Raw genomic sequence first — 57,671 nt, forward strand, 5'->3', positions numbered from 1 at the left:
ATCCGTCACATGATGACTGACCTGACGCCCGAGAAGGACGGTCAGATCAACCACGTAATAAGGAGCCGCCAGCTCTTCGAGCCAAAACCCGGTTTTCAGCCCGGTATCACCGAGTTTGTCATGCGATGTGAGAACCATCAGGATTTTCATGATTATGATCCATAAATGTTGCTTATATGTGTGTCCGCCCTTCCTTGGCCTGCAGCAACGAGAGGAGTGAGTCGCCACAGGGTAAGGTCGGTGAGCACTTCAACTATTTTGTATTAGACCGGTCGTCTAGTCATATCTTTCTGGCCCCAACCATACTGGCAAAGAATATTTTGTGCTCAACTGAGATATTGCGAACAGAGAAGATTAATATTAGACTGTTCGTCTAGTGAAATCAAATTCGCCTGAAGTAAACACATGAACACACGGTCTAATATCGTTGCAGCGGGCCAGACCCTGATCGGCCAAAAAGGTTTCAGCGCCGTAGGGCTTGCCGAAATCCTGAAGTCAGCCGGCGTTCCCAAGGGGTCATTCTATCATTTCTTTGCGTCTAAGGACGCATTCGGCGCCGCCGTATTAGACGATTACTTTGATGCCTATCATGCCGAAATGGACGAGATGTTTGGCATGCAAGGGCTCACGCCGGGCGAAAAACTCATGCTTTATTTTGCCAACTGGCGCGAACACCAGAGGCTTAACGACTGTCAGGGCAGATGCCTGGCCGTCAAATTGGGAGCAGAGGTTTCAGACTTCTCAGAGACCATGCGTCATGCGTTAAAGCAAGGAACGGACGGCATTATCTCGCGCCTTGCAAATGTAATCGAAACTGGAAGGGAAGATGGTTCGCTGCGGCCTCCATCGTCCAGTGAAGATGCCGCCGCCAATCTGTACGCTCTTTGGGTCGGCGCGAGCATCATGGTCAAAATCTCACGCGAGCAAGACGCCTTCGACGCGGCGCTGATAAACACGCGGCAGATGTTGAAAATGGCTGCGAGCTGACACAGGCTTCAGATACTTTCTAGCTTGTCACTGGTGTACACGGTGACTCCGTTCGCGGCGGTATGGGCGATTGTACCCACTGCCCGCGCGACCTGGCTGGTCTTGATGGGTCGATATTTTTTGAGTGGACCACATAGAAGAAAATTAAAGTGAGGCATAATGCGACCGGCCCATTTTTCTTTGAACCGATGGTCCTAGCGATCACCCAGCAACAAAGATGGTCTAAGTATATCGACAGAAGGATACCCAATCCTGGCGAGGTCACGTTCTGTCTCGCCTTTGACATTTGCATAGTAACTGGTAGACCCGATCCTTGCTCCCATTGAAGACACTAAAAGAAACCGCGTGGCCCCCTTTCGATACGCAATTCGGGCGCATTGCAGGACATAGTCATGGTCGATCTCGCGGAATGCCTCACGACTCCCGGCCAATTTCTGAGTTGTTCCAAGGCAACAAAACACTGTGTCCGCACAAAGGCTCGCGGCGACCGCTTCGATAGAACCCTTGTCCGCCAGAACCTGGACAACCTTATGTCCTTCGTACTTAATTGGCTTGCGATCGACACAAACAAAGCGTTCCCAGCGTTCGTCACGTATTAGCAAGTCGACCAGTGCTCTGCCGACAAGTCCGGTTCCTCCAAAAACAAGAGCAGTCCCAGACATGAACGGAACCTTCAGCATCCATGGTTTGGGTTATGGTTTTCGTTCGATAGACGATCACCGGTCAGTGACGCTAAGGAATAACCGAACATCGGCGCGCGAACCTAAGCGGCACCTTGGGATCAAGATACCGCTTAGGTCTTTTTATTAACTGGGCAGGTATTCCCTGCTCCAGCTCTCGCTGACCGTGCCATCGTTTAACATTCCGTCAATGGCTGCGTCGTCATAGCCCAGCTCCTGCAGAACCGCCCGCGTGGACGTGCCGAATTTCTCGGCCGGGTCCAGCGCATAGACCGTTCCGCGCACAGGGCGGATGGCAAAGGGGTCCAGCTGCGTGGCCGTGTGGCCGCTGGGGTGATCTTCGCGCACCGAGAAGGAATAGCTGCCCCGGTCGATCCCCGGCGTGCCATCCGCGGGCCGCGCGTTGTAATAGCGCAGCGAATCGATGTTTTCGCAGATCGTTCCGCCCACATCCGCCGCCTGCAGACGTTCCGCCCAGTCGCTGGCGCGAGCCTGATAAAAGGCGTTGGCCAAAAAGGCGTCGCGATCCTCGGGGGCGACCTCTTCGAACCCTTCCAGACCCTCGACCGAAGCCAGACGGGGCACATCGTGTTCATAGGCGCTCAGCAGGATGAAACGGTCGGACGAGGTGTAGTAAAAGCGCGTCAGCGCGTCATAGCCGTTGAACTCACGGCCCGCCGGTTCGTCAAACAGCCCCCGGCGTTCATGGTCATAGCAGTAGGGGATCTGCGCCAGACCGCTGAGCGCCGCCAGCGAGGTGCGCGGACGCCCGACCTGACCGGTTTTAAGCTTTTGGTACAGCGCCGTCGCCACACCAAGCGAGCCGCCAAAGCCGCACATGACGTCAATGGTGCCCACATGCGCGTGTTCCTCGGGCGTCTCCATCGAGCCGCCAAAGCGCAGCATGATGCCTGTGGTGGCCTGCACCAGATCGTCATAGCCCAGATAGTTCGACCGCGGGCCCCGGCGGACGCCGCCAAAGCAATCCATCTTACAGAAGATCGCATCAGGGTTCAGTTTCGCTAGGTTTTCGCGGTCCAGACCCATCGACTGCACCTGCGCGTCGGTTGCGTTCCAGACGATGACATCGACGGATTTCACCAGTTTCTCAAAGATCTCGCGACCTTCGGGCGATTTCATATCCGCCAGAACCGAGCGTTTGCCCGAACCATGTGTCAGGCTGAAAATCACCGTGTTCCAGCAGTCATAAAACGGCTTGGCCGGGTCCAGCTTGATCACCTCGGCCCCGAAACGGGCCAGATAGGACACGGAATGCGGCCCGGCAATCACGTTGCACAGGTCCAGAATGCGGACGCCGTCCAGCCAGCCGGTTTTCTCTTCTTCAGGCACCGGGTCGGGCACCGCGGTTTCATGCGCGCGCAACGAGGCCAGAGCCGTGTCGAAATCCACCCATTCCCGGCCGCGCGGTTCGAGCATTTCTTCGCCGCTTTCCTCAAGCCAGACCATCGGGCCGGGCTGGATCATGGTGCCAAACTCGGGGTCTTCGACCTCGACCATCAGACCGGCGGTTTCGGCGTGATCATCGTGAATCCACTCCTGCAACCAGCGCTGAGGCGCGCCGGGGAATTTGCCGCGGCCGAAAATCCGCTCCCATTCCTTTGAGGTCCGTGTCAGGAACACCTCTTTCATCCGCTCGGCGATCTTGTCGGCCCATTCCTTTGGCAGGGGATAAACGCCCAGCGAAACGTCGTTCTTCCACTCGGACATGGGCAGATAGGTGTCTTCTTCCTCGGTCAGCCCTTCCTCGACCAGCTCATCATAGATGCCAAGCTTCTTGAGGCAGCGCTTGGCGTGGTCCTTGTGGCTAGGGCAGACCACATAGAACATCCGCCCGTCTTTACACTTGTAGGACCGGTAGAACGGGTCCAGCAATTCCTGCAGGTCTTCGTAGCTGACATTCATCGGCAGACCTTCGACTCGGCGCCGCTCGATCTCAAGCTCGCGCTGGGTCTTATAGCGGTCGGGATAGTCCTCGATCTTGATCGAGTTGTAGCTGAGCCCTTCCATCACGGCCGAGGCCAGCGGCACCTCGATCTGGTCGCCGTACCCGGTACGCTCGCGCGATTGCAGCGCCAGCACCACCGAAGACGCGGCCAGCATCGTGCCATAGGCCGAAGCCAGCGGCAGCGGCGAAAAGGAGGGGTTGATCCCCATCAGCACCCGGTTCAGGCCCATATCGGTGAACACGCCCGAAGACGCGGCGATGACGCTTTCATAGGCCCGCCATTCGCGGCGCAGCTCGTCATTCGAGGCAAAACCGGGGATCGACAGAGTGATCAGTTCAGGGCGGGCTTTGCGCATCTCGGCGAACTCCAGACCCATGCGGGTCATGGTGCCAGGACGGAAGCTTTCGACCAAAATATCAGCCTCGGCGATCAACTGGCGGACCTGATCCACACCTTCGTCGGTTTTCAGGTCCAGCGTCACAATCTGTTTGTTGCGGTTCAGCGTCGCATTGGCCGGGCTCTCCCACAGCGGACCACCGGGGATTTCCACCCGGATCACGGTCGCGCCGAAATCGGCCAGCACCATGGCAACGGCCGGGCCAGCGATATATTGACCAAAATCGATCACCTTGACACCGGCAAGCGGCAGCTCCGTGGACGTGTGACGTGTCATGTGCATTATCCCTGCAAAATGTCGGACCCGCAGCCCGATATGACGTGAAAAGCCCCGGGTCCGCCCATGAACCCGAGGCCAGATTTTTCTGATCGCCGCGTTAGCGGCCCGCCTGAATCCACCGCGCCGCCTTTTCCGCGATCATCAGGGTCGGAGCGTTGGTATTGCCGCTAGTGATCTCGGGCATGATCGAGGCATCGACCACGCGCAATCCCTTGATCCCCTTGACCTTGAGCTGAGGGTCAACCACGGCCGTCGGATCATCCGCGCTGCCCATCTTGGCGGTGCCGACGGGGTGGAAGATTGTGTTGGCGATATCGCCCGCCAGCTTGGCCAGTTCCTCATCGGACTGGTACTGGGTCCCCGGTTTCCATTCCTGCGGGTTATAGCGCTTCATGGCCGGTTTCGCCATAATTTCACGCACCTGACGCAGGCTGTCAGCGGCGACCTTGCGGTCATCCTCGGTGTCCAGATAGTTTGGCGCGATCATCGGTGCGTCGGTATATTTGCCCGACCGGATGCGCACATGGCCACGGCTGGTGGGGTTCAGGTTGCACACACTGACCGTGATCGCCGGGAAATCATGCAGGTCTTCGCCAAAGGCCTCAAGGCTCAGCGGCTGGACATGATATTCCAGATTGGCATGGGTGCGGCTGGGGTCCGACCGGGTGAAGGCACCCAGCTGGCTGGGCGACATGCTCATCGGGCCCGAGCGCTGCAGCGCATATTGCAGGCCGATCTTGGCCTTGCCCACCAGGCTGTTGGCCAGGGTGTTCAGGGTTTTGGCCCCGTCCACTTTGAACACGGCGCGGATCTGCAGGTGATCCTGCAGGTTCTCACCCACGGCGGGCGCGTCCAGCACCACGTCGATGCCCTGCGATTTCAGGAATTCACCATCCCCGATGCCCGACAGCTGCAGAATCTGCGGCGAGTTGATAGCCCCGGCGGACAGAATGACCTCGGCCTGCGCCTTGACGGTCACCGGCTGGCCCGCACGGCGGACAATTGCACCGGAACAGCGGATCGCGCCGTCATCAGTGGTGTCAAAGGTCAGACGCTCGACCTGCGCTTCGGTCCAGATGGTCAGGTTCTGACGGTCCTTCGCCGGACGCAGGAACCCTTTCGAGGTATTCCAGCGCCAGCCCGACTTCTGGTTAACGTCAAAGTAACCTACCCCGGCATTGTCGCCCGAGTTGAAATCGTCGGTCGATTCAATGCCCGCCTCATTTGCGGCCTTAGCAAAGGAATCCAGCACGTCCCATTGCAGGCGCTGCTTTTCAACGCGCCACTCGCCGCCATGGCCATGCAGGTCAGAAAAGCGGCTGTTGTCGCCAGTCGCCGGGTCCGCCCCGCCATCCAGCTTGTAGTGGTTTTCATGCGCCTTGAAGTCGAGCAAAGAGTTCTGCCAGCTCCAATCCTCTTCGCCGCTCAGCTTTGCCCAATTGTCAAAGTCACGCGCTTGACCCCGCATGTAGATCATGCCGTTGATCGACGAGCAGCCTCCCAGCGTCTTGCCACGTGGATAGCGCAGCGTTCGACCGTTCAGGCCCTTGTCGGGCTCGGTCTGGTACAACCAGTCGGTGCGGGGGTTGCCAATGCAGTACAGATACCCGACGGGGATGTGAATCCACGGGTAATTGTCTTTCTTACCAGCTTCCAGCAGCAGGACACGTTTCGACGGATCCTTGCTGAGACGATTGGCCAGCAGGCAGCCGGCGGTGCCGGCCCCCACGACGATATAGTCAAAGGTTTCCATGGTCAGTGCTCCGATCTCAGCGCGCGACGGGCATAGTGAACTCAGCGCCTTTTGAGATGCTTTCAGGCCAGCGCTGCATGATGGACTTCTGCTTGGTGTAGAAGCGGACGCCCTCTTCGCCATAGGCGTGGGTGTCGCCGAACAGGCTCTTCTTCCAGCCGCCAAAACCGTGCCAGGCCATCGGCACTGGGATCGGCACGTTCACACCAACCATGCCCACCTGAATCTGACGCCCGAACTCGCGCGCGGCGTTGCCGTCGCGGGTGAAGATGCTGACGCCGTTGCCGAACTCGTGGTCGTTGATCAGCTGTACACCCTCGGCAAAGCTGTCGACGCGGATGCAGGACAGAACCGGGCCAAAGATTTCCTCTTTGTAGATCGTCATGTCCTTGGTCACATTGTCGAACAGCGTGCCGCCCATCCAATAGCCATCCTCGTGACCCTCAACCGTGTAGCCACGGCCATCGACCACCAGATCAGCGCCTTCTTCGACACCTTTGGCAATGTAGCCGGTGATCCGCTCATGCGCCGCCTTGGTGACGATCGGACCCATCTCGGCATCCATCTCGACCCCGTTCTTGACCTTGAGGCTTTTCAGACGCTCCGCGATCATCGGCACGATCTTGTCGGCCACGTCGCCTACCAGCGTGGCCACCGAGATCGCCATGCAGCGCTCGCCGGCCGAGCCATAAGCCGCGCCCATCAGCGCATCGACGGCCTTGTCCAGATCGGCATCGGGCATCACCAGCATGTGGTTCTTGGCCCCACCCAACGCCTGCACGCGCTTGCCGTGACGGGCGCCGGTCTCGTAGATGTAATTCGCAATCGGGGTCGAACCGACGAAGGAAATCGCCTGCACGTCGGGGTGCTCCAGCAGCGCGTCCACGGCCACCTTGTCGCCCTGCACCACGTTGAAAACGCCATCGGGGAAGCCGGCCTCTTTCATCAGCTCGGCATACATCAGCGACGGAGTCGGGTCAGTCGGCGAGGGCTTCAGGACAAAGGTGTTGCCTGCCGCGATGGCGACCGGGAACATCCACATCGGCACCATCACCGGGAAGTTGAACGGGGTCACACCCGCCACCACGCCCAGCGGCTGGCGCAGGGTCCAGTTGTCGATGCCGGTCGAAACCTGATCGGTGAAATCGCCCTTGAGCAGCTGCGGGATATCGCAGGCGAACTCGACGATATCGATGCCGCGCTCAACCTCGCCGCGGGCGTCGGTGAAAACCTTGCCATGCTCGGCAGTGATGGCGCGGGCCAGCTCGTCCTTGTGCTCGTTCAGCAGGTTCAGAAACTTGTTCATCAACCGCGCGCGGCGGATCGGAGGCATGTTCGACCACGCCGGAAACGCCGCCTTGGCCGCCGCAACCGCCTTGTCCACATCCCCAACCGAGGCCAGATCAACCTGCCCCGTCAGAGCCCCCGTCGCCGGGTTGAACACGTCCTGAGTGTTGGTGCGCGCACCACCATAAACCTCGCCATTGATATAGTGGCCGATTGCAGTCGTCGTCATGGATGCCTCCTCCTTGGGTTGACCTCAATCTGCCAAATCCAAACAAAACAAATCCAATGACTAATCATACCAAGTGATATAAGCAGCGTTAATATATCACCGACCGGAAACGTATAATAAGTTGTTTTTAATAAATTAATTCTCCGGAAAACGAGTAGATTACGACTCCCTCAGCGCCCAAAGGGGACTCTCGATGAACTAACTGTCGGGTCGAATACGCGCGGCCGTCTTGTTGGCAAACGCCTCAAGTCGCGCGCGGGCATCAGTTTGAGTATTCACCACGCCGGCAACGACCGATTCGGCATAGGCCGCGTCCAAAGGAGACATGTTCTGCATGTGGCTGATCGCAGAGCAGATGGCAAAGTTGGTCAACGGCAGGTTCTCAGCCGCGCGGCGCGCAAGGTCCAACGCTTTGTCAAAGCTGGACCCCTCGACACGGTATTGCGCTAGGCCGATTTCAACTGCCTCCTGCCCCTGATAAACGCGGCCCGTCAGCATCATGTCGACCATGCGGGCCTTGCCAACAAGATCAGCCACCCGAATAGTGGCCCCTCCGCCGGTGAACAGCCCACGCTGGCCCTCGGGTAGAGCGAAATAGGTGCTGGCGTCGGCGACACGGATATGCGCCGCACTGGCCAATTCCAATCCGCCGCCCACAACAGCGCCAGTAAGGGCGGCGATCACGGGAACGCCGCCATATTCCATTTTATTGAACGCTTCATGCCAACGCAGGCAGACATGCATGAAATCAGCAGGACTGCGATCGGCCTGATGGTGCTCGACCAGATCGAGGCCAGCGCAAAAGTGATCGCCTTCACCCGTCAGGACAATCGCCGCGGCGCCAAGTCGAGGCGCGCTGCTGAACAGGTCAACCAGTTCATCAATCGTGGCAATATCCAACGCGTTGCGTTTGTTCGGGCGGTTCAGTCGCACAATCCAGACGCCATCTTCGTGTCGCTCAACGACCAGATTCTTCAGTTCACTCAGTTGGTCGAGGGTCAGCATCGTCTATCCTATGGCTTTTTGTCTGGGTCAAACATCTAACGAATTCTGGGGCCCGCGAAAGGGCGGGCACAAAAAAAGGGCGGGCGTTTTTACGCGCCCGCCCCGATTTTTCAGACCTTACTCGGCCGGTTCAGCGGCGTGAACGCTGGTCACGCCCAGCTTTTCACGGCGACTGTCACGGATGATGCCCTTAATCAGTGCAACACCCATCAGCGCCATCACCAGGCTGAACGGCAGCGCCCCAATCACCATCGCGGTTTGGATCGCGCCCAGTCCACCGATGATCAACAAGGCACCCACAACCAACGCCAGAGCCGTGCCCCAGAAGATGATGTGCGGACGGCCTTTGGGGCCTTCGTCACCGCCCGAGTTGATGGTGTTCACGATCAGAACAGCCGAGTCTGCCGAAGTGACCAGATAGGTCAGCAGCAGGATCACAACAATTACCGCCATTACCCAGGCAAAGCCAGACGACAGGATCACGTCCAGCATCGCAAACAGCTGTGCCTGCTGACCGGCACCCGAAATCGCATCACCAGCGGTGCCATTCAGGGTCAGGTCGATGGCGGTGCCACCAACGATGGTGAACCAGACGAAGCACATCATCGAGGGGATGATGATCGCACCCAGCACGTATTCACGAACGGTCCGCCCGCGCGAGATACGCGCCAGGAACACACCCACGAATGGTGCAAATGCGATCCACCAGGCCCAGTAGAAGACGGACCATCCTCCCTGCCAGCTGGCCAGCGCATCGCCAGTTTCGGTACCATCAGCTTTCCAGACGTTGAACAGCATACCCGGCAACGCCACGATATAGTCGAACAAGCCGACAAACAGTGCTTGCAGGCCGAACAGAGCCGAGCCGAAGATCAAGAAGAAGGCCAGCAGGAAGAAGCTGAGGCCCATGTTGATGTTCGACAGCCATTTGATGCCTTTGCCGACGCCCGACAGAGCAGACAAGGTGGACGCACCCATGATGACCAGCAGAGCAACAACGATGGCAGCAGTGGTGGCTTTCCCATCTTCATTCAACAACCAATCGCCAACACCAATCCGGTGCAGACCGGCGACGAACTGTTCAACGCCAAAGCCCAGCGTCTGCGCGACGCCCAGAATGGTGGCAACAACGGCAACGATGTCGATCGCGTGGCCCAGCTTACCCGACAGCGCACTGCCGAACAGCGGTGCCAGACCCGAGCGAATGGTCAGCGGCAGGTTGCGGCGGTACGAGAAATACCCCAGCGACAAGCCAACCAGCGCATAGCACGCCCAAGCCGAGAAGCCCCAATGCAGGAACGACCACTTATAGGCATTGCGAACGTTATCAGCCGACGACCCTTCTGCCAGACCCTGAATAACCTCGGGGTTATTGGCAAAGTGGTACATAGGCTCTGCGGTTGCAAACGTCAGCATTCCGATGCCAATCCCCGCCCCGAACATCATCGAGAACCAGGAAAAGCTTGAAAACTCGGGTTTGTCACCGGGCAGGCCCATTTTCAGACGGCCAGTCGACGGGATCAGCGCCAGCACCACACAGACGATGATGAAGAACGCCACGACCCACGTGTACCAGGCCGCAAAGTTCGACAGCAGGAAGCTGTTCATTGCGCCCAAAACACTCGATGCGTTCTCTGGGAAGGCAATCGCCCAGAAGATCAGCGCACCGACTAGGATTTTTGACGCGATGGTGACGTCTTTGCTGAAGCCATCATAAAAGCCGCCTTCGCTGACTTCGATGGGCAACTCCATCAGTGGTGGTTCTTTTGCCATTTATGTTTCTCCTCCGTGATTTCGTAAAGTTCGCACTTAAATTAGGTGGTCATTAAGCACGATCCGCCCGGCACCTAGGTCTCCGTCTTGTGTATCGAGCGGTGTTTTGTGTTCGAGTGTCTCTCACCCTAAACCCGTTTTTCGCGCCTCAGAGCGTTGATCGCGCAAACGTGCTTCCGGTGTGACTGTATCCATCTACTCCTTTGCGGCTTTGGCGGTTTCCCGCAGCTGGAATTTCTGGATCTTTCCGGTCGATGTCTTGGGCAACTCAGCGAAGATCACCGATTTAGGAGTCTTGAACCCAGCCAGATTTGCGCGACAAAAGCTGATGATTTCTGCTTCGTCAGCCTCGTGACCCGAGCGCAGTTCAACAAATGCACATGGCACTTCCCCCCATTTCGGGTCAGCCTTGGCAACAACCGCCGCTGCTTGAACTGCCGGGTGGCGGAACAACACGGCCTCAACCTCGACCGACGAGATGTTTTCGCCCCCCGAGATAATCACATCCTTCAACCGGTCGCGTATTTGGATATAGCCGTCCGGTTGAATAACGGCGGCATCACCAGACCAGAACCATCCATCCTTGAACGCCTTGGCCGTGGCTTCGGGATCTTTGTAATACCCCTTCATCACCGTGTTGCCCCGAATGGCAATCTCGCCTTGCGTTTCGCCGTCGCGCGGAACTTCTTGCCCGGTCTCGCTATCCAGAACCGTCACATCTTCGACCATTGGGAAAGCGATACCCTGCTGGGCTTGCAGCTGGGCTTGCTCCTCGGGGTGCTTGTGATCCCAGTCATCCTGCCACAAGCACTGCGAGATATGGCCATATGTTTCGGTCAGGCCGTATACCTGCATGACGTCCAGACCCATCGCCTTGGTCTTTTCCAAGACAGAAGGCGGCGGCGGCGCACCAGCGGTAAGGACACGAATTGAGGGATCAAACGGCGCGGCATCGGTATCTTCGTGCTCCGCGATCATCTGAAGTACGATAGGCGCTGCTCCTAAGTGGGTGACACCATGGGTCCGGATCGCGTCCAGAACTTTGTCTGCTGCGGGCGTCCGCGTGAAAACCTTGGTTCCGCCCAGAATAGCCATCATCCACGGATGGCCCCAGCCATTACAATGGAACATCGGGACCACAGACAGATAGATCGGATAGTGCGGCATTTCCCAAGCGGCAACAGTACCTAAAGCCATCAGATACGCACCGCGGTGGTGATACACGACGCCCTTCGGGCGCCCCGATGTGCCCGACGTGTAATTCAGAGCGATCGCATCCCATTCACTGGCTGGCGAGACCAACAGATCAGGATCGACAGGAGCAGCGGCGAGGTCCTCGTAGTTTCTGCCACCCAACGTGTCGGACCTTGGCGCATTCACATCGTTGATCTCGACCACTGGGACCGTGCGGCCAAGCCGCTCGAAAGCCTGCGACAGGAGGGGAACGAACTCACGATCAACAATCACCAGTTTGGTATCTGCATGATCCAGAATGTAAGCGATCGTTTCGGCTTCCAACCGTGTATTGAGCGTGTTGAGAACCGCGCCCATCAGCGGGATGGCGAAATGAAGCTCGAACAATTTCGGGATGTTCGGGCTTAGGATAGAAATCGTGTCGCCCTTGGACAAACCCAACGCCTTCAAGCCGCTTGCAACAGCACTCGCCCGAGCGGCTATATCGCTCCAATTGCGGCGAACATCCCCATAGATAACCGCGACACGGTCTCGATGGACCGAGTTTGCCCGCGACAAAAACGAAAGCGGTGAAAGCGGCACAAAGTTCGCTGCATTTTGCGCCAATGCGTCATAGTTGTGCTGCATGGCCTTTCCTCCCAAACGACCAGATCAGTTTTTTAGCTTGCCGCCAACTGTTGGCGGCTCAGAACGTTCAGGAAGAAAGCTCAGTGGCACTGTCAGCGCCGAAACAGGAACCCGTCAAGCCACCACACGCCACGAGAAGACGTAGTTAACTTTTTGGAAACCAACCCGGATCACTTCTGGCGCATTGTGTCTTTTTCTGTCTGACTAATTTCTGGTCCGCGTTGTTTAATTAGAACGCGGATTCTGTAAAATATGGAAAAATTTTTAAGGGGTATCGAATTTTTCAATGTCACGACGTACACCGACACTCAAAGGCCTGCGCGCCTTCGAAGAAGTCTACATTCTGGGTAACTTTACTAGGGCCGCCGATGCCCTGAACGTCCAACAGCCAGCAATAAGTTATCAAATCAAACAGTTAGAAGAAGACTTGGGGACTCGTCTTTTCCTGCGAAAAAACGGCAAGCTTGAGCCCACACCGCCAGCGCATGATTTGTTTCACTCGGTTTCACGAGCTTTTGATGGAATCCGCGAGACATCGGCCCGGATTCGACGTGCCGATCAAAAGCAGGTCTGGACGATCGCAACGTATGCCGGTGTCGCCGCGCATTGGGTGTCACCCCGCCTACCGGCACTTTCCAAACACCTAAACGTGCGCACCAAAGTCGTAACGCTAGTAACGGATGCTGACTTGTTTCGAGAAGAGGCAAATTGCTGGATTGCATTCGGAGACGGATACTGGCCCGGGTTCGAGTCCCGCCTGTTGATCCGGGAACGTGTTTTCCCGGTCGCGTCGCCCAGCGTCGCCCGGCAGATTCTTAAATTGAAGGACCGGATCGAAACCGGAGGCGTTCCCTTCATCGAACTGGAAGACACCGAGCACCGCTGGTTGGACTGGCAATCCTGGCTTGGGGCCAGTTCCGAGAACTGGAACTTCTTGGACAACCGGATCATCGTAAACGATCATGGTATGGCGCTACATCTGGCGCTGGCAGGATCAGGGATCGCACTGGGGTGGCACGGCGTTTTACAAGGCCACCTGAACGCCGGCAGTCTTGTTCAACTTTCCCAGTACGAGGCTACCTCCTCCAGTGGATATTGGCTTTTGGGTCGCAAGGGTTTTTTTCAATCCGAAGAAGGTCAGAAAATCTACGATGCCCTCGCTCCAGAAACCGACTAAGGACTGGATAGTGGTTCCCAACACTACTATCGGAAAACATAACTTTTCCGCAGGATCAATGTCTGTACAAGTCGACCTAGTCTATGTTTAACAAGCCTGCCGCTACAGCCCTAAATGCCGGCCAATAAAATGATGCAACAGGACGCGCGCATATTATTGACGCACGGCTTTCAGCAAACCCTCTCGGCTGCTCTCAACAAACACTGCCCGGACAAAAACGCCTAACCGAACCCCGGTGACTGAGCGTCCCAAATCAGATTGTTATCTGTTCATCTGTTGGGCTATCGTGAAATCATGTGCCAGACCCGCATGACCATCGGAATACCCATCATTCTACTGTGTTTGGCTTTGAGTGCGGCACAATCCTACGCAGCCGATCGCGTCGCATTATTGATTGGCAATTCGGACTATGCCACGCAGGAAATGTCACTGCGCAATCCCGGCAACGATGTCGAAGCTTTGGGCAACACGTTGCAAGAGCTTGGTTTCACGGTCATTCAGGCCACAAACCAAAACGCACGAACCATGCAAGAGGCGGTAGACAAGTTTGGTGCTATCTCAAAGGGCGCTAAGATGGCCGTGTTCTTCTATGCCGGGCATGGGGTACAGATCGGCGGGGCAAATTACCTGATCGGCACCGATTTCAACGGAAATAGCCTGCAGGCACTAAAACGAAGTTCGATCACGCTGGACCGAGTGCGGGACGTTATGACCAAGGCCGGGCCCGATGTCGGCGTCCTGCTTTTGGATGCCTGCCGTAACAATCCGTTTTCCGACAAGGGCCTCGTCGAACATGGCCTTGTCAGAATGCGTGGCGGAGCGGGTTTGTTGATAGCCTACGCGACAGACCCAGGAAACGTGGCGTATGACGGGCAAGGAAAGAACAGCGTTTTCACCAATGGGCTACTGGACCATATTGCGACGCCGGACCTGGACGTTCGACTGATGTTGGGTCGTGTCCGCCAGCAAGTGGTTTTGGAAACCGATGGGCGCCAGATCCCTTGGGTCGAGGAATCTGTGCTGGACGAACACAGTTTTGCACCCGGCCTGCCCAACAGTTCGCCCAAAGACGAAATCACTGCCGATCTGGAACATTGGAGACGTATCTCTTCCAGTTCGGACAGCCGGGAATTCAAAACTTACTTGAAAACCTATCCCGATGGGTTGTTTGCCATATTTGCCCGAGAACAGCTGGCATCCCTTGAAACGCCGGCGGCGACTCCGCTGACACCGGTCAGTGCCACATTCACACAAGCCGATCCTCAGAAGCTTGCGACCGCCTTGATGGCATTGGGGCATCTCAAAGAACCGCAGTCTTCTGACCTTGGCCCTGCACTGGACAGCTATAGGAGGGGTTTGCCAGCTGCGGAAACAGCCACGCCGGAGCGGCTATTTGAAGACGCGGCACAGGTTTCGGTGTATCTGGCGGTCACAACGATGCAAAGGCTGCGCACCGACATTATAGCCCTTCGCAGCGTCGAGCGCACACTGACCATTGCCGAAGATGCTTTGAAGCAAATAGAAGACATCGCCCGTTCAAATGCAGACGCATTGCCGGTTTTGCAACAGGCACGCAGTGATATCTACGACATCTACCGGTCGCGCGGGATTATCCTGCGCCGTCTGGACCAGAGCCGCGGTTATTATGATGAGGTACTGGCCCGTGCTGTTATTTTTTTTCCACCCGACATTGATGCTTCGATTGTCAATCCTGCATCAGGGTCACGTAATCTCGATTTTGCCAATGCGCAACTGACGCAGGACGCGGGCTTGTTCCTACGGCATGTATCGCAAGCAGATGATAGCAGAAAAGGAAGTTACCAATGGCTGGCCGATCTTATCCCTCCCGAATAGGTGCAAGCCTTGTTGTTGCGACCTTAGTCCTGGCGGCCTGTGGCGACAGCACTCAGACGTCGGCTCCAGCAACCACCCCCTCGGGCATGACACAAGCCGAGGCCAATTTGGTCAAACAGGCGGCAGCCATGCAAAAGACAATCCTGCAGGGCGCAGTCGCCGGAGGCGCGGTAGGCGGAGGGATCGGCTTTGGTCTGGGTGGAAGTGATGATGTGGGCACAGGCATCTCGATCGGTTTTGGCGCCGGGGCTTTAGCAGGGACTTACGTCGCCTTTGTCCAGCGCAGCTATGCAGGGCGTGAGGCGCGTTTGCGACAGATCAAGAAAGACCTGGATCGCAACACAACTGAAATGCAGACGACATTAACCGTTATGAACCAGGTTCTGGCTGCACAGAAAGCCGAACTGGATGCACTGAACGCAAGCATCGCCGCAGGCACGGCCGACCCATCGCAGATCGAAAGAGAACTGGCCGAAGCCAACGTAAACTTGACCCAGATGGAACTGGCCATTGACGGTGCCGCCAAACGACAGGCCGAATTCACCGAGGCCCGCTCTCTTACAATTGCCCGCGGACAGGCAACTTCACCAATAGATGCGGATCTTACGGCTTTGTCGAACCAGATCATGCAGATGCGCGGGATCGCCAGTGATCTGGCGTCGTCGTTGTGACGGATGCACGAATGATCCGCTTTACCGCCCTAGCCTGCCTGTTTCTTACCGCGTGCCAAACCACGACTGATCCTGCAGACGGTGGGTTCTTCGCCGGTGTTTCTGGAATTACTACCGGTGCCTACGACGATCGTATCACCGCAGCCGAAGGGGAAGTGGCCACGGCGCAGGCACGAAATGATGCGCTTGCTGCGCAAATTCGATCGTCGGAATCTGAACTGGCCAATCTCAAGCTCAAAATTCTACAACAACGCGACGCAACTGGCGGAGGCGACGCAGCAACGGCGGCTCGCATCGACCGTGTTTTGAACGACACGCCTGGGGGGGCTACGCCGGAAGCCAGACTGACGGCCCTGCAAAAAAGCATCTCGGACGCGCGCGCACTCAGCGCCGATTTAGCTAAACTGTCGGGTTAAACGTTTAGCCCTGACATCCGCCCAATGCCCAACGGCGCAGGTTGACTTTCAAACCGCCGCCAAAGGGGTGTTGCTTGGCGACATTCCCGGCTTCGGGGCGGTTGACATAGGTCTGGGCCTGATTGCACAGGTCCTCGGGCGTCCACTGGTGGCAATTCGAACAGGACTGGTCTTTCCACAACTCATCCGGCAAACCCTCGATCGGAGGGAACAGTGGCGCGCCTGCCACCAGTTGGTTAATCGTTTGCCCGCGCACATGGTCGTTGCCGAAATCCAGTACAGAATCGAGCGTCATCGGGGTGTTGCCCGGTGGTCCTGTTTCTGACAACTCACCATCCGCCTCGGTCTTACGGGTCACGGTTTCCTCACCGTATTTCAAGGCAGCCAAACGATCGGCTGCTTTGCCCGAGAACACCCCTTCAGGGAAACTCTGCAGATAGACCTCATATGCGTGGACTGTGTCATCAGCCAACGCCAGTTCGTACATCAGGCGTTCGGTTTCATTTGCCTCGATCACCGTTTGCTCTGGCACTTTGGGTTGCGGCGCGGTTCCAAAGGATTCCGCTAGAACGGTCTGCAAAAGATCGCTTGCTTCGGCAGCATAAGCGCTGTCTGGATAGGCGCGCATAAACAGCATGATCTGAACCGGATCACGCGAAGTCGTTGCCTCCTGCCAAAGCTCCTCTTCGCTTCGGGTCTGGACGGTGGGCGTCTGAACCTGCGATGAGAAGGCAAAATCCTGTGTCAGGGACGAGGTATCCCAAGGCGTTTGCAACCCTCGGGTCTGATCCAGAACATCCACGCGGACTTTCTTGAACAAGTGCTCAATAGCCATACCCGGCGTTTCAATGTGTTCGGCCAAGCTCAACGTAAACGGGCTGTTACCCTTCTCACCATCCAGTGCGACGCCGCCGGGATCGGTAGCATAGGCTAGAAATGTGCCTGTGGGGGCTTTCATCTCGGCCAGGCCGTTGTCATCCATATCGGCCAGATTTTCGAACGGGTTGTTCCGGCAGGCATCCAGAATGACGATATTGGTCTTGTTATGCGCCGAGGCCATCTGGTGCAGGACCGAACGCGCCTCGACCGCCATTAAATCAAGATCAGCGGGGTCGCTCAGCGAGATATCGACAGGCAGCAAATAGTTCGATCCAAAGGACTGCACCCCGTGGCCCGCATAGTAGAACAACCCAACCGCATCCTCGCCACCCTGCCGCAGATCGCGACCAAACTGGGCAATGGCGCGCTTCATCTCGATCTGCGTGCTGTCAGTCAAATTGCGAACGTCGAACCCAAGGCCCTTAAGTTTTGCCGAGATCAGCGTGGCGTCATTAACCGGATTGTCCAATGGCGACACCGACGCATAAGCCGAATTGCCAATAACCAATGCGATCCGCGGCTCGGCCATCGCCGGCGCGGCCCACGAGATCGAAATCATCGCAATCAGAAAGTAAAAAATGCGAAGCACGTCGGGTCCTTTGTTTCGGGTCCTTTATCACGCCCGTGACGCCATGGCATCACGTAAGCCTGATTATATTTAAATATGTCATTTGACTTTATTGTGGCCATCGCCTGACATATCCCGAATTGACCAGCAAGCATAGGAAGAGGTTCACACATGCCAGGCTCAAACTTGATGCGAAGCATTTGTGCTGTAGCCATCATTTTGCTGTCTAACGCAGCATGGGCGCAAATCGCGGATCCGTTTGAACATGGCTGGACGTTGGATGCAGGCGCCTCGGAATTGCAATTTCTATCCGTCAAGAAAAGCTCGGTCGCAGAGAACAGCGGTTTCGCCAGCCTGTCGGGCGTGATCGGCCCCGATGGTGCCGCCGAGATACGGGTGCAGATGGACAGCGTGGACACCAAGATCGACCTGCGAAACGTGCGGATGCGGTTTTTGTTCTTTGAAACCTTCAAATACCCCGAGGCCATCATCACCACCCAGCTTCCTCCCGAAAAACTGGTCGACCTGCATCAGGCGCGGCACAAGATTATCGACCTTCCCTATTCTCTGTCGCTACACGGTGTGACTAAGGACGGCGTTGCGCAGGTTGCGATCACTCTGGTCGACAACGACCGCGTGGCCGTGGCCAACACCACACCGATTGCCATCGCCCTGCCCGATTTCAACTTGGAAGAAGGCCGCGGCAAGCTTCAAGAGGCCGCGGGCGTTGACATCCTGCCCTTCGGTTTTGTCAGCTTTGGCTTCGTGTTCGACCGCGCGAAGGCGGGCACGCCCCCGCAACTGGTCGCGGCCTCGGCCACCCCCGGCGCTGCGGCGCTTGAGACCAAGGGCAATCTGGACCGCGAAGCCTGTGAAGGTCGGATGGAGATCCTGTCCCGCACCGGAAACATCTATTTCACATCGGGCAGCGCGCGCTTGTCCGAAGACTCTATCCCACTGCTGACGAACCTGCATGACATCGTGAACCGCTGCCCGGAACTAACAATCGAGATCGGCGGGCATACTGACAGCGATGGCTCAGACACCGCCAACCGTGTGCTCAGCGAACGGCGGGCGCAGGCGGTGAACGCCTATTTGGTAAATCAGGGGATCGCGCCGGAACGTCTTGTGACCGTAGGCTATGGCGAAAGCCGCCCCGTGACCTCGAACGACACGGCTGAGGGCAAACGCCGCAACCGCCGGATCGAATTTGTGCCGGTGAACTAGAGGCGTCAGTTCGCCGCCAGGATGATCGGATCGAACCCGCCGCTGCGCCATTGTTGCAGGGCCGAGATGAAATTCGGCCCCGGCACACCGTCGATGGCACTGTTGTAGTACCCGGCCTTTTGCAGCAGCTTTTGCACTTCCATCAACGTCTCGCGCGTCCACTGGTCCGAGGCCAGCGACAGTTGGTTCACGATCGCTCCGTCATCCTCGGCAGCACCACGCAGAAGCATACGCGCGGCTTCGAGCGGATCGCGGGGCACGCCGCGCCCTTCGTCCAGCAGGATCGCCGCCGCCAGATAGCCCTGATATTCGCCTTCACGTGCGGCGCGCTGGAAATAGCCAAGCGCCTGATCCGGAGTGCCTGCTATCCCATCCTGAGCCAGAACGCCCAGATTGAAAGTCGCCTTGGCTGACCCACCATCCGCAGCCTGTTGCAACAGCGCAATTGCGCGCGCTTGATCCTTTGGAACGATCTGTCCCTCGAACAGTGTCACTGCAAGATTGATCATCGCATCAAAGCTGCCCCCTTGGGCGGCTTGTTCATACAGAGATAGCGCAGCGGCCTGATCTTGCGGAACACCGGTGCCGCCCTCGTGCAATTGCGCCAGAGAAACCATGGCCCTCAAGTCCCCCGCTTCGGCTGCCTGCTTGTAAAGCGTCACCGCTCGGTCCACATCCCCTGCCGCAATCGTAGCCCGCGCCAGCAGGGCCACGTAGTGGGACAGGTCTGGCGTCTGCGCCGCTGCAGCGCTGCACGCCTGAATGGCGGTCAGGGCGTTTTCCTGAAGACGGCTGAAGGGCACGCCGGGGATGCTGGCCGTGCGGTCGCGCGGGTGGGTAGCCAAACGTTCACATATGCCGCCGGGTGTGCTGTCCTCGGGGCGCGGGATGGATGCGATCAGACGCTGCGCCTGTGCCGCATGGGCGCCGTCGGGATATTGCTCAAGGTAGAACTCCAGCAGCGGGCGCATCCGGCTGCGCTGTGCCAGTTTCCAAAGGCGTTCGGCCTGTTCGTCTGCGTCCTCAACCGTTACCGCGCGGGTCAGTGTCTGCCCCTGCCCGGCCCGATCCAGAAAGGCCACGACCTCATTCACATGCGCGCCTTGCGGGTAGCGATCCATATAGAGCTGCATCAGGGACGCATCCTGCGCATTGGCGGCAACCTGCCACAGCAGCGTCTCCTCAGACGCCGTGACAGGGCTGTTGTCGAACCGGAACTGCCGCGTCAGGGATGAGTTGTCCCACGGAATCTGACGTCCCCCTGTCGAAGCCAGCACGTCCTTACGCACCGAGATCATCAGGTCCGAAATGTCCTGACCCGGCGTATAGATATGGCTCAGCAGCGCCTCGGTGAAAAAGCTGTTCCGGCCGGTGCCGTCATAGGCCACGTTGTCCGGCTGCGTCGCATAGGCGAACATGAAATCCGCCGCGCTGCCGACCCGAGCCAACCCCTCGCCGCCGACCTCCAAACCCGTTCCTTCGAATGGGTTGTCGCGGCAGGCATCCAGAAACACCAGACGGATGCCATCCGAGCGTTCCATCCGGTTGACGAATTCCTCCATCTGGATTGTCTGCTCGGGGATGTCTTCGGGCTTGGTGATCTGCGCATCGACAGGAACCAAATAGTTGCGCCCGTTCACCTGAAACCCGTGCCCGGCATAAAACAGCAGCGATACGTCGGAATCCGCAGCAGTCGTGCCATAGGATTCCGCCAGCGACAGCATCTCGTCCCGTGTCAGGTCGGTGCCCAGAAACACCTCGAACCCCAACCCCTCCAAAGCGATGGCGAGATCAGAGGCATCGTTGATCGGATTGTCTAACGGGCTAACCGACACGTAGTCGGAATTGCCGATAATCAGCGCAACCCGCTTGTCCGCCAGAGCGATGGTCGCACTGAACAGCATCAGGAAAAGCGCTGCGAAGCACCGTTTCAGAGCCAATGGTCTACTCTCCGACGTATCAAAGGCCGATGGCGCGGGTCAGTCCGATATCCGCCTGACCGACCGCTGCCACAATCGTTTCTACCTGTTGGTTCTGAACTATGGCAAGCTCGGGATCGGTTGCTCTTATCAACGTGATGGCCTTGCGGATCTCACGCTGGGCCTGACGGATTTGCCGCCGCGCCTGCTGTACCGCCTCGCGGCGGATCGCGTTGCGCTCTTCTGCGGTAGTGGCCAGCGACAGGCGGCGATTGGCTTCGTCACCTGCCTCGCGGATACCCGCGCTGGCGCCGCGAATGATGTCACCGACGGATTCGAGCCCCGGTGGCAAACCCTTCACGATACCGTCAAGTTCGGACGCATAGTCATCCATCGCTTCGGCAAGACAGGCCAGGTATTCACTGACATTCTCACCACTGCTGGCACAGGATGCGATCTCGCCTCCGAATTCCTCGGATACGTTTTCAACAGTCCCAAGTGTTGCTTCAGCCTCGGCGACTGTTGTCACGGCAGTGCCACCACCTCCGCCGCCTCCGGTTATAGTGGTATCAACGGTCGGAGTAACTTCTACCTCGGGTGTGGGCGGAACGGGTATCGGCTCCACTACTGTTACCTCGGGTGTGGGCGGAACGGGTATCGGCTCCACTACTGTCACAACCGAACCGGGCAAAGACACAACTTGATATCCTATTTCGGCTGAGCTGAGCAAAAACGAGGTCGACAGCGTAAATGTCGTGGTGCCATCGTCGTTTTCGATGACGTTCAACCCCTCAAATACTGTGGACGTATCCAAAGAATCAGATGGGGGACCAAACAGGTAAACGGAAGGCCCACCAAAAATCGTGCCCGTCGTCGCATTGGGCGGCTGTTCGCCCTCAACAACCGCGATATCGTCGGGAATAGCAAACACAACCGGCGAGGTCGTGTAATTTGCCGGGCCTGTCTCACCCGATCCCGGAGCCCAGGTGTTTTCAAAGTCCCAGCCTTGTGCCGAAGCAAGGTTGAAGAACGTCACTGTGTCGTTCAGTTGGAACGTGGACAGTCCCGTGCCACCGGCGCTGTTATTCTGCCCGGAACTCTGCGTGTCCCAGAAAGATGCGGTAACGGTCCCGGAATTACTGCCAATCAATCCGCCCAACATCGGAGTGTCGCTGCCGGAGAAATCCACGCTGCCGTTCGAATAGCTGCGTGTGACCGAACCACCGTTGTTTATTCCGACCAGACCACCGACGGCTACGGTATCCATCGGGCTGGAAAACTGGCTTACCCCCCGGACATCCGAGTTGGAATACGAGTCAACGATCGAACCGAAGTTCTCGCCGACCAATCCGCCCATGATAAACTCGCCAAAGCCAAGTCCGGTCACCGAACCACTACTGAACGAACGCTGAATGACCCCAGAATTCTCTCCAACCAAGCCACCGACCAAAACGAAATCAGCCTCGATCGGATCAACCGTCACACTGGCAGTCGAAAAACTGTCACTGATTGTACCGCCATCGTTAATGCCAACCAGCCCGCCGGTCACGTCGTCACTGCCGGTGAAGCTGCCCGACACACTAACGCCCGAGATTGTACCAAGGTTTTCACCGGCAAGTATGCCACCACCCTGAGCGGTAATATCCGCATTCGTGATACTCAGGTTACGCACGGTACCGTCCAGAGTGCCGAAAAGGCCGCCGAAGGTGAAGTCGTTGTCTATGAACAGGTTGTTGATCGAAAACCTGTTACCTTCAAGCGTGCCTGAAAAATCTGTAGGGACAAAACCAAATGACCAGCTGGACGTGGGCGAGGCATCGATGTCGTTGACCAGCGCAAAGGCTTGGCTAGAGCCGTTGAGACCCTGCAAACCATAGATATCGGTTAACTGGAACGGGTTCGCGCCCGACCCGTTGCCGCCCGTGGCGCGCAGGAATGTGGCGTTTGGCGAGACGATGAAATCGCCCGCGAAAAAGCTGGGCAGCGTGGCCGAAACCTGATCCCAGAACCCTGCAACCAAGTTGAACGTGGCTACACTTATGCTACCGCCGGGGCCGGTGGTGATCCGGCCTACTCCGTCGACCGCCCCCATTGCATTCAGCAACAACCCACCGTTGACCGCGTTGATCGCACCGTTGATCGTGATCATGTTATCCGCGATCAGGAACAACGTATTTGCCGCCATCCAGTCGATATCAGCGTTGATCGTGATATTGCCGTCATCTGTGCCGGTCACAGACGTAGTCAGAAACACATCCGCAGATTCAAGCTGGGCTTCCAGACCCGCTTCGGTAAACGTACCCGGAATCGTTATGTTCACCGGATCGATCAACAGATCTCCGGTTTCCCCATTCGGAGCGCGCAGGTCGGTAAAACCGCGATACACCAGATCGATCTGCCCCGAGACCTCGACAAAGCCGCCATCGCCCGCAGTATCCCCGCCACGGGCCGATATCTGGCCGTGGAACTCGGTCAGGTCATCGGACCAGATAATAACGCGACCGCCATTACCTTCGTCTCCGCCGTCGGCTGAGATACTGGTGCTCGCATCTACGAAGGTTGTCTGCGCCTTCGGGAGTGTGCCACCACCCTGAAAATCGCCACCGACCAGAATGGTTCCACCATCTCCACCACCCGCCCCGTCGGACGTCAGCGTGGCCCCTGCCAGCGTGATCGCTTCACCAGTTATGGTTATAGACCCACCGTTCTGAGTACGCACCTTTGGCCGCAGCGACGTTTCGACAAGTGTTTCCTGAGCCGACGTATCGATCGTGCCACTGACCCGAACGCCGCCGCCGCTGCCACCCAAAACGACAGCTCCGGATACTCCGCCAACCGATTGGGCCTCGATCACGCCAGACATGTTGATTACCTGTCGCGCCGCATTCCGAGCACTGGCCGCTTTGAGGTGAACAGAACCGCCATTGGCTTCGATCCGCCCTGAATTGGTAATCAACGCCTCCAGCATGGCGTCATCGCTATCCGAAGGAACAGCGACCTGCAAAAAGCCATCGCCAGAAATATCCAGTGTTACTTGTTCACCCGCACCAAGCCCTACCTTGCCAAGAGGCACACGGATCAAGCCCGAATTGGAAACTTGCCCACCAATTAGCGCTGCATACCCGCCCGGAACAATCGAGATTGTTCCCGCGTTTTCCACTGCGGCTGAACTACCATTTCCGGCAAAGCGATAGCGCCCGTTAAGGAAATCTTCATCCGTTACATCCAGAGTCGAGGCCACGAAGCCACCCGCATTGACTGCGCCGTTGGGGCCAATAAAGATACCGTTAGGGTTAACCAGAAACACCTGACCATTGGCATTCAACTGGCCGAGAATTGCGCTGGTAGTATCCCCTGTCACCCGGTTCAAAATCACGCTTTCTTGCCCGGGCTGGAAGAAATTAACTGTCGAGCCAGAACCGATCGAAAACCCGTTCCAATTCACTACGGCCGCGCCCGACCCCTGCGTAATGTCCAGCTGGTTGCCGCTGGGTTGCGCAATCGTAACAGTTCCCGCCGCCACGGTTCCGCCATTGGGCAGCGTTTGTGCCAGAGCTGTCGTGCCCCATAGCGTTGCCGTGGCTGTCAAAATTGCGCCGCGGATCACTGTGGCGCGAGCCCTAAAATCTGCGGCTTGCAACAATAGTGAAGCGGTTTTCGTCTGCCCCCAGGTCATCGCGTTCACCTCTCCCATATTCAACTCGTAACGATCCCGACTTGTAGGTCGAGTCTTCAATTGCAATCAAATCAGCACCGATCCCATAGGCGTAGGCCGTAGTCGTGCTTTGCTCAAAAACCGTAGGTTGTTCTATTCCCAATTCGCCGTAAGCACCAAATACATAAGGCTTCAGGATCAGCGGCAACCCAGCCACTTCGACCCGCTGCGATCGACCCACTTCGGACCGCACGACCCATCCGTCATCGCCACGCAACGAACCCGCATCAAAGGTCGACAATTCGCTGGTGCTTGCGATACTGAATTGTTCGGACGTCACCAGAGCGTCCCCGAAGCTGGTTTGAATTCGGCCGTTCAAAGCCAACGACCAGTTGGCATTCAAAGGACGCTGATACTGGCCAGACAGTACGAGTTTCGTAAATTCCGGTTCAGCGTCCTGACGCGAGAATGGAGTTTCTCCGGGGCCGACCGAGGTTCGCGCGCCGAGGATGTCCAAACCCCTTGAAAGCACAACACTCCCGCGCAGGAAGCCACCATTATCATAGGCGCGTGTGCCATCCAAAGTGGCGCGCAGCACGCTGATATCGTCGTCAAAGACCGGAATCTCAAAGGGACCGACCAACAGGTTCTGCGTATCGCTGATACGATCCAGGATCAGTTGCGACGAAAGATTAACTTTCCTGGATCTAATCCACGGATAATAGAACCGCAGCGAAAACCGTTCGAACTCGCTTTCGTTAGGTAAAAAATCCGTGTCGGGGCGCGCTTCGCTAGAGGTCACCTCGGCGTTAATCGTAAAGCCATCATACCCGATCGGGAATACCACACCTGCAGCCAAAATCCGATACTCAGGGTCACCCGAGAAAAACCGCGTCGGAGACCCACCCAGGTTAAAATAGAATGTCTCACCCAGATCCAGCAGGCCATTGAACTCAAGTCCAAGGCTCAGATTCAACGGACCAAGATCGTCTGAAAGTGTATTGTCGAACCCATATGAACCGGTAAATTCCTTGAACTCTCCGTCCAAAGTCAGAACGGTGCCGCCATTACTGTCACCTGCCGACAAAGTCGACGCCAAGCGAACTCCGAACGTATCACCTGCAAGTAGCAAGGCGCGCTCGATCTGCTGCAGTTTGATGCCACGCTTGTTGATTAACGGCTGGGTAATCTTGACCACGCGGTCCCGGACCTCTTCCGGAACTTTTGTTGCGTCAATACGCTCGACGAACCCGTCGACTACAACGATCCGTAACGTTCCACCATCTCGCAAAGTTTGCTGCGGCAGAACTACCCGACTTAGAACAAAACCGGCATTGCTATACGCGCTTTCAAGGCGATTTGTGGCCGCAAAAATTTCAGAGGCAGCAACACGCTTTCCCGTCAGTCGTTCAATAAAGGCGGCATTGGCAGCCTCCATTTGCGGCAGAGCGCCTTCAATATCCACGCGCCCGACTGTCACAAACAATTTGTCCGCACCTTCGGGAACCGGCGCGCCAGGGTCTCTGGCGACAGTAACAGGGCCCGTATTGCGTTGATTTTGCGGCTGAAATGTTGACGGTGCCAAATTCGACGCGCTTTGGGCCAGCACCGCGTCCGAAAGGACAAGACTGCCACCGGTTGCAAGAGCAAATATCATGCTGAGACGCGGAATCCGCATGATCGCCTGAGGTAGAGTCTTTGGCATTCGTAACCCTTAGTGAAACCTTAAAACAGAACCTAGCAAAGCCTAGCCCGCAGGCCAAAGCAAGATTGTATTTCCCAATACAGGATACCCGTCTGGATTGAGGTTATCCATATCACGATTGATTCCGAGACTGTCCGTGTCCTAGTTCACAGAGCATCGTATCATTCGACGATTTTACAAAAGTCCCTGCTCCAACCATTCTTCGATCTTGTTGCGGCTAACCTCGAAATGCATCGAGTCTTCTCGACCCCAGGCCGCACCCCATACCCAGCCCTCCTGCCGGAAGAAGTCGGCCAGAATAGTCAGGCCCAGCTGGGTTTTACCATCGCCCAGCGTGTCCAACACTCCGTCGATATTCAAGTCAACAGCCAGGCCATAGGCATGGGCCGATGCGGATGAGGTCGCGCCACGAATCCGCCGCACACATAAGGACCCGGCTGTATTAATACGTGCAAAGAGGTCGGGGTCCGTGCGACGGATGTTTTCGAAAACAACGCGCAGAGAGTCTATTGCCGGTTTCAACATGCGTACCCGAACCGGGCCGACTTCTTCTAATACAAGGTTTTCTTCTAACCGCGGGTTGGTCATGGACTGACAATTATCTGTTAAGTCTTCGCGCGGCAGCCCGAATTTCTCTTTCAGAAACGACGAACTCGCCAGTTTGAGTTCTTGATTAACTTCGTTGCGGTTGGCGATAAGGACAACCTGAGCGTAAGCATCAATGATCTCGTTTGGGCTGGTGCTGTCATATCCATAGTCGTCCGCCCCGTCTGCGCCTTGCAACACGGCCGAACCGTCGCTTTGGGATCGCGATATCTCGAGCGACAGCCTCTCAATCTCGTTGCGCATATCTTCAACCTGTTGGCTCAGCATTTCGATTTCGATCCGCGCGCCTGAATCGATTGCTGGCCCCTCAAAATCACTTTCCATAGGAACAATCAGTGGAAAAACATACCAGATAACAGGGGCCAAAATAATCGAAACTCCAAGAATTACTGCCGGAACTATGCGCATCTGATGTGTTTACCTGTATCTCAATTCAATTGCGCCCAAATCTAAAAGTCGTCGCGCAAGATGTCACGTGCTCGGCTTTATTTCTTAATCACAAATGTGACTTTCTTCATTGTCGCACACCTGAGGCACGGGTACTCTTTGTCCCAAACAGGGAAGGACTCCGGTAATGATTACTTTTTCTCGACTTAAATTTTTCGGGGCTTCGGCCATGGCCCTCGTTTGCACGACGCAATTCGCTTTGGCCCAATCCAATGAACTAACAGCCGACGAAATCACCGATGCATTCAACAAGCAAAAAACGCGCGGCTTGGTGATCATCCCCTCAACAGCCGCGACTGAAGCAACCGACGACGCTGTGGAAACCACAGTTGCTGCGGCCCCGGCCGAATATCAACCGGTGGCCTCGGAAGATCAGGTTAATATTCAGGTTCGGTTCGACTTCGCCTCGGCCGCCTTGCGCGATGATCAAAAACCCAAGCTGTCCTCCTTGTGCCAAGCGATGAAAAACGTCGACGTTAACGTCTTTCAGATCATCGGCCACACTGACAGCGCAGGATCTGCGGACTACAACCAAAATCTGTCTCTGCTGCGCGCGAAAGAAGTCAAACGCTTTCTGGTCAGCGATTGCGGTATCGCCGAAGGGCGACTGGAAGTACTGGGCGTAGGTGAAGCCGAACCTCTGAACAAGGACGATCCGCGCGCCGACGAAAACCGCCGCGTTGAATTTCAGGCGCTCGGCTGATTTAGTCTCCTCATAAAACACAATTTCGAGGGCAGCATGACTGAATCCCGCGCAGGCGACCTGTTTCAGCCGGGCGATCTGGTGAACAATACATATCGGATCGAGGCAATCCTTGGGCGGGGTGGTACCTCTGACGTTTATCGCGCGCGCTCCGAGATATCGGGGCGTCTGGCGGCGCTTAAGGTTCTGAAGGCCGAATTTTCCAGCAACGACGATTACCTCGTTCTGTTAACCCGTGAGGAAGAGATCCGCGACATCCGCCATGACGCGGTGGTGCGCTATTCCGAAAACAACCGTACTGCCGACGGACATGTCTATCTGGTGATGGACTATGTCGACGGGCCGGGGTTGGACCGGAAACTGGCTGATGGTCCTATGTCGGCAGACGACATTCTGACCATATGCAAACGCGTCTGCGAGGGGCTCGAGGCCGCGCATGCGCGCAACATCGTCCACCGTGACCTGAGCCCCGACAACATCATCCTGCGTGACGGTGATCCTGCGCAGGCAGTAATCATCGACTTTGGCATCGCCAAGGATACCAACCCCGGCGCAGAAACCATCGTGGGCGGAGAGTTCGCTGGCAAATACGCCTATGCTGCACCCGAGCAGCTGTCGGGAAAGACCGACCAGCGTACCGACATCTATTCCCTGGGCGCGCTGCTGCTGGCGAACTTCCGGGGCGAAAAGGCCAATTCCGGGCGTAACTTGCTGGAGGTTGTGGAAAGTAAAAAACAACCGCTGGACACTGCAGATGTGCCCGAACCTCTGAAAACCGTGCTGGACAAGATGACAGCGCCGGACCCCGATGACCGGTATCAGTCGACCAGCGATGTATTGAGGGCTTTGTCCTCGGCCCGGTCGGGACAGGCGGAATCCCCCCCTGCCGAAACCGATGACGACGCAACCATAATCGTACCCAAAAGCAAACCTGCGGCCCCTGCGCAGCCTACCCCGGCCGTCGCAGCACCCGCTGCACCTCCGGTCGAAACGCCCGAGAAATCGCGCACCGGGCTGGTTGCCGCCCTTGGCGCGCTGGTCATTGTCGGCGGTGGCGCAGGTGCCTATTTCAGCGGCGCATTCGACAGCTTTACTGGGCCCCAATATCCCGTAGCCGCACCCTATACGTTGGTGGCGGACAAGCGCGAGGGCCTGCCGCCACGCGCCGTCGGTTTTGTTCCTTCGGAAGACACACGGGACACGATGACACGCGAGATCACCGATCAGGGTGGGACGGTTGATCTGACGTTGGCGTCTGGGGAAATCTCGGAAAGCTGGGGCGCTGCGGTCAGTGACGTCATCGAAACAGTGATGGAGCTGGATGAATGGCGGCTGGTCGTGAACGGAAACGATGCTCAATTGACCGGACAAACCACGGATCAGGCGCTGCATGACAAGCTGGAACAGCTTTATTCAGCAGGACTGCCCGCCGGGTTGCAGGGCTCAGTCGAACTAGAGCTTGAGCCACTGTTCCTGCCCGCTGCCGATATCCGCCCGATCTTGGCTGGCCTGGCCGATTGCGGTGCGCTGAAACTGGAAAACGCCCCCACCGCCGGGTATGGCCCTGAGACCGCAGTTCGGGTCAGTGGCACTCTGGCGTCTCAGGACAGTCTGGTTGGGCTGAATACCGCTTTGACCGCCCTGGTCGGTGAGCGGCCAATTGATCTGGACGGTGTGAACGTGTTGAACCCGACATTATGCCTGATAGAGAACTACCTACCCAGTGCTCCGACCAGCGACATCTCTATCGCGTTTTTCAACGGTGAACAAAACGACGCCCCGAACCCAACCGGAGATTTTGTCGTAGGACAGAACCCGGTGATTGACGTGGACTTACCGCAGGATGTGCAAGACGGGTTCCTGTCTGTCTCGGTTCTCGATGTGTCTGGTAACGTGTTCCACTTACTGCCAAACGTGACACGGCAAGAAAACGGGATTGCCGCGCTGCGGGATGGAGAAAGTGGGCCATTGTCGGTTCGCGTGGCGTATTCCATCCCCGAAAGTCAGGAAAACGGCGGCATTGCCTTTCAGGTTGATGACAGCACCTTGGGCAAAAGCAAGGTAATCGTGCTGCATACCGACAATCAACTGTTCGACACACTGCGCCCCACCACGGAATCCGCCGCCGGATATGCCGAGGCGCTGCGCGAACAGGATCGCAATGTGGAAACGCAGATTTTGTCGCTGGACAGCCGTATCCTGACCACCCTCGCGCAATAGCGCGGGGTTCAGGGAATATCGACCACGATCACCGAGATATTATCGGCCCCGCCCCCGTCCAGCGCGATCTGGATCAACTGATCGGCGACGGTTTCAATCGGCATCTCGGACAGCGCCTTTTCCAGCATCGGGAATGTCGCGTATTTGCTCAGCCCGTCCGAGCAGATCAGGAACCGGTCGCCCGGCTGAACCTCGCCCCGGATCTTGTCCAGTTCCAGCACATCCCCGACACCAACCGCACGATTGATCGCATTTGATTGGGGATGCTGTTCCGCTTCATCCCAGCTCATCTGGCCCGCCAACACCAGATCGGCCACAACCGAGTGATCGGTGGTCAGCATTTGAATCTGGTTGTCACGCAGCAAATAGATGCGGCTGTCGCCCGCCCACAAACCGACGAAATGGCCGTTGGCCAGCATCATACAGGCAACGGTCGTGCCCATGGTTTTACCGCCACGGGTCTCAGCCTCTTGACGGATTGCCGAATGCGCTTGCTGTAACACATCCCGCAACTTCACCAGTCGATCCGCTGGTGGCAGTCCCGGGGGGATTGCCGCGACCATGTCAGCGACAAGACCGCTGGCGTAATCGCCCCCTTCGTGGCCGCCCATACCGTCCGCGACCATCCAAAGGCTTTCCTCGGGAAGGGCCAAAACGGCATCTTCATTGAGCTTGCGCTTGAGGCCGACATGGCTGCGGGCGCTGTACCGAACGCGGTGACTTGAATTCATAGTGGCCTTGCCTCGGTCCAGACTGCAGCGTGAAGATTAAACAAACCTTGCATGTTTGATCCTTGCGGTAAACCTTCGCAGACCATCATCCGAGGGACGCCGCCGATGTCTGTGCTCCAGATTGTCGGAGACCGATAGCGATGCGCGACCAACCCCGCCGCGAGGTCGGGCAACAGACTGTCAGCGACTTCCCCGCGCGTCAGAACCAGCGTGTTTCCCTCGGCCCGAACCGGAGAAGTCGGCTCTTGTAATGGAACCACCAGCGCCTCCAATCCCTCGGCCAGTTTGTCCCGCGTCATGTCATCCTCAAGCGCAGCCAAAGCCAAGTCTTCAAGCTGGCGGTATGTTGCCTCGGCCCGGAAGTGAGACAGAATTGCCGAACCTTCATTAGATACGCCCGATACCAAAGTCAGGGGAAACCGTCGTCCGACCCGATCCACTGATGGCATCAAAACGCCCAACATCTTTTGCGGGCCTGCCAATCCCGGCGCCAGACAAAACCGCCAAATGGGTGCGGACATGTAATGCGCGTCCCACACAGGTCCCAGAGCTTCAGCAGCGTTTAACATGCTGTGCTGAATCCAGGTATCCCATGGCTGGACGAAATCCTGTGAAACCCCCAGCCGAAAAAAATCTCCGACCGAAGGCATCTTACCAAACGCGCCAAACCCAGTCCGCTGCATCAGAACGATTTAGGGCAGCTGAACTTTTGCAGCGCCGGAAGGGCAAAGGGATTGATGACCGAGCCAGATTGCAACTGGAAGATCGCAATCCGGCCGCCGACATTGAAGATCACCTTCTTGCGGTCCGATACGTTGGTCCGCCGCACCTCGGCCGCGTCCAGAAGGCGGAACCACGCCCATGGCCCGTCCTTGGACAACACACTTTCGATGTTGCGTTTATCGGGCTGGAACGTGACCCGCGCCAATCCAACCTGCCCCGGCCACGTGACCGCCATCGGCGAAGGCAGCCCGCCGCGATGGCGGAATTCCAGCGATTGTCCGTCAATTTCAAGCGTGACGCCCTTTGCCTTGGGGTCCAGCGCCTCGGGCATGATCTGGAACTGAATCTGGGGTTGCGGGCCCGCGGCAAAGAAAGCCTCGCGGATTTCGGCGGCGTTCTGGAATTGGGTCAGAACGGCCTGACTAATGCCCAGATCGGCCTCGTTTACGCTGCTTTTCCAACTCCAAGGGCGCGTGCGCATGTCCACGTGTTTGGCGAGGTTGTCGGTAAAGAAGGTGTCGATCAGACCTTGCGGGCCGAACAACCGGCTGAAATCGCCCATCGCCACATCTGCCCCGGATCTACGACTGAACGGATAGCGGTCAGTGACGACCTGCTCGCAGAAGGGCAGCACATTGGCCTGCCAGCGTGCGTTCAGCGAGGCCCGTGTACTGTCAGACGTGATCCCCGACGATCCGTCGATGATCTGCACCGCCCAGCGTTCCATTGGGCCGGGAATGCGAGCCGCTTCTTGCTGAAACTGCTGCAGCGCCTGCCCTGACTCGCCGCCCGAGGTTCCGCTGAAGGACATCTTGTTCAGTTCCTGATAGACGCCCGTCAACGACCCCATCAACTGATCCAATTGCGAGGGCTGCCCCTCGGGCCGGTCAACAAGCTGGTGCAGCCAGGCAAACCGATCCTCGACATATTGGCCCGGCTCTTGCACCGGCTGCGATGCGGTCGCGCCGCTGGATTTGGCCAAGGCCTCCAGCAGGATTTGCGTCTGGACCGAGGTCGCCGACTGCAACTCGAGGCTGGCCGCGCTGGACAGCCCTTCACCCAGAGCATCCGAATTGGGTAGAACCGATCGGCTTTCGGTCAGCTTCGTCTCGTCCGAGATCGAGTTCAGGATATTCACGATAGGCGAGGTTGGACCGGACAGCACATTGGTCACTTCGACAGCGTGGCTGAGGCTTTCCATCGGCACGATGTCGATATCGCCCAGCATCGCGTCATAGCGCGCAATGTAGTCGTTGTAATACAGGTCCAGCACATCGCGGCTGAGCGCGGCCAGCGCCAGTTCGGTCTGTTCCGCCTCGCCGCGCGGACCCAGAACCCAGCTTTCCTTTTGCACCCGTTTGGCTACGCCAACTGCTTCGCCGACAAATACGTCGTTGAAACCGCGGTAGGTAAAGATCCCCTCGATCCCGTCATTCAACGGTTTGCCCGAGGACCGCACCAAAACGCGCGCAACAGCAGGGCCGCCGACTTCGGTGATCCGCCATTCAGGCAGAGCCGTCGCGGATGGACTTGAGATGATCCCATTGTACACGCGCTGCGCCAGCGGCAGTTCCGACAGCAGGCCCTGTATCTGCTCGACCATGGGCCCGTTCAACGCAACGGCCTGCATCGGCTGGCTCAGCAATGCCTCAAGATGGTCGTTCAGATCAGCGCGGAATTCCTCGCGCGAGGGGCCGGGGAAGGATACCGTCCAGTCGATATTCATCCATTCCTTGACCAGATTCTGGTTCATCGGACCTTGCAGACCCAACATCAGATAAACCTTCAGCGCCTCATACAGCACATCGGGGTTGTTGATATTGGCGCTCATCTGTTCTTCGAGCCGCAATAGCAGACGTGGCAGAAGGCGCTGGTTCAGCGCCGCGCGGTAGGTTTGCGCCGCCTGCGTGCCAATCACATCCCCCTGATACAGGCCATAGGTCAGGCGCGTTTCAGGGTCCGGGTCGGACAGGGTCGGGTTCGCGGGCAGATCGCGCAGCGTGTTCAACGCCTGCACCACCGGCACCAGATCGGTATCGCCCACCGGGCTGGGTGGCAGCGTCGCCGCTGCAGCCTGATAGACGGATACGCCCTCTTGCGCCTCAGAGATCAGTTCGGAGTTGCCCGAAAAGCTGCGAACCAGCAGGGCACCCACTGCAACAGCGGCAATCAGCGTCGCCGCGACCGAGGCCCATTTGGTGATCTTATAGCGCCGCTCAACCTTGTCATCGGCGCTGACCAGACCGGCCTCGCGGAAGATCACCTGATCAAACAGGCGGGTCAGGAAATACGACCGGCCCGAGCCCTGACCCGAACCAATCGCCTGACGTCCGATCCCGAAGGTACGCGCCATGCCCAACATCAGCCGGTCAATCGGAGTGCCTTCTTGCGTGCCGGATGTGAAATAGACCCCGCGCAGCATGTGGCGGTGTTGATAGCGGCTGTCCTGAAACACCTCGGTCAGGAATTCATGCGCCACCTTGCGGAACGAGGCCACCTGCATCGGGAAGCCCGCAACCAAGGCGCGGCGCTGGGGGTCGGTCTCGGTCTGCATCCGCTCCAGCGATTGGGCGTTCAGACGGCCCAGCAGCAAGGCGAATTCCTCGTCAAAGGCGGCAACCGGGGATTGTTCAGACCGGGACTTGTCCAATGGCAAGGTAAAACCCCAAACCTGTTCGCGATCTTCCTTACCCAGATTGTCATAGAACTCGGCAAACCCGGCAATCAGGTCGGCCTTGGTGAACAGGATATAGACTGGAAAGCGCACGCCCAGTTTTTCGCGCAACTCTTCCAGACGACGACGCACGGCCTTGGCGTGTTCTTTCTGGGTGATCTCATCCTGCAAAGACAGATCCGACAACGAGATCGCGATCATCGCCCCGTTGATCGGCTGGCGCTTACGGTATTTCTTGAGCAGCCCAAGGAACCCAATCCACGCCGCGTTATCGACCTGAGCGTCGCTTTCCTGCGTCGTGTATCGCCCGGCCGTATCGATCAGAACGGCGTTTTCGGTGAACCACCAATCGCAGTTGCGCGTGCCGCCAACACCGCCAATCGCGGTTTTACCCATCTCATCGGCCAGCGGAAAGTTCAGGCCGGAATTCACAATGGCAGTGGTCTTGCCCGCGCCCGGCGGGCCGATCATCACATACCACGGCAGCTCATTCAGATGCCGCCGTCCGTTCTTGGACTTGCGCAGCTCTGCCATAGCAGTTTTCAACTTGCCGCGCAGTTCCGAGATTTCGCTGTCGATCATGTCGCCGCCGTCGCTGACGGCTTCGGTGATTTCTTCGGTCAGCTTCTTTTCGCGACGACGACGAACAAAGAAGATGGTTAGCGCAATGATCAGGAAAAACGCATAAATCACACCGCACCAGATCAACCGCGCCGTCATCCCATCCAAAGGACGCCATTCATCCGACCCAATAAGTGGTCCGAAAAAATAAAGGCACAAGGACAACGCCGTCGCTGTAAAAAACAGCACGGTGTAAATCGACAAGAAGATGAATCTCAGGATTCTACGGGCGGTCATTGAGTATCCTCCTGCACCAACAGGACTTCGATCCGGCGGTTGGTGGCGCGGCCTTCACGGGTGGAATTGTCGGCAATCGGGTCACTGTCGGCCCGGCCCTCCGCGCTGAGGCGATTGGGGTCGGTCAATTCGGGTGACATCTTATTCATCACCGATTTTGCGCGCGCCAGCGACAAGGCGAGGTTGGATGGAAAGCGCGCTGACCGGATTGGCACATTGTCCGAATGTCCGGTCACGATCACCGTGCCCGGCTCGGCATTCAACGCCACGGCAACCCGGCGCACCGGCTCTTGGAATTTGTCTTGCAGACTGTCCGAGCCTGACCCGAACATGCCCGACCCCTTGATGCGGATAACCAGCGTATTGCCTTTCTCAAAAACCTCGACCAGCCCCTCATCAATCTCGGGCTGAAGGAATTCGACGACCTTCGCGATCTGAGGTTGCTGTTGCAGAGGTGGCGGCGGAGGCGGGGGCGCGCGGCGCTGCAACTCGGTCACGGGGCCCGCGTCAATCACCGACATCTGACCCACAAGATTTTCCGTCTTGTTCGACAGGACATAGGACAGACCGCTGAATTCAATCACCAGCAAAAGCGCCGTCACGCCAAGCGCAATCCAGACCGGTTTCCACATGCTGAGCGCGCGGTAAGGCTTGTCCACGCCTTCCCAATGCGGGGCCAGATCACGTTCGACAGGGCCACGTTGCGCTCGGATGACCCGAGCCAGACCCTGCCGGATTTGCAGATGCTTGTCCGGTCCGCCTTGTTCGACCCGCAAGCGACCTTCAAAGCCCAGCGACAGGCACATGTAGACGAATTCCAGCAGCTCGATATTGTTCGCAGGCTCCTGTTCCAGCCGCGCCAGAAGGTCGTAGAAACGATCCCCGCCCACCGTCTCGCGGTGGAAGGTGCCAACAAGTGATTGCGTCGCCCAACTGGACTGGCCGCCCCACGGAGTGTTCAGCACGACATCATCCAGCGTCGCACATAGAGCATAACGCGCCACTTTGACCGATTGCGCCGGGATGCCCGCCTGTAGGGCGGCATTTTCAAAGCTGCGCACTTCAGCCACCACGCTTTGGCGCAGCTTGTCGGGGTCCATGTGCTGGGCGCGGTTGCGAATACGGCTGATCAGCGAAAACAGCGGTGCGGCGCAGGCGTTCAACCGGTTCATCCCGGTTGCGGCCACCTGTTCCCCACCGCCTTGTGGCGGGCGCGACTGTGGGGCCTGCGCCGGAGGTACGCCATATCCGTCCCCTGCCGCAGCGGGCTGCGGCTGAGGCGCTTCCATCGGCTCGGGGTAACCCGCCGGTTGCTGAGGCGCGGCGGGTTGTTGCGGCATGGTCCCGGCCTGACGTCGCCCACCCGGGTTGGGGCGAATGACCGTCTTATCTGTATCGTCCGGTTCGGCAAAAGGATCGTTGTCGGACATGATCTACCTGCTTCCTCACAGCGCCCGCATGGTCCAGTGGTCCACGCAGGCAGCCCCATCAATTTGTTTCGTACCAATCAACGGCCCGGACGGCTACTGATTGCGGATCGCCCAAAGCTCCATCTGCAATCCGGGATATTGCCCCGACACATGCACCGCGATCCCGCCCGAAGTGGTCATCTTGCTCCAATACGGGCTGGCTGCGTCCAGTTCGAAATAGACCACGCCCGAATGGTACGGGATCTGGCGCGGCGCGACCGGCAGCGGGCGCAAAGTGATGCCCGGCAGGGCCGAGTTCACCAATTGGCGGATTTCCTCAACCGGGCCGGTCTTGGCCTGACCCGCGAAGTGCCGCCGCACGTCTTCGGCGGGGATATCCGCATTAACTGCCAGCACAAATCCGGCCGAGCCGATCAGCTTGCGATCAGCAATCACACCGACGCTGATGCCGTATTTGCGCGGCTCCAACGGGATCGAGATCGCCGTCTGCTCCAGCACCGAGCTGAGATATTGGCGCAGCACTCGGATCACCGGGGCAAAGCTTTCGGTCAGGTTGTCGTGCTGATAGGCGGGGAATTGCACGGCTTCTTTCTCGGCGCTCATGAACGTGGCCAATTCACCGGCAAGGGCTGCGCAAACGCGGTAGGCGTGTTCTGGATGCACGTTTTCGATATTGGCGAAATGACGCACCAGCGGCAGGTTGCGGTTGATCACCATCAACAGCAGGAAATCCGAAATCTCGGCAGCACCCTTGGCAGGTCCACCTTCGGACAGCCGCCCGGCTAATGCCTGCATCCGGTGCGACAGCATCCCCTCAAGCTCGTTCATGAACCCCGCCAATGCCGGGGCTGCGCGCACATCCAAGACCGAGGGCACAAAGCCGCGATCCAGGACAATCTCTTTGTCCGGACGCACTTCGATGATGCGGGCAATCGGAATGGCCAGCTTGTCGGCCAGATCGTCTACCGCCAGCGCAAATTGCAGCCGTAGCTTGCCAACGCCCAGCGTCACCGGCTTTTTCTGCTGGCTCATCACGTCGGTGATTTCCTGTTCGGCGGGACGCAGGCGGCTGACGGATTGTTCCGCCCCGCTCAGATCCACCTCAGACGCGCCTTGCCGCCGCTGCGGTACGGTCAGGTAAACAACGCAATCCTTGATCGTTTCGGGCACTTCCAAAGCGGGCGGATGGTCTTCGGCTTGCGGTACGCGAAACACCTGCCCGTCCGGCGTCAGCCCTGAACAGGATTTAAGCGCAATTTGCCCGACCTTGAGCACTTCGTCATCCAGCTCAAACGCACTCAGCCCCCAGGCATAGGGTGTCACCCGGCGCGCAAGCCCGGCCACCAGCGCCTCTGTATACCGGTCGGCCTGCTGGAAATGGTGGGGCTGCAAAAACAACCCTTCGGTCCAAAGCACCTTGCTGTCCCAGGACAATGGCTGCCCTCCCTTTTTATTGCGCCCGATGGGGCGCTACTTCAGCTTTTCCAGCTGTTCCTTATACGCACGCGCGAATTCCCGGCTGAAGAGATCGTGAAAATCATTCTCGGCCTGATCCGAAATTTCCGCATACATCTTTTCATACACTTCCCAATATTGGGCCTTCTTACCCTTGAAAAGTGACCCAAGTTTGCCGGAGCCTTCGATTTTCCCGGCCAGCACCTCGGGGTCGAGCCGCGACAAAACGCCTTTGAGCGCGGCCTCCATGCCTGTGACCATGGCAACTTCATGGGCCTTGATATCGTTCAACGCCTCGGCGGTGGCCTCCTCAGAAGCGAGGTAGCCTTTGACCCGCGGTTTCACCAACGCCTCGATCGCCTGTTCGGCGCTGATCGAGAATTTTAGTGGGTTGTTTCCGCCTGCGCTGATCATCGTCTGGTCAATGCGGAATTCAGACTTGATCGAGGTACGCGTCATCAGAATTTCGCGCAGACCCGTGATCATTGCCCGTAACACGCGCCCCATCCGGCCCATCGTGGCGGGCAGATCGGCGTCGTCGATGCGCAGATCGTCCACCTCAAGCGCCTCAAGCAGCGCGCGGGCGGCGGATTGATCGCCGCTTGAAGCAGCAGGCGCAGGCGTTTCGACCACTGTGGGCTCATTCGCAGGCTCGGGCGCAGGCGTCGGAGCCACAGGTTCCGACGGCGGAGGTGGGGCCGCACGCCCGCCCGGTGTTGGCTTGGCCGGTGGAGCGGCCGGTTCCGGCGGTGACGCAGCAAACGGGTCCGAAGAGGACGGCTCTTGCGGCGACAGGAAATCGTCATCCCAATCGTCGGGGATCAGGTTCGCGCCGCCGCCACTGGCGGGTGCTGAAAACGCATCCGTGGCCGAGGGGTTGTGCATGGGGTCGCTCGCCCCCAAGCCCTGATGCGCATCGGCAGGTTTGGCAAAGAACGGGTCATCATCACCGAGCGGTGGCAGCAGTCCGTCCATGGGATCAGGCGTTGCGATCTGACCCGGTCCTTTAGGGGCTTCACCGCCCAGCAGGTCATCCAGAAAATCCCCTCCCGGCGAGGACGCGTCCAGCAAATCCAGCGGATCCGGCGCGTTTTGCGACTGTCCGGGCGAGACATTGCCCTGCTGCATCGGCTGCGGGATCATCTCTTCGAACGAGGGTAAATCGGCGCCGATCTCGACCACCATCTCATAACCGCCCGCCGTCAACACATCGCCATTGTTCAGCGGTGTCGGCGTTCGACCCAAAGCAATCTTTGAATAGTTCAGAAAGGTCCCGTTGGTCGACAGGTCCACGATCACCACGTTGCCATTGTGATCCTCGATCACGAAATGGTTCTTGCTGAGCGTCCGCTCGGGGTCGGGCAGTACAAGATCATTGGCCGGACCACGCCCTACGGTCAGCGATCCCCCCTGCATCGACACAGGACGCCCGTCGCCCGGCACAATGCCGGTGGATTGGAATTTGATCGTGACCGTCATTCTTCTGTCTTCATCCTCCGACCAGCACGGTAAATTCACCTTTGACGATAGGTCCGCCACAGGCGCAGGTATCCATCACCCGCGCAGCTGGCATCTTGCCAATCAGTACCGTCGCCGAGCCTTTGATGATCGGGTGCGGAAAGGCGGGTGTGGCCATGTCAAAAATGCGAGCGGCAGGCATCTTGCCCACCAACACTGTGGGGCAGCAGGGCGGCAGGATCGGCATCGGCGCAGGCACCGGCGCGGGGGGCGCAGGCGGCGGGGCCAGAAACGTACAGGTGTGTAGATCCGCGACGCGGGCTTGTGGAAATCCCATGTCTATTCCTTCGCCTCGAGATTGCCGTTTCCACCACGAGCGATATCAAGGCCACGGTCGATCAGCAATTGCACATAGGCGTCGAAATCGCCATCATGATAGCCCATCGCTGTGACATTCATCGCAAATGCCAGCGCTTCGGCTGCGCCATGCGGGGCCGGCATCGACGCAAGCTCGCCCGTGCCAAGCGTGCCGTCGGCATAGAGCACGCCCATGGCGCAATTTATGGTCTCATCATCGGGCTCGGCCAGATCAATCGTATGCTCGGCCTTTTCGCGATTTTCCTGCGTCGGGCGAAACACCCAAGCCTCAGAGGCCGCCAGAGATGGCGTGTTGTGATCGGGCGCGGCTCCGATATAGTCACGCGCAGCCAGGCACGACCACCAGACCCGTTCGCGCGGCGGTAGAGCCACGCCCAGCAATCGCAACATGTCAATCGGTGCGCCTTTTTCTTCAAGCTCGGCCAGAACAACGTCCAGAGGCGCACTGGCCGGTGCATCCAGCTTGGTGCCCAGCCGCGCATTGGCATCCGCCAACATCCGGGCGGCAGGCATCTGGGGTGTCTTGGTCAAATTGGCAAATCGTTCGCTCATCCGTTCGCCCCTTAGTTAATCATCGTCACGCCACCCTTAAGGGTCAGCATAGCATCGCCACTGACCGTCGTCAGTGGGCTTTTTGCGTCCATCTTGGCGGTCGCCTGCACATTGATCATTGTGCTTTTGATCGTCACCGAGGTCGGATCCAGCTTAATTGACGAGGTCCCGACTTTCAGCTCGATTGACTGCATGGCTGTCATGGTGATCTTGCCCGCCTTGGCATCGACCTGAATGTTCCCCAGTTTCACAGTCGTCGTTTTGTTACCGGAATCGACCGACGTGACCATGTCGCCTTGCTTGATCGTTTCGGTGTCGTTGCCGGTAACGGTACGGGTGGATTTGCCCTCGATCGTTTCAGTCTGGTCAGTCTTGATGCTGACCTTCTGGCTGCCGGTTTCAATCGTGAAGGTATGATCCCCTTCCTTGATCGTTTCATTCACGTCTTTCTTCACCACCTGGCTCAGGCAACCGTCGCCGCCGTTGCCGCCCGTGTCCAGCTTGTCGTAGCCTATCGTGACCGTGGACTTGTTCTTGACCAGCTTCTCATGATCCTTCTGCGCCTGAAAGCGCACCAGTTCCGCATCCTTTTTGTCTTCGAACATCAGTTCGTTAAATGTGTCGGGTTTGCCTTTCTCGGACGACCGGGTCCTGATCCCGGACTGCGTCTGGTTTGCCGGCAGATCATAGGGCGGCATCGTTTCGGCGTTATACAACATACCAGTGCAGATGGGTCTGTCGGGATCGCCCTCTTCAAACTGGATGACGACCTCTTGCCCGATCCGGGGGATATGGATCATGCCCCAGTTCTTACCGGACCACGGGGTGACAACACGCACCCAGCAAGACGTCTTCTCATCCTTCTTGCCCGCACGATCCCAATGGAACTGTACTTTAATCCGGCCATATTTGTCGGTGTAGATTTCCTTGCCCGAAGGGCCGGTGACGACGGCCGTGTGAAGCCCTGCAATCTCGGGCCAGGGCGTGGTACGGGCGTTGCGATACTGGACCTTCTTGGGCTGAACGTCGAATTCAACCATATACATTTCGCTATTGTCTTCGGGAAATTCCAACGCGCCTGTATCCAGGTCTTTGGAGTTCTTTTCAAAACCGTAGCCTTCGGTCGTCTGTAGATAGAAGGTAGCCGCAGTGACCAGATATTCCTGGTTCTGATCTTTGTCGGGATGTTCCTTCAGAGTGAAGGTCTTGCCCACCTCCATCGCCCGGACCGAGGCACGGCCCCGGCGGCGGTCATATTCGGTTTCTTCAGCCTCCATCCGAACCTGCGCGCGGGGCTTGCCCTTGTTGGCGTCAATGTAGTGACCGGGCGTGTCATACAGCTCGTACTTGTTGTGCTTGTGATCGGGCGAGAGGGTGGTTTTCGACACCGAGGCCATTTTGGCACTGGGTGTCTCAAAATTGAAATCTCCTAAAGCAACGACACCGGGAACGATTTGCTGCGCGCTGGCCCATTCGGTCACGCTGTCGGGCAGGCGCTGTTCATAATCGTCGCCCGCCCGGTAAAACAGGTCCGACTTTCCGGTCAGCGGCGTGTGCCCCGACAGCCCGTCACACAGGACCAACGTTTCATATTTGTTATTCGCCTTCGCATAGTCGAAGAAGTAATAGATGCCCTCTTCCTGCATCAAGCGTGAGACAAAGTCGAAATCGGTTTCCCGGTACTGAACGCAATATTCCCGCTGTTCATAGGTTCCGCTCAGCTTCTTCTGGAAATCCGAGAACCCGTGCGCTTTGAAAACGTCCTCGATGATCTTGTCGACCGTCATGTTCTGGAAGATGCGGCTGTTGGTGGTCTGTTGCAGCATCCAAAACCACGGGCGCAGCTCGGCCAGCAGATGCACGAACCCGTCCCGCAGCGCCAGCCGTTCAACGCGCACAATCGTACCCGTGAACTTGCGTTCTTCCCCCTCGACCGCAGCCATATGGATAGTAAGAATTTTACCCAGCAGCTCTTCCAGCTTGATGGTTTTGTCGGGCGACAGCATCTCGACCTGGATCTCAGTCAGTTCACCCATCTTCTCGGTGATGATCGCGCGACGAATGACAAGCTCGTCTTCCTTATATTTGTAACTGCCCGTGATCCGAAGCGGCCATTCCTTGCTTTGCAGACTGTCAGACATTTCCTAATCCTTCCAAATCGCGTTGGATACGCCGTTACAGATCAGCCAATAATGCGGCCAATTCCGGGTCCATTTCGTCGTCATCCTCGTCTTCTTCCGCATCGTCATCGAAGGAAGCAAGGAAATCATCCAAATCGTCCGAGTCACCAGAACCGGTATCGTCCTCTAGCCCCAGATCATCCAGATCAAAGTCATCCTCGACTATCGTTTCATCAGACTCTTGGTCATCGGGTTCGGGCGCATCAGGTATATCCGGCGAAGGCGCCGGGGCGGGAACACCGGACCACGGCCCCAGAATCTCTTGCCCGGCGACCGAGTTGAACGAGCCCAGCCGGATCTCATCCCGTCCCTTGACGGACAGCACCGGCATATAGCCCCGCTGAACCGAGTGTTCGTGCTTGTCCATTGTCAGGTTGCGTTCGGTACAGGGCAGCGCCACCTGGTCACCGTATCGGTCTAGGACGAAATGATAGGGCACCCCACCAAGGCTCATAACGGACCCCAGATTCATAGCCTTGCCATTTTGCTTAAAGGACTGTGCCAACAGGATTGTCACCAACACCGCCGGATTGGCCCACAGCATCCCACGCAGACCTTCAGCTTCGGTGAATTCCTCGAAGTCGAACTCATATATCGGCTCTGACTTGGCCCCATAGGGCCGTCGCAGCATAAAGCGGGGTGAGGCAAGCCCGACATGCCCGGCCTCGGGCATCGCGCGGAACGTATCCCAGGCTTTAACCACCAGCGGGTGGCGATCCTCTTTCTTGATGTCCAGATAGGCGGGGGTGATCGCGCTAATGAAAGGCGCATCCACATGGGCCGCGACCCGGCCAATACGTCCCAGCAACTCGGCATGGGGCGGGGTTTCCTCAAACGTATAAAGCCCGATCAGGGCGGAATAGCCGCCGCGCCCGTTTTCCTCATCCAAGGGTTCCTCGGTCAGAAGACGGACCAACCCAGTCTGGGCCAGATCCTCTTCCGACGCCAGATCGGCCGCAATCTCCTCGGCCGAAACATCATAGAGGATCACGTCCAGCGTATCGTCATCCTCAACGCTGCGCGCGATCAGGTCCAGACTGCGCCACTGCGCCTCGATCGACTGGAATTCGGGATGATGCAGAACCATGCGCATCGCCGTACTCAGCGCCTCATCCACCGCTGTTTTCATCGCCGCAACGTCCGGGCTGGGCAATTTGCGAATATGCGGCCCGACCACCCGTTTCAGTAGATCATCCACCGGAGAAGGCTGCGCCAGCTCTCCGCTCGTATCTCCGATCAGCTTCTGAAAATCACTGAGTTTCAGATCAGCCCGCACGGTATTTCCACCCGACGTTTTGCGCGGCGGAACCACGGCCTGCCCGAATTCCTTGCCCCATGCGGTCAACTGCTTCGCCGCATGTTCGGCGGTTGCCCCGGCGCCGAGCTGGCCTTTCAGGCCCGACAGCCCTTCAAACAGCGCGACCTTTTCATACAGCTCGTCGGGGTGCAGATCGTCCAGTTCGGTCAGCTTGACCTCAATCCCCGCGCCGTCCTTACCGATGGGCAGAACCAAGTTGGTGGCAAAGCTTGAGATCACATCTTCGACTGTATCGGCGTCCAGCAGGATCGGCGCGCGCGCAGCCAGCGCATCGCCAGTTTCCATCTGCCCCCGCGCCGCACGGCCCGAGAAATCACCGAAGATGGCAATGCGGAACCGGCTGCGTTTCAACTGTTCCGGCTCGGGCCGGTCGGCGCTCATGCGGCCAAAGGCCAGCACCGGTTCGCCATCCGTCTTGACCTCTTGGTAAACGGATGCGTCATCCAATTCGTCATCGCCTGAAAGCAAGTCATCCAAATCGGCATCGCCCTGTTCTTCGGATTCGGATACGTCATCCAAATCCCCCAACAGGTCGTCCAGATCCAGATCATCCAGGTCAACTTCGCTGCTTTCCTCGGTTCCAGTCTCGTCTTCTGCCAACAAGCTGTCCAAATCGAGGTCATCCAAGTCGGGCTCTTGCGCCTCGCCGTCGCGTTCGGTGTCATCAGCGCTCAAATCGCCCAGAAGATCATCCAGGTCCATGTCGTCCGCGCTGTCCGGCTCAGTAGCGGTTTCAGCCAAATCGTTCAGCAGCGCGTCAAGATCATCGTCATCCTCTGCGTCCTCATCCGGGGCAGCGTCGGCAAGATCGCCGAGAACGTCATCTAAACTGTCTGCGTCCTCATCCTCGTCAATGTCAGGCAGTGACGCCAGGACGTCATCGGTGTCATCACTTGCGTCAACCTGCTCAGAGGGAGCCTCGGCAAGATCAGCCAAAAGGTCATCAAGATCAGAGTCCTCATCGTCAAACTCGGCCACATCGGGCAACGACGCCAGAGCCTCTGCCGCAGAGCTTTCGTCAGACGTGTCCTCATCGGGAGCCATGTCAGCAAGATCGCCCAGCAAGTCATCTAAACTGGTGTCTTCCGGATCGTCATCAGGAACTGCATCGGCCAAATCGGACAGAATATCGTCACTGTCATCGGAAACCTCGACTTCAGCCACATCGGGCAACGACGCCAAAGCCTCTGCCGCAGAGCTTTCGTCGGACGTGTCCTCATCAGGAGCCATGTCAGCAAGATCGCCCAGCAAGTCATCTAAACTGGTGTCTTCCGGATCGTCATCAGGAACTGCATCGGCCAAATCGGACAGAACATCGTCACTGTCATCGGCATCCGCGACATCCGCCACATCGGGCAATGACGCCAGAGCCTCTGCCGCAGAACTTTCGTCGGCTGTGTCCTCATCAGTAGCCATGTCGGCCAGATCGCCCAGCAAATCATCCAAACTGGTGTCCAACGCCTCATCCTCTGGCGCCGCATCGGCGAGGTTTGACAAGACATCCGAGTGATCGGCCGCACTTGTGTCTTCGACCTCAGGCAACGACGATAATGCGTCCTCGAGAGCATCACGTTCTGTAACTTCTTCCGGTGCGCGATCCGCCAGATCAGACAAAACACCTGTGGTATCATCCTCGGCGTCTTCATGTGTCACCTCAGGAACCGAAGACAAGGCCTCTTCGACCGGACGATCCTGTTGTGCGTCGACAGGAGCGGATTCCGCCAAATCTGAAAGCACATCCGCAAACTCATCCTGCGGAGTGTCAGTATCGACAGTTTCGGGCAAAGAAGCTAAGGCGTCATCCACAGACCTGTCTTCCGGTGCGTCTTGCGGCGCAGCAGCGGAAAGATTTGATAAGACATCTGACGTGTCATATGTGGGCTCTTCAATTTCAGCGTCGGGCAGAGAGGCCAAAGCATCGGCGACCGAGCGATCATCAGGAGCTTCCTCTGGCGCCATTTCGCGCAGGGCATCGAGTGTTGTCTGTGTATCTTGCTGATCAACCTGACTACTGGCCAACGTTGCCAACAACGCAGGATCAGCCAAGATCTTCTCGATCAGCGCCTCTGCACCTGCCTTGCCATCCATATACGCCATAAGAGTAGCCAACTGCGTTCGTGCATCCAGCAGCTTCTGCAATGGCTCGATCTTGGCGGCGATCTGGGCCGGGTTGAAATCGTCCATTTTCTCGAATGTCAGATCGACCGACAGGTTGCCCTCGCCGGTCAGCGTGTTCGGCACCGCGAATTCGACGCGCGGGGCCATCGCCTTCATGCGGTCGTCGAAATTGTCGACGTCAATCTCAAGAAACTTGCGGTCGGAAATCGACGGGGTCTCGGCGTTGGATTTTCCTGACAGGTCGCTGAGCACGCCCATCACAAATGGAAGTTGGACCTTTTTTTCGGCCCCGTACAATTCCACGTCATATTCGATCTGAACGCGCGGCGCCCGGTTACGCGCAATGAACTTTTGCGAGTTGTCAGCCATTGCCTTGTCCTTTCAATTCCGCGACCTCGCGGCGGAGGGCTTTAACCTCGACCATAAGCTCCATCACGTGTTCGTCCACGATATCCGTTTCACTGCGAACAAGGTCCCGAAGGTGCGAAAACTCTTCCACTGACTCGTCTTCAACCGCCGACTGCATCGTGTTGACCAGTAGGCCAATGAACAGGTTCAATACCGAAAAGGCAGTTATGACGATGAAGGGGACAAAGAATATCCAGGCCGTCGGATGCACGTCCATCACCGGACGTACGATGCCCATCGACCAGCTTTCCAGCGTCATGACCTGGAACAGCGTGTAAAGCGACCGGCCCAGCGTGCCGAACCAATCGGGGAAGTCTGGGCCGTACATCAGCGTGGCCATGACGGCAAAGACATAGAACACGATCGAGATCATGATGATCACCGCGCCCATCCCCGGCAGCGCGTCCAGCAGCGCCTGCACCACCGACCGCATCTGCGGAATGACTGACAGCAATCGCATCGCGCGAATAACACGCAACCCCCGAAGCGCCGACAACCCATCACGGTTAGGCAGCAGGCCAAGCGTTACAACCACAAGATCGAAAATATTCCAGGCGTTATTAAAGAAACTCAGACGGTAAGCGTAGAATTTGAGCAGCAATTCCGCCACAAAAATTCCCAGCACGACAGTGTCGATAACCCGAAGGACATGGCCAACATTGGCCTGAACCGAAGGTGAGGTGGACAGTCCCAACGTGATTGCGTTGAAAATGATCACACCCAGAATTGTGTTGGTTACCGCCTTGCGTTCGACGAACGCGCGCACGGTTTCGCGGAGCGTTTCGCTCTTCTCGATACCGTCTTCCACCCTTGCCTCCTGTCGTCTTGCTGGTGCCGAGCGCTCGTGTGATGCGCCCGGCCTTTTTAGATGTCGATCATCCTACAGCATCACTGATATTGTCGATCATACCTTTCACGGTCTTGATGTTGGTGAACATGTTCTTGGCTTCTGTCGCGATCGTTTTCTTGTCCAGCGCCTTGATCTTGTCGATGATCGCTGTGTCATCCACCTTTAGTCCGTTACCTTCCATCAGAGTGTTCATTTCGGTCAGGAAACTTTCCCGATCTTCCAGCTTTTTCGACAATTCACTGGCCGAACGTTTAACATTCATACACTCCGCGCCCAGTTTGATGCCTTCTTTCAGGGTTTTCGAACCTCGGGCAGCCTTCATAAGCTTGTCTGCAGATGCGCCCAGGTCATCAACTTTATGCCGCGTCTTCGTCGTGTGTTCGCGATATTTCTCTCTGGCTTTCTTGGCGTCATCCGCCTTGCCTTTGACTGCCTTGGCCGCAAAATCCAGCATGTTCTTTGCGATTGTCTTGGGGTCTTTGCCTTTGGTGACTTCCTCACCCATCGCCACCGCTTTGGCGGTGAACTTCTTAATCGCTTCCAGAGGCTTTTTCACAGAAATACCCGAAGTATCCGTAATGCCCTGACGCTCTGCCGCCTGCATGATGACGCTTTCGCGCAGCTTCATGTAGTTCTGGATAGCCTTGTACAGATCCTTACGCAGTTTTTCCTCGCCCTTCAGCTGTTGCTGAAGTTCTTTGCCCAGAGAATAGACCTGCTTGGCGATGGTCTTATACGCCATCGCATCCGCGCCTGAAGTTGCGACCAAACGCGCGACGGCTCCGCTGATCTTGACCACACCCATGGTCACTTTGACCGTGGTTTTGACGCGCGCTTCTTTCAGCAGCTTGTCTTTGTTGGCCTCATCTTTCAGCTTTTTTTCGATCGCCACCTGGGCCGCGCTTTCGGCGGAAGCCATGGCATTCTTGATGGACTGGTTGACGCCTTGAATTAGCTTTTCAGCTTCAGCCTGGGACTTTTTCCCAGGCGTCTTCATCAATTCGCCGACCTTCTTGTCCAGCTTGATAGCTTCTTGAGTGATGGTCTTTTCGTAATCATCCAGCACTTGCCGGCCGGCGTCTTCCAAACGTTTCAACGCCGTCGAGGGCACCGGATCGGGTTTCTTGAGCTTGCCCGATTTCGTGATTTCAAACGCCACATCGACCCGGTATTTCGGGATTTCGATGTATTCCAGCTTGGGCTTCGATCGGATCAGATCAACGACGTAAAACTTATGTTTGGTGACTGTTGTCTTTGCCATCTAGGGGGTCCTCCACTGGCGAAATTCTATTGGTTTGTGATCCGTCAAAGCGCGGTCTCGCTCAGTCAAATCCATAAGTGAAGTCGCCGTCTGTGACATTGATCACGACTTTGCTAACTTCTTGGCCATCCATCATTCTTTTCAGGAATTCAGCCGAGATATCGGGCAGCATCGTGTTGGTCACAATCGCGTCGATCATACGCCCTCCGCTATCCAATTCCTGACAGCGGTTGACGATCTCTTCGACCACCGCATCCGTGTACTCGAACGGCACACCATGCGCCTCTTGCACGCGTTTCTTAATGCGGCCCAGTTGCAGCTTGGTGATCTCGCCCAGCATATCGGGGCTGAGCGGATAATATGGGATCGTCACCAGACGTCCCAGCAGCGCAGGTGGGAACACTTTCAGCAGCGGGTCGCGCAGCGCCTTAGCCATGCCTTCGGGTTCCGGCATCAGGTCGGGATCGGCGCACATATCCATGATCATTTCGGTGCCGACATTCGAGGTCAGCAGGATCAGCGTGTTCTTGAAGTCGATCACGCGGCCTTCGCCATCCTCCATCACGCCCTTATCGAAGACCTGAAAGAAGATTTCGTGTACGTCGGGGTGGGCCTTTTCAACCTCATCCAACAGCACAACGGAATACGGCTTGCGCCGCACCGCCTCGGTCAAAACGCCGCCCTCGCCATAGCCGACATAACCCGGAGGCGCGCCTTTCAGGCTGCTGACCGTATGGGCCTCCTGATATTCGGACATGTTGATGGTGATGACGTTCTGTTCACCACCGTAAAGCACCTCGGCCAGCGCCAACGCGGTTTCGGTTTTACCGACGCCCGAGGTACCTGCGAGCATAAAGACACCGATGGGCTTGTTGGGATTGTCGAGCCCCGCGCGGCTGGTCTGCACACGCTTAGCGATCATCTTCATCGCGTGGTCCTGACCGATGACGCGTTGGGCCAGACGGGTTTCAAGGTTCAGGATCGTTTCAATCTCATCCTTGACCATTCGACCCACGGGGATGCCAGTCCAATCACCAACGACACTCGCCACCGCCTGATGATCAACGATGGGCAAGATCAGGGGGCTGTCGCCCTGCAGTTCTTCCAACTCGTTGTTCTTGGCTTTTAGCTCCGCCAGCAGCGCATCGCGGTCGATGGATTGTGCATCCGGCGCTTCTTCGGTCGCGGCTTCGCCCTCTGCGGTGCCGGTGCCTTCGACCTCCTGCCCGCCTGCGCGCAGCTTAGCTCGCAGGTCGAGGATTTCCTCGACCACTTTCTTCTCAGCCTCCCAACGCCCGTTGAGTTCGGCCAACCGCGCCTCTTCCGCCTCTTTCGCAACATTCACCGCCTCGCGCCGGTCGGCCACGTCATATCCGGCGGTTTCATCCCGTTCGATGATCTCCAACTCGGTGGTCAGGGCCTCAATCCGGCGTTGGCTATCATCCACCTCGGCCGGCACCGCGTGCTGAGACACCGCGACACGCGCACAAGCCGTATCCAGCAGGCTGACCGATTTGTCCGGCAACTGCCGTGCGGGGATATAGCGGGCGGAAAGCGAAACGGCCGCTTCGATCCCCTCATCCAACACCTGCACACGGTGGTGTTTTTCCAGCATCGAGGCAATTCCCCGCATCATCAGAACCGCCTTGGGGATATCGGGCTCTTCGACGTGTACAACTTGGAATCGCCGGGTCAGAGCCGGGTCTTTTTCGATGTATTTCTTGTATTCAGCCCATGTGGTCGCGCCAATGGTGCGCAGCGTACCGCGCGCCAGTGCCGGTTTCAGCAGGTTGGCCGCGTCGCCAGTTCCTGCGGCACCCCCTGCCCCGACTAAGGTGTGGGTTTCATCGACAAACATCACGATGGGCGTCGGGCTGGCCTGAACCTCGTCAATCACCTGACGCAGACGGTTTTCAAACTCGCCTTTCATGGAGGCACCGGCCTGTAATAGGCCCACATCCAGCACCAACAGGCGTACATCTTTCAACGCGGGCGGCACGTCGCCGCGCGCAATCCGCAGAGCGAACCCTTCGACCACGGCGGTCTTACCTACTCCAGCCTCACCCGTCAGGATCGGGTTGTTCTGACGGCGGCGCATCAGCACATCGACGATCTGTCGAATTTCTTCGTCACGACCCACGATCGGATCAATCTCACCGTTGCGAGCCTGTTCGGTCAGGTCGGTGCAGAACTGCTCCAGCGCCTCACCCTTGCCCATGGCACCGGGGGCCATCGCGCCGCTGGCCTCGCCCGGCTCGGCCCCGCCACCGACGTTTGAACCATCCTGCGCGCCCAGCGTGTCCTCGGGCGAGCCATCGGTGGCTTCGGCAAACTTGTCGGCCAGATCATCGGCACCGATCTTGGCCAGTTCTGGCGACATGCTGGCCAGAATGTTGCGCAACGCAGGCGTCTTCAGCATACCAAGGATCAGATAGCCGGTGCGCACCTTGCTGTCGGAATACAGAAGCGAGCCCCAGACCCAGCCGCGCTCCATCGCGTCCATCAGATGATCGCTTAGGTCCGAGATCGAGGACGCCCCACGCGGCAACATATCCAGCGAACGGGTTAGTTCGGACGCGATCTTGCCGGGGTCCAAATCATAGTGCTGGATGATGCGGTGAATATCACTGTCCTGACCGTTCAGGATCTGGTGCAGCCAGTGCTGGATTTCGACATAAGGGTTGCCCCGCATCTTGCAGAACACGGTTGCCCCTTCGATCGCCTGATAGCCCAGCTTGTTCAGCTTGCCGAACAGCGACACGCGGCTGATTTCCGTCATCTTCATTACCTCTCGTTATGGACCGGTTCAGCGGCCTCAAATTCTTGGTTCATATATCCGGCGTAGAGGATCAGATCGTCGACATCCGGACGCATTTCATCCGGGTCGTCGCGGGTTCTGATCCAGCTTGTATGGCCCAGCTGCGTTGTACCGCCTAGCGAGGCGCGTGGGACTTCGTCACCGGCCAACACCAGATTGACCTCCCAATCCAGTGTATCTCCGACATACGTGCGAAGAATGGACTCGAGCCGTTTTTGCGATAAACCTCCGGGCAGAAGGCGTTTGTAATCCTCGAAAGAGACCGGCCCCAGTCGGATGCGAAACTTGGCAGAGCGCGACCAGACCCGGTTGCCAATACTTGTGGACTGCCCCAAACGCGCGGGTCCACCCAACTGCCATGTATCGTCGGGTTCAAGTTCAAGCCAGCTGCCGACGAATTGCTGCACATGAGCCTCGACGCCGAAATAATCAGACAGAATCGCGATAAGCCCTTCGACGGTCTTGGTTCCTGATCCCAGATGTCCGGCGAAAAACCGACGCAACATGTCAGGCATTTCGTCCCGGTCATCGAACCCGTCTCCCTTGAACCCGGCCAAAGCGGCAACGCGTTGTTCGAAGGGATCATCCCCACGGTCAAAACTGGGGGCTGGTTCAGCGGCCGACCATGCCCGGTAAAGCAAACTCATCATTCGATGTGTCAGCATGTCGGTAAAGGCGACAAAGGTCGGATCTCGGTGGTTACGCAACCGGTCTCGAGCGAATTCCGTCAGATGCAGCGGTAAAGGCCCTTGCGGGCCGAAATAGCCAAAAAACAAATTGCTCAGCTTACCGGGTGCGCCGTCCGTTGCCGGTTCGAACCGGGTCAGCGTGGTGGGCGGAAAGGCCAACGACACGTCCTGACCCAGTCGCACCTTGTCTTCGTGCGGACGGCGGGATTCACCCAGACGCGGCGCGTCGGCGTAATGCGCCTCGATCACGCGAAGCGCCTGAAAGACGTGATGCCTTTCAGGATGTGCCGCCAGAGCGGCAAGCAGGTTCAAATGACCCTGCCCAGGCCCGCCGCTGGTCGCCATCTGGCAATCTCTCCTCGTCTTTCGGTCTTAAGAACAGTTTCCGTAAAGCTGTTGATGGTTGTGTACTTTCGAAAAAACCGTTCCAGTACCGCACCCAGAACATAAACACTGGTGCCCTCATAAAAGCTTTCGTCAAAGCCCAATGTGATCTCGAGCCCGCGAACGGCGGTGCTGAGAACTTCGTCGCTCATGCGCCGTACAATCGGACGGCTGCTAACGGAAACAACACCTTCTAGTTGCTTTTCCGTCACGCGGTTGCCCAGAGGGGCGTAAATTCCCAACAATTCGCGCAGCGCCCCAGCGCCGCCTTCCTTGCCGTCGCCGGCGATGGACAAGTAGTTCAGGCTCAGATGGCTGATCAGTTTCCAGGCCGCATCGCCTTGTGCCAGCGTTGCATGAGGGCGTGTGGGCGTCACCGGAGTGCGCACGGATTTGACTGGGCCCCCTTCGGGCAAGTGGAAAACATCCGCGCCTCCTGCTGCCAGAAGCATGGGAAGATCGCGGTTCGAACACAAAGCCTCGACCGCCAACTGATCCAGCGTTCCCGGATAAGGTGCTTCGGCCCGGTCTACCAGAGACAGATACACCTCGGATCCAAGATACGAGGTGCGCACGCCGCGCAGACGTTCTTTTTCATTGCGCTGACGCATACGGCGTTTGATCGTGTAGTAGGCCGAATGATTATCGCCCGCAGCCGTCAGATCAGTTTCGCTGTAGAAGGCACGAAACGGGATGTCCCCTTCCTCGTCAGACTGAATTCCAGTTACCCGGTCTATCGCGAAAATCTCAAAGTCCAGCCCTGCTGTTCGGTTAGGAACGACGTGATGTTCGATATCCATTTGGGTAATGTGCACCCGGTCGCATCTGCGACGGAACAAGTTGACGGCAGGAACAGCATTCAACGCGAACGCTGCAGGTGCGACCGCCGGAGCAACATCACGCATCCCGTCGCGCAACAGAACGTAGATGTCGACATCGGTACCCGTTGATTGCCGCAACGCTGGCTGCAACTCTGTCAGCTCTACGAACAGAAACCGTTCAGGCATTGAAAAATATTCTTGAAGCAACCGGTAGCCATCAAAGGATTGGCGCGGCGTCGGCAATAGGGCCTCTTCCCGTTCAAACCCTTTGGGAACCGCATCCGCTCCAGTCAAGCGGACGGTCCAGTCAGCACGTCGATCCGTCGACCGTCCTGTCAAACCGACACATTGTGTCGCCAGAAGTTCGTGCAGCGCCCAAGCTTTGCCGCTTTGAGTGTCCAGATGTAGTACAAGCCTGTCCAAGGCCAGCTCTGACATGGGCTCGCCATCGGTCCGATTGAGACGAAGCCTTATACCAGCCCGTGCGTCAGTTTCTTTTGCGACCCCTGCTGCGACCAGTTCACCTCGACCGTCGATATACTCGGCCTCGGTAATCTCGATGGGCCACAGCGTCATATCGGCTGAGGTCGTGAACTCACAAGCTGTCTGTTCGCCTTCGGCCAAATGCGAACGCAGCGTCGTACCACGGGGAATTTCATAACCTTCTTTTAGCGCAGCGTTGCCAATGTCAGGCTCGAATTGGGCAATCATCATCGAGGGCGTAGGGGCCAGATAATGCGGATACACGATTTCGAGAAGGTTCGAGGTAAAGGCCGGGAACTGCATGTCCAGTTCCAACTGAACCCGGGCCGCCAGAAAGGCGCTGCCTTCCAGCAACCGTTCTACATAGGGGTCGACGACCTCAATCCCCTCCATGCCCAGACGCGACGCAATCTTGGGGTAAGCGGCCGCAAACTCGGCCCCCATTTCGCGCAGAAAGGCCAGTTCGGTTTCGTACTGCTTAAGCAACCGGGTGTCCATTACGTCAACTCCGCTCGATTGCGACTTCGCCGGTCGTTATATCTACACGGCTGCGCAAATAGAGTTCCAAGGGCATCGGTTGCGCCCACATGACGGCACGGATGTCATATTCAACATGCATTTCACCCGAGCCCTTTTCAGAACGCAAATCCACTGCAACTGAACCCTTAACGATCCGTGGCTCAAAAACCTCGATGGAGTCGGAAATCGAACGCTGAATACGTTGCGCTTGCCGCAATGTGGAAAAGGCGCCCGACGTCTCGCGAATGCCATAGTTGAGGACAGATTTCGACGCGTGCGGGTAAACGTCTTCATCGATAAGATCGGACTGATCAGTGGTGTTAAGAAGCAAGGACAAATCGCGCTGGATGATTTCCCTAAGCCTTCCGACGTCGATCACACGTGCGTCGCGACCCTCTTTTTGCTGGTCCGGCGCATCGTCCGTCAGCCGATCAAGAAGCGAAGGCTGCAGGCGTTCGGCAAGGGTCTTCTCAGCCATCTCCTGCCGTTTCCCCGGCCTCGGTGGCCACGTTCAGTACCAGTTCGCGCACATCCAACAAGGCGACATCGGATTGATCTGTTGTCAGCAGACGCTGACCCACGCCCACAAATGTATCAGAGCCCGCATCCATCCAACTTGTCGCCCGCGCCAAACGTGCTGCATCATCACCCTGCTGGGTTGTACCGGGATACCGTGTCGGGATCAGCGCAGCGACTTCTCCGCCGCTGGCGACAGTCAATGTGCACGCCGTCCAGACGGCATCGCGCAGATCACTGGGGGCTTCGATCTCTAACCGGGCAATTTGAGAAAACGGGAGCCAGAAATAACGACCGTTTACAATAACTTCCAGAACCGGACCCAGACGCATATCTGCATCAGCGATCCATTCAAATGCCTCACCGTTGACAGTTCCCGAAGTTGCAGGGGCTGCATCAAAGGCTTTCGCCCGCATTTCGGCAGCTTGCTCGAAATTACCTCCGGCCGTCAGTTTCTGCGCTTCGATCAGGTGGGCCAGCCACTCTTCGGGCTCGCCGAAAACCATGGGTGTCTTTTCGGCTGCAAAGACCTTTTCACGGTACACTTCGCAGATGATCGCCTCGCGGTAGGTCTTGGCCATCATCGTGGCCGCCTCATCCATTTCGGCGCTCAGTTTCAACTGCGTGATTGCGCGTTTCCAGTCGCCCATAACGCACAAAAGCTGAAACAGGAAAATCCGCAGTTTGGCATCTGCGGGATTGGCGCGGATTTTGTCTTGCAGCGCAGTAAGCGTGGCAGTCAGATCGCCTGTTCTTAGATGGTCTTCCGGCGTCATGCGGGCCTCGCGTCGTCAGGATAATAATTACAGAGGGCTTGGGCGACATGCGCCGCCAAAGCCCGGATCGTGGTGAAAATCAGCTGACGTCGCCGGTTTCCAAGTTCCACTTGAACTCGTTGCAATCGCTGAGCTTGCCGGTTTTGAAATCTGCGATCTTGTACTTGATCGAGATACCGCGATAGGCGACGGTCCAGTTTTCCGACGGGATTGTTTCCTCACCACCCGTAACCGAGTAGCTGTCCACAATGGCGTCCCGCAGAGTGAAAATCAGATAAGGCTCCATGCCTTTCTTTTCGTCATCGCCCGAGCGGCACAGGTGAATGGTCATTTCACCATTGGCTTTGCCCGATGCAGCATAAGTCATCAACTTGGCAGACGCTTTGCTGAGTTCGGTTTGCAGAGAAACCTTGCCGAAGTTTGCATTCGCATAGCCGCGTTGGGTGGTGCCCATGTCGCCCATGTCCAATGTGCGCGAAACTTCCCAGCTGACCTCTTTACAAGCGATCCAGTCAGTGTGCTGTTTTTCGCGGGCTTCACCCGGGAAGTCCATTTTGATAAAGATGTTTTCCATTTTCGTTTCCTTTGGAGATTAGAGATAGCACTGAGATATTTGAGGTTTGGATCGGCGGCAGTGAAGCACTTCACTCGCCGCCGATCTTTCTCAATTTTAGCCAGCTTTTTCAGACGGTAGCTTGGATACCAGTCGAAGGGATACGGACAGACCTTCCAGCTGGTAATGGGGACGCAAGAAGAACTTGGAAGTGTAATATCCGGGGTTTCCTTCGACGTCTTCGACCACAACCTCGGCCGAGGCCAGTGGCTTGCGCGCCTTCTCGGCTTCGGCGGAAATGTCGGCGTTGAAGTCAACATATTGGTTGATCCAGTCCTGCAACCAGCTTTCCATGTCCTGACGGCTTTTGAACGACCCGACTTTGTCGCGCACCATACATTTCAGGTAATGCGCAAAACGGCAGGTCGCGAACAAATACGGCAGGCGCGCGGCAAGGTTTGCGTTGGCGCTTGCATCCGGATCATCGTATTCCGCAGGCTTGTGCAGCGATTGCGCGCCGATAAACGTCGCCGAGTCGCTGTTCTTACGGTGGATCAGGGGCATCATGCCGTTTTTGGCCAGCTCAGCCTCGCGCCGGTCCGAGATTGCAATCTCGGTCGGGCATTTCATGTCTACGCCGCCATCGTCGGTCGGGAAAGTATGCGCGGGTAGGCCTTCGACCGTACCACCGCTTTCCACACCGCGAATCCGCGAGCACCAGCCATATTCCTTAAACGAGCGATTGATGTTAACCGCCATGCCATAGGCCGCGTTCACCCAGCTATAGCTGTCGCTGTTGGCACCGCTTGTGTCTTCCTCAAACGCAAATGCTTCGACCGGTTCGGTTTTAGAACCGTAAGGCAAACGCCCCAAGAAGCGCGGCATCGCCAGACCGACATATTTGGAATCTTCGCTTTCTCGCAAGGAACGCCATGCGGCGTATTCCGGCGTCTGGAAGATCTTGGTCAGATCGCGCGGGTTGGCCAGTTCCGACCAGCTGTCCATCTGGAACAGGCTGGGCTTGGCCCCGGTGATCAAAGGCGCATGGGCTGCGGCAGCAATCTTCGACATCTCGCCCAGCAGCTCAATATCCTGTGGGCTGTGGTCGAAATGGTAATCCGCCACCAGCGAGCCATAGGGTTCGCCCCCGAACTGGCCGAATTCTTCTTCATAGAGTTTCTTGAAGATCGGCGACTGATCCCATGCGGTACCTTTGAACTTGCGCAGGGTCTTGTGCATGTCTTTCTTCGAGATGTTCATCACGCGGATTTTCAGCATCTCGTCGGTTTCGGTGTTGTTCACCAGATAATGCAGGCCGCGCCACGCGCTTTCCATCTGTTGGAATTCTTCGTGGTGCAAGATCAGGTTGACCTGTTCGGTCAGTTTCTTGTCGATCTCGGCAATGATACCTTCGATCGAGCGCAAAGCGTCATCCGAAATCAGGCCGGTATTGGCCAGCGCCTGCTCGGCCAGCGTCTTAACCGCGCTTTCCA

39 protein-coding genes and 1 pseudogene (1 of these 40 running past the window's edge) are annotated in these 57,671 nt (G+C 57.4%); 8 read left to right on the plus strand and 32 right to left on the minus strand.

The features are described from left to right. Window positions 1-405: 405 nt before the first annotated feature. On the plus strand, window positions 406-987 hold the full coding sequence (locus AC2TAD_RS19460) for a TetR/AcrR family transcriptional regulator (protein ID WP_480869770.1): 582 nt from the start codon (window positions 406-408) through the stop codon (window positions 985-987). 194 nt (window positions 988-1,181) lie between these two features. Here the strand turns inward: AC2TAD_RS19460 and AC2TAD_RS19465 are convergent, their stop codons facing one another. The 7 genes from AC2TAD_RS19465 to AC2TAD_RS19495 form a co-directional block, all read right to left on the minus strand. Beyond that, on the minus strand, window positions 1,182-1,649 hold the full coding sequence (locus tag AC2TAD_RS19465; RefSeq protein WP_480869772.1) for an NAD-dependent epimerase/dehydratase family protein: 468 nt from the start codon (window positions 1,647-1,649) through the stop codon (window positions 1,182-1,184). 144 nt (window positions 1,650-1,793) lie between these two features. Beyond that, the gene (locus tag AC2TAD_RS19470; protein ID WP_480869774.1) at window positions 1,794-4,307 is read right to left on the minus strand and encodes a CoA transferase; all 2,514 of its coding nucleotides are present in this window, start codon (window positions 4,305-4,307) and stop codon (window positions 1,794-1,796) included. Between the two features lie 100 nt (window positions 4,308-4,407). Next, window positions 4,408-6,063 (minus strand): GMC family oxidoreductase, encoded by a 1,656-nt coding sequence (locus AC2TAD_RS19475; RefSeq protein ID WP_480869776.1) that lies wholly within the window; start codon window positions 6,061-6,063, stop codon window positions 4,408-4,410. Window positions 6,064-6,079: 16 nt separating this feature from the next. Then, window positions 6,080-7,579, minus strand: coding sequence for a CoA-acylating methylmalonate-semialdehyde dehydrogenase (locus AC2TAD_RS19480; RefSeq protein ID WP_480869778.1), 1,500 nt, complete (start codon window positions 7,577-7,579; stop codon window positions 6,080-6,082). Between the two features lie 198 nt (window positions 7,580-7,777). After that, window positions 7,778-8,584: a crotonase/enoyl-CoA hydratase family protein gene (locus AC2TAD_RS19485; RefSeq protein WP_170356406.1), complete on the minus strand. Its 807-nt coding sequence runs from the start codon at window positions 8,582-8,584 to the stop codon at window positions 7,778-7,780. A gap of 117 nt (window positions 8,585-8,701) precedes the next feature. After that, window positions 8,702-10,357, minus strand: a complete 1,656-nt coding sequence (locus tag AC2TAD_RS19490; protein ID WP_170356405.1) for a BCCT family transporter — start codon at window positions 10,355-10,357, stop codon at window positions 8,702-8,704. Between the two features lie 195 nt (window positions 10,358-10,552). Continuing rightward, the gene (locus AC2TAD_RS19495) at window positions 10,553-12,178 is read right to left on the minus strand and encodes an AMP-binding protein (RefSeq protein WP_480869780.1); all 1,626 of its coding nucleotides are present in this window, start codon (window positions 12,176-12,178) and stop codon (window positions 10,553-10,555) included. A gap of 286 nt (window positions 12,179-12,464) precedes the next feature. Here AC2TAD_RS19495 and AC2TAD_RS19500 point away from each other — a divergent pair, with 286 nt between their 5' ends. From AC2TAD_RS19500 to AC2TAD_RS19515, 4 genes are all read left to right on the plus strand, one after another. After that, on the plus strand, window positions 12,465-13,355 hold the full coding sequence (locus tag AC2TAD_RS19500; RefSeq protein ID WP_480869782.1) for a LysR family transcriptional regulator: 891 nt from the start codon (window positions 12,465-12,467) through the stop codon (window positions 13,353-13,355). Window positions 13,356-13,664: 309 nt separating this feature from the next. Then, on the plus strand, window positions 13,665-15,209 hold the full coding sequence (locus AC2TAD_RS19505; RefSeq protein ID WP_480869784.1) for a caspase family protein: 1,545 nt from the start codon (window positions 13,665-13,667) through the stop codon (window positions 15,207-15,209). Further along, window positions 15,179-15,880 carry a hypothetical protein gene (locus AC2TAD_RS19510; protein ID WP_480869786.1) on the plus strand — a complete coding sequence of 234 codons (702 nt, stop codon included), beginning with the start codon at window positions 15,179-15,181 and terminating at the stop codon, window positions 15,878-15,880. Before AC2TAD_RS19505 ends, AC2TAD_RS19510 begins: the two co-directional genes overlap by 31 nt. 11 nt (window positions 15,881-15,891) lie before the next feature. Then, complete coding sequence (locus tag AC2TAD_RS19515) at window positions 15,892-16,296, plus strand: hypothetical protein (protein ID WP_480869788.1); 405 nt, start codon at window positions 15,892-15,894, stop codon at window positions 16,294-16,296. 4 nt (window positions 16,297-16,300) lie between these two features. Here the strand turns inward: AC2TAD_RS19515 and AC2TAD_RS19520 are convergent, their stop codons facing one another. Beyond that, window positions 16,301-17,764 (minus strand): caspase family protein, encoded by a 1,464-nt coding sequence (locus AC2TAD_RS19520; protein ID WP_480869790.1) that lies wholly within the window; start codon window positions 17,762-17,764, stop codon window positions 16,301-16,303. 150 nt (window positions 17,765-17,914) lie between these two features. On the opposite strand from AC2TAD_RS19520, the gene AC2TAD_RS19525 reads away from it, so the two are divergent. Further along, the gene (locus AC2TAD_RS19525; protein WP_480869792.1) at window positions 17,915-18,970 is read left to right on the plus strand and encodes an OmpA family protein; all 1,056 of its coding nucleotides are present in this window, start codon (window positions 17,915-17,917) and stop codon (window positions 18,968-18,970) included. Window positions 18,971-18,975: 5 nt separating this feature from the next. Here the strand turns inward: AC2TAD_RS19525 and AC2TAD_RS19530 are convergent, their stop codons facing one another. From AC2TAD_RS19530 to AC2TAD_RS19545, 4 genes are all read right to left on the minus strand, one after another. Beyond that, window positions 18,976-20,910 (minus strand): caspase family protein, encoded by a 1,935-nt coding sequence (locus AC2TAD_RS19530; protein WP_480869794.1) that lies wholly within the window; start codon window positions 20,908-20,910, stop codon window positions 18,976-18,978. Window positions 20,911-20,929: 19 nt separating this feature from the next. After that, window positions 20,930-24,583: a two-partner secretion domain-containing protein gene (locus tag AC2TAD_RS19535; protein WP_480869796.1), complete on the minus strand. Its 3,654-nt coding sequence runs from the start codon at window positions 24,581-24,583 to the stop codon at window positions 20,930-20,932. After that, complete coding sequence (locus AC2TAD_RS19540; RefSeq protein ID WP_480869798.1) at window positions 24,510-26,249, minus strand: ShlB/FhaC/HecB family hemolysin secretion/activation protein; 1,740 nt, start codon at window positions 26,247-26,249, stop codon at window positions 24,510-24,512. Before AC2TAD_RS19540 ends, AC2TAD_RS19535 begins: the two co-directional genes overlap by 74 nt. 174 nt (window positions 26,250-26,423) lie before the next feature. Then, window positions 26,424-27,179, minus strand: coding sequence for a M15 family metallopeptidase (locus AC2TAD_RS19545; RefSeq protein WP_480869800.1), 756 nt, complete (start codon window positions 27,177-27,179; stop codon window positions 26,424-26,426). Between the two features lie 292 nt (window positions 27,180-27,471). On the opposite strand from AC2TAD_RS19545, the gene AC2TAD_RS19550 reads away from it, so the two are divergent. Continuing rightward, on the plus strand, window positions 27,472-28,005 hold the full coding sequence (locus tag AC2TAD_RS19550; protein WP_480869802.1) for an OmpA family protein: 534 nt from the start codon (window positions 27,472-27,474) through the stop codon (window positions 28,003-28,005). 36 nt (window positions 28,006-28,041) lie between these two features. Further along, the gene (locus tag AC2TAD_RS19555) at window positions 28,042-30,225 is read left to right on the plus strand and encodes a serine/threonine protein kinase (protein ID WP_480869804.1); all 2,184 of its coding nucleotides are present in this window, start codon (window positions 28,042-28,044) and stop codon (window positions 30,223-30,225) included. An 8-nt stretch (window positions 30,226-30,233) separates the two neighbouring features. On the opposite strand, the gene AC2TAD_RS19560 is transcribed toward AC2TAD_RS19555, so the two are convergent. The 20 genes and pseudogenes from AC2TAD_RS19560 to tssC form a co-directional block, all read right to left on the minus strand. Continuing rightward, window positions 30,234-30,956 carry a PP2C family protein-serine/threonine phosphatase gene (locus tag AC2TAD_RS19560; protein ID WP_480869806.1) on the minus strand — a complete coding sequence of 241 codons (723 nt, stop codon included), beginning with the start codon at window positions 30,954-30,956 and terminating at the stop codon, window positions 30,234-30,236. After that, the gene (gene tagF, locus AC2TAD_RS19565) at window positions 30,953-31,639 is read right to left on the minus strand and encodes a type VI secretion system-associated protein TagF (RefSeq protein ID WP_170755855.1); all 687 of its coding nucleotides are present in this window, start codon (window positions 31,637-31,639) and stop codon (window positions 30,953-30,955) included. Before tagF ends, AC2TAD_RS19560 begins: the two co-directional genes overlap by 4 nt. Beyond that, complete coding sequence (gene tssM / locus AC2TAD_RS19570) at window positions 31,639-35,211, minus strand: type VI secretion system membrane subunit TssM (protein ID WP_480869808.1); 3,573 nt, start codon at window positions 35,209-35,211, stop codon at window positions 31,639-31,641. The genes tagF and tssM overlap by 1 nt, the downstream gene beginning before the upstream one ends. Beyond that, complete coding sequence (gene tssL, locus AC2TAD_RS19575; RefSeq protein WP_480869810.1) at window positions 35,208-36,641, minus strand: type VI secretion system protein TssL, long form; 1,434 nt, start codon at window positions 36,639-36,641, stop codon at window positions 35,208-35,210. The genes tssM and tssL overlap by 4 nt, the downstream gene beginning before the upstream one ends. Before the next feature lie 93 nt (window positions 36,642-36,734). Then, window positions 36,735-38,075 (minus strand): type VI secretion system baseplate subunit TssK, encoded by a 1,341-nt coding sequence (gene tssK, locus AC2TAD_RS19580; RefSeq protein ID WP_480869812.1) that lies wholly within the window; start codon window positions 38,073-38,075, stop codon window positions 36,735-36,737. A gap of 36 nt (window positions 38,076-38,111) precedes the next feature. Then, complete coding sequence (gene tagH / locus AC2TAD_RS19585; RefSeq protein ID WP_480869814.1) at window positions 38,112-39,575, minus strand: type VI secretion system-associated FHA domain protein TagH; 1,464 nt, start codon at window positions 39,573-39,575, stop codon at window positions 38,112-38,114. A 10-nt stretch (window positions 39,576-39,585) separates the two neighbouring features. Then, window positions 39,586-39,891, minus strand: coding sequence for a PAAR domain-containing protein (locus AC2TAD_RS19590; RefSeq protein WP_170356385.1), 306 nt, complete (start codon window positions 39,889-39,891; stop codon window positions 39,586-39,588). Between the two features lie 2 nt (window positions 39,892-39,893). Then, window positions 39,894-40,484 carry a DUF6931 family protein gene (locus AC2TAD_RS19595; protein WP_170356384.1) on the minus strand — a complete coding sequence of 197 codons (591 nt, stop codon included), beginning with the start codon at window positions 40,482-40,484 and terminating at the stop codon, window positions 39,894-39,896. An 11-nt stretch (window positions 40,485-40,495) separates the two neighbouring features. Beyond that, window positions 40,496-42,625, minus strand: a complete 2,130-nt coding sequence (locus AC2TAD_RS19600; protein ID WP_480869816.1) for a type VI secretion system Vgr family protein — start codon at window positions 42,623-42,625, stop codon at window positions 40,496-40,498. A 34-nt stretch (window positions 42,626-42,659) separates the two neighbouring features. After that, window positions 42,660-45,941 (minus strand): type VI secretion system contractile sheath domain-containing protein, encoded by a 3,282-nt coding sequence (locus AC2TAD_RS19605; protein WP_480869903.1) that lies wholly within the window; start codon window positions 45,939-45,941, stop codon window positions 42,660-42,662. A gap of 51 nt (window positions 45,942-45,992) precedes the next feature. Next, a pseudogene (tssB, locus tag AC2TAD_RS19610) lies at window positions 45,993-46,469 on the minus strand (type VI secretion system contractile sheath small subunit); the annotation flags it as partial. Further along, window positions 46,462-47,316 (minus strand): ion transporter, encoded by an 855-nt coding sequence (locus tag AC2TAD_RS19615; protein WP_170356381.1) that lies wholly within the window; start codon window positions 47,314-47,316, stop codon window positions 46,462-46,464. The pseudogene tssB and the gene AC2TAD_RS19615, both read right to left, overlap by 8 nt. A 67-nt stretch (window positions 47,317-47,383) precedes the next feature. Further along, window positions 47,384-48,619 carry a hypothetical protein gene (locus AC2TAD_RS19620; protein WP_480869819.1) on the minus strand — a complete coding sequence of 412 codons (1,236 nt, stop codon included), beginning with the start codon at window positions 48,617-48,619 and terminating at the stop codon, window positions 47,384-47,386. 61 nt (window positions 48,620-48,680) lie between these two features. Continuing rightward, window positions 48,681-51,398, minus strand: a complete 2,718-nt coding sequence (tssH, locus tag AC2TAD_RS19625) for a type VI secretion system ATPase TssH (RefSeq protein WP_480869905.1) — start codon at window positions 51,396-51,398, stop codon at window positions 48,681-48,683. Window positions 51,399-51,403: 5 nt separating this feature from the next. Further along, window positions 51,404-52,471 (minus strand): type VI secretion system baseplate subunit TssG, encoded by a 1,068-nt coding sequence (gene tssG, locus AC2TAD_RS19630; protein WP_480869821.1) that lies wholly within the window; start codon window positions 52,469-52,471, stop codon window positions 51,404-51,406. Further along, entirely contained in the window at window positions 52,435-54,312 is a 1,878-nt protein-coding gene (gene tssF, locus AC2TAD_RS19635; protein ID WP_480869823.1) for a type VI secretion system baseplate subunit TssF, read from the minus strand. The genes tssG and tssF overlap by 37 nt, the downstream gene beginning before the upstream one ends. A gap of 4 nt (window positions 54,313-54,316) precedes the next feature. Further along, complete coding sequence (tssE, locus tag AC2TAD_RS19640; protein ID WP_170755844.1) at window positions 54,317-54,811, minus strand: type VI secretion system baseplate subunit TssE; 495 nt, start codon at window positions 54,809-54,811, stop codon at window positions 54,317-54,319. After that, window positions 54,804-55,625 carry a type VI secretion system accessory protein TagJ gene (locus AC2TAD_RS19645; protein ID WP_170356376.1) on the minus strand — a complete coding sequence of 274 codons (822 nt, stop codon included), beginning with the start codon at window positions 55,623-55,625 and terminating at the stop codon, window positions 54,804-54,806. Before AC2TAD_RS19645 ends, tssE begins: the two co-directional genes overlap by 8 nt. Window positions 55,626-55,704: 79 nt before the next feature. Continuing rightward, a complete protein-coding gene (locus AC2TAD_RS19650; protein ID WP_170755842.1) occupies window positions 55,705-56,199 on the minus strand; it encodes an Hcp family type VI secretion system effector in 495 nt (164 codons plus the stop codon). A 96-nt stretch (window positions 56,200-56,295) separates the two neighbouring features. After that, window positions 56,296-57,671, minus strand: partial view of a type VI secretion system contractile sheath large subunit gene (gene tssC / locus AC2TAD_RS19655; protein ID WP_170356374.1) — the 3' portion only. Its footprint extends 121 nt past the window's final position; only the last 1,376 of its 1,497 coding nucleotides appear in the window; its start codon lies off the right edge, out of view; the stop codon is at window positions 56,296-56,298.

The sequence above is a fragment of the Ruegeria sp. HKCCD7628 genome (assembly GCF_057221005.1).

Coding starts and splice junctions, on each gene's coding strand:
- AC2TAD_RS19460 (WP_480869770.1), top strand. CDS start 406: ATGAACACACGGTCTAATATCGTTGCAGCGGGCCAGACCCTGATCGGC.
- AC2TAD_RS19465 (WP_480869772.1), bottom strand. CDS start 1,649: ATGTCTGGGACTGCTCTTGTTTTTGGAGGAACCGGACTTGTCGGCAGA.
- AC2TAD_RS19470 (WP_480869774.1), bottom strand. CDS start 4,307: ATGACACGTCACACGTCCACGGAGCTGCCGCTTGCCGGTGTCAAGGTG.
- AC2TAD_RS19475 (WP_480869776.1), bottom strand. CDS start 6,063: ATGGAAACCTTTGACTATATCGTCGTGGGGGCCGGCACCGCCGGCTGC.
- AC2TAD_RS19480 (WP_480869778.1), bottom strand. CDS start 7,579: ATGACGACGACTGCAATCGGCCACTATATCAATGGCGAGGTTTATGGT.
- AC2TAD_RS19485 (WP_170356406.1), bottom strand. CDS start 8,584: ATGCTGACCCTCGACCAACTGAGTGAACTGAAGAATCTGGTCGTTGAG.
- AC2TAD_RS19490 (WP_170356405.1), bottom strand. CDS start 10,357: ATGGCAAAAGAACCACCACTGATGGAGTTGCCCATCGAAGTCAGCGAA.
- AC2TAD_RS19495 (WP_480869780.1), bottom strand. CDS start 12,178: ATGCAGCACAACTATGACGCATTGGCGCAAAATGCAGCGAACTTTGTG.
- AC2TAD_RS19500 (WP_480869782.1), top strand. CDS start 12,465: ATGTCACGACGTACACCGACACTCAAAGGCCTGCGCGCCTTCGAAGAA.
- AC2TAD_RS19505 (WP_480869784.1), top strand. CDS start 13,665: ATGACCATCGGAATACCCATCATTCTACTGTGTTTGGCTTTGAGTGCG.
- AC2TAD_RS19510 (WP_480869786.1), top strand. CDS start 15,179: ATGGCTGGCCGATCTTATCCCTCCCGAATAGGTGCAAGCCTTGTTGTT.
- AC2TAD_RS19515 (WP_480869788.1), top strand. CDS start 15,892: ATGATCCGCTTTACCGCCCTAGCCTGCCTGTTTCTTACCGCGTGCCAA.
- AC2TAD_RS19525 (WP_480869792.1), top strand. CDS start 17,915: ATGCCAGGCTCAAACTTGATGCGAAGCATTTGTGCTGTAGCCATCATT.
- AC2TAD_RS19535 (WP_480869796.1), bottom strand. CDS start 24,583: ATGGGAGAGGTGAACGCGATGACCTGGGGGCAGACGAAAACCGCTTCA.
- AC2TAD_RS19540 (WP_480869798.1), bottom strand. CDS start 26,249: ATGCCAAAGACTCTACCTCAGGCGATCATGCGGATTCCGCGTCTCAGC.
- AC2TAD_RS19545 (WP_480869800.1), bottom strand. CDS start 27,179: ATGGAAAGTGATTTTGAGGGGCCAGCAATCGATTCAGGCGCGCGGATC.
- AC2TAD_RS19550 (WP_480869802.1), top strand. CDS start 27,472: ATGGCCCTCGTTTGCACGACGCAATTCGCTTTGGCCCAATCCAATGAA.
- AC2TAD_RS19555 (WP_480869804.1), top strand. CDS start 28,042: ATGACTGAATCCCGCGCAGGCGACCTGTTTCAGCCGGGCGATCTGGTG.
- AC2TAD_RS19560 (WP_480869806.1), bottom strand. CDS start 30,956: ATGAATTCAAGTCACCGCGTTCGGTACAGCGCCCGCAGCCATGTCGGC.
- tagF (WP_170755855.1), bottom strand. CDS start 31,639: ATGCAGCGGACTGGGTTTGGCGCGTTTGGTAAGATGCCTTCGGTCGGA.
- tssM (WP_480869808.1), bottom strand. CDS start 35,211: ATGACCGCCCGTAGAATCCTGAGATTCATCTTCTTGTCGATTTACACC.
- tssL (WP_480869810.1), bottom strand. CDS start 36,641: ATGTCCGACAACGATCCTTTTGCCGAACCGGACGATACAGATAAGACG.
- tagH (WP_480869814.1), bottom strand. CDS start 39,575: ATGACGGTCACGATCAAATTCCAATCCACCGGCATTGTGCCGGGCGAC.
- AC2TAD_RS19590 (WP_170356385.1), bottom strand. CDS start 39,891: ATGGGATTTCCACAAGCCCGCGTCGCGGATCTACACACCTGTACGTTT.
- AC2TAD_RS19595 (WP_170356384.1), bottom strand. CDS start 40,484: ATGAGCGAACGATTTGCCAATTTGACCAAGACACCCCAGATGCCTGCC.
- AC2TAD_RS19600 (WP_480869816.1), bottom strand. CDS start 42,625: ATGTCTGACAGTCTGCAAAGCAAGGAATGGCCGCTTCGGATCACGGGC.
- AC2TAD_RS19605 (WP_480869903.1), bottom strand. CDS start 45,941: ATGGCGCCAGAGGAAGCTCCTGATGATCGCTCGGTCGCCGATGCTTTG.
- AC2TAD_RS19620 (WP_480869819.1), bottom strand. CDS start 48,619: ATGGCAAAGACAACAGTCACCAAACATAAGTTTTACGTCGTTGATCTG.
- tssH (WP_480869905.1), bottom strand. CDS start 51,398: ATGACGGAAATCAGCCGCGTGTCGCTGTTCGGCAAGCTGAACAAGCTG.
- tssG (WP_480869821.1), bottom strand. CDS start 52,471: ATGGCGACCAGCGGCGGGCCTGGGCAGGGTCATTTGAACCTGCTTGCC.
- tssF (WP_480869823.1), bottom strand. CDS start 54,312: ATGGACACCCGGTTGCTTAAGCAGTACGAAACCGAACTGGCCTTTCTG.
- tssE (WP_170755844.1), bottom strand. CDS start 54,811: ATGGCTGAGAAGACCCTTGCCGAACGCCTGCAGCCTTCGCTTCTTGAT.
- AC2TAD_RS19645 (WP_170356376.1), bottom strand. CDS start 55,625: ATGACGCCGGAAGACCATCTAAGAACAGGCGATCTGACTGCCACGCTT.
- AC2TAD_RS19650 (WP_170755842.1), bottom strand. CDS start 56,199: ATGGAAAACATCTTTATCAAAATGGACTTCCCGGGTGAAGCCCGCGAA.